Genomic DNA, 56,595 nt, shown 5'->3' on the forward strand with positions numbered 1-56,595 from the left:
CCGGCTCCATAGCAGGCTCAACGCACCCCGATCGGGTGGGTCACGAACCACCACCGCCCTGATGCAGCGTCAGCCCACTAGACTCGAAACAGGCATGCTGGCCAGGACAAATGGAGAAGCACAACTGGAGTACTAGTGTGGACCGGACGTGACAGGTCGTGGGGTGCGAGCGGGGGGTCGGGTGCGGCAGCGCGTACGTCTCCTCTTCTCGGCCGCCCTGCCGTCGCTGCTGTTCGGCGTGTGGGCCACCTTCCTCGTGCTGACCGGGGCCGCTCCGGTTCCGGCGGGCGGGTCCGTCGCCGCACCACCGGCCGTGCGGTTCGACGGACCTCAGCGGACCGATTCGTCCCGGCCCGAACTCCGGCGTGCGACGTCTGCTCCCGTGGCGGTACAGGTCGACTTCGCCACCGACACCGGCGCACGGCCTCCCGGGGCTCCTCCGGTGCTGACCGGCCCGGTGCCACCCGCGTACCGCCCCCCTGTTCTCAACGGCCGGTCGGTGCGGCCTCGCCAGGAGCGCGCCCCGCCCCACGATCCGTACAGCCCTCGCCATTCCCGCGCACCACCCTCCACCCGGAGCAGCTGACGATCCCAAACGTCCGCCGCCCCGGTCTGCGGTCTGCCCGCAGACGGCGGCCGGTCGGGCGTCCATGCCCGTGTCCGCAGGCGCTCGCGTCTGCGTGCTGCCCGTGGAGTTCTCATGTCATCTCGTGCCACGTTCTGGCGTGCGCTGATCGCGCTCGCCGTCCTCGCAGTGTCCCTGTTCTTCGCCCTGACCACTCCTCCCCGTCTCGGACTTGATCTGCGCGGAGGGACCCGTATCGTCCTGGAGACCCAGCACTCCCCCACCGTCCGCGCCGACGCTGCCGCCACCGACCGTGCGCTGGAGGTGCTGCGGGGCCGTATCGACGCGCTCGGGGTCGCCGAGCCCTCGCTCGCCCGCTCGGGGGAACGGCGCATCGTCGTCGAACTGCCCGGTGTGCAGGACCCGCGCAAGGCTGCCGAGGTCATCGGCCGTACCGCGCAGCTCACCTTCCATCCGGTACGCGGCGTGTCCGCGGGTCCCAGCAGCCGCCCCGCGGCGGACGGTTCGCGGGTACTGCCGGATCCCTACGCACCCGGCCGTTTCCTGCGGCTGGGGCCGACCGCGCTGACCGGCGACGGCGTCAAGGACGCCGCCGCCGTCCTCGATACGCAGACGGCGCACGGCTGGACCGTCGACCTCACCTTCCGCGGTACCGCCGGGAAGCAGTGGGCCCGGATCACGGGCGAGGCCGCCTGTGCCGCGCCCGCGGATCCTGCCCGCCGGGTGGCGATCGTCCTCGACGACCGGATCGTCTCCGCGCCCGGCATGCAGCAGTCCGTGCCTTGCGGTGCGGGCATCAGCGGCGGCTCGGCGCAGATCACCGGTGGTTTCAGCGCCGGTGCGGCGCGGGATCTCAGCGCGCTGGTCAAGGGCGGTGCGCTGCCCGTACCGGTGACGGCCGTCGAGCAGAGCACCGTCGGGCCGAGCCTCGGAGCGGACGCGATCCGGGCGAGCGCGCAGGCTGCGGTGATCGGCCTCGTCTGCACGGCGGTCTTCATCATCGTCGTCTACCGGCTGCTGGGCGCGCTCGCCACCGTCGCGCTGGCGCTGTACGGACTGATCTCCTACGCCGCCGTCGTGGCACTCGGGGCCACGCTCACCCTCCCCGGACTGGCCGGGTTCGTCCTGGCCATCGGCATCGCAGTGGACGCGAATGTGCTGGTCTTCGAGCGGGCCCGGGAGGAGTACGCACGCTCGGCTGTGCGCACCCCCGACATGCGCCGACCGCTGCGCGTCGGTTTCAGCAAGGCCTGGAGCGCGGTCGCCGATTCGAATGTGACCACGCTCCTCGCCGCCGGTCTGCTGTTCCTCTTCGCCACCGGGCCGGTCAAGGGTTTCGGCGTCACCCTCGCCGTCGGCGTGCTCGCCTCGATGGTCTCGGCGATGGTCATCACCCGGCTCCTCGCGGAATTCGCCGTGCGACGGGCGTCCGTGCGGCGGCGTCCCGCGCTGACCGGGCTCGCGACGACCGGTCGACTGCGGGCGCGGCTGGCACGCCGCAGGCCTCAGCTGATGCGGCACCGGCGCCGGTGGCTCGGGGCCTGCGCCGGGCTGCTGCTGCTCGCGCTCGCCGGGATCGGCCTGCGCGGACTGGAGTTCGGCGTCGAGTTCACGGGCGGGCGCGTTGTGCAGTACGCCGCCGAGCGGACGGTCGACGCGGACACGGCCCGCGAGGCCGTCACGGAGGCGGGCTTCCCGCATGCCGTCGTCCAGACCACGGGCGATCGCGGCATCACGGTACGGAGCGGAGAACTGACCAACCATCAACAGGAGGAGATCCGCGACTCGTTGAGCGATGTCGCGGGGAGGGTGACGGTGGAGCGTGATGAGCTCATCGGGCCCAGTCTGGGCAGAGAGCTGCGTACCCACGCGCTGATCGCGCTGTGCGTGGCCGTGGCCGCTCAACTGGTCTATCTCACCGTGCGGTTCCGCTGGACGTTCGCGACCGCGACGGTCGCCGCCATGGCTCAGGACGTTCTGCTGGTAGTGGGCCTGTTCGCCTGGCTGGGCAGGCCCGTCGACAGTGTCTTCCTCGCGGCGCTGCTGACCGTGGTCGGGTATTCGGTCAACGACACGGTCGTCGTCCTCGACCGGCTGCGCGAGCTGAGGCGTACGGGTCCGAACAGGTCGTGGCAGGACCTCGCCGACGATGCTGTCGCGCAGACCCTGCCCCGGACCGTCAACACAGGAATGGGTGCGCTGTTCGTCCTGACCGCCCTTGCCCTTCTTGGCGGTGACTCGCTGACCGACTTCTCCGTCGCCCTGCTGGCGGGAGTTGTCGTGGGGATGGCCTCGACGGTCTTCACTGCGATGCCGCTGGCGGTGATCCTCCAGTCCCGCCACCCCGAGTCGCACCGCCCCAAGCCGAGCCGGCCCAGCGCTCACGACCGTTCGGGAGCCGTGATCTGATCACCCGCGGCCACGGTCGGCCCCGGCTGCGGCGGTCGCAGCCCCGGCCGGCCGTGGTGGGCCCGCGCTACGGGATCGGGATGATCAGCTCGCGACCGGGGCGGAGGTCGGGAACATGCCGCCGGTCACGGCGGAGCGCGCGAGTCCTAGGCCGCTCAGCCGGAGGCCACGGGGATGACCGACCAAGGCTGCCGGTGGGCCTGGGCAGCAGGGCCCCTGCCACGGCTGGGCAGCACATAGCCGCCATTGCGGCCCGACCACCCCGTAGGCCCTTCCGGCGTATTCAAAATTGCACTCACATTTCCGCTCCGCGGAGGACCTGTTACCAGAGCGACGAGCGAGCCATTCTTCCCGCGTCTGCACTTCACGCCACGTTTGCGTCCTCGTTACGTTGAGCCGGGCGGGGGTCGTTGCACGGGATTGGCAAACCAGCCCTGACGGGACAGTTCAAGATTCAATCGCATTGCAGCCTCGTTGGTGAACAACGAACACAGCTCGAGGCGAATTGCGCAAAACGCTCCCGCGGGCATTCGCGCATCGGCCACAATGTCGCTTTCGCCTGATCGAAAGGGCCTTGGTGACGCATGCCCGTTGACAACGATGCCCCTCTGTCCGATGCCGAACTCACTGCGGTGTTGAGGGAGTTGGCCTCCGATGCCCCGATGGAGGAGCTGTACCGGCGGCACCGTTCGGCGGTTCTTTCCTATGCACGTACGTGCTGCCGTGATCCGCACACTGCCGAGGACCTGGTCTCGGAAGCCTTCGCCCGCACCCTGCAGGCTGTGCGGTCCGGTGGCGGTCCGGAAGCCGCCTGGCGCCCGTACCTGCTCACCGTCGTGCGCCGCATCGCCGCGGAATGGATGGGCACGGCCCGGCGCACCGAGCTGTCAGCCGACTTCGAGCGGTGGCTCAGCAACCTGCCCGACACTTCCCAGTCGGAGAGCGGCGAGGAGCGGATACTCCGTCTGGAGGACAACAGCCTTGTCCTGCGCGCATTCCGCTCGCTGCCCGAGCGCTGGCAGGCCGTCCTGTGGCACACCGCCGTTGAGGACGAACCCGCCTCGAAGGTCGCCGCTCTGCTCGGCGTGGGCGCGAGCGGAGTCGGCTCACTGGCGTCCCGGGCCCGGGAAGGTCTGCGCGAGGCCTACCTGGCCGCGCATCTCGAAAGAACCTCCATCAGCGAGGAGTGCCGCCGCTACAGCTCCCTGCTCGGGGCCGCCGTACGCCGCACCGGCCGCCGCCCGAACCAGGACCTCGAGCGGCACCTCGCACAGTGCGCGAGGTGCCGTCACGCCCTGGTCGAACTCACCGACCTCAACGAGCGGTTGGGCTCGACACTGCCGGCCGGCGTGCTGCTGTGGGGCGGCTCGGCCTATGCGGCGGCCCGGATGACCGAAGCCGGAGCCAGCGCCGCTGGTGCAGCGACCGCACCGAGCACGCCGGACGGCGGTGCCTTCCTGGACGGCGGTACGGGATGGTGGGTCAGGGCCACGGGCTCCCCACTCCGCTCGGGCGCGGTCGCCGGTGGCGCCCTCACCGCCATCGGGATCGCCGTCCTCATTCTTCCGGTGCCGTTCGATGACGACAAAGGGTCCTCGCCCTCACAGGCGGAGTCCAAGCCGACCCTTACCCTCGTCGAGCACCCGCCGCCCGTCACGCTCACGCCCACACCCTCCCAGCCGACGCCCTCGGACCAGGCCAAGCCGTCCGCCCAAGCATCGGGTACGCCATCCACCGAAACGACCGACACCCAACAGCCTCGGCTCGGGACCGTCACATGGTCGGGCACCCTGCGCAACACGGGAATCACCACACAGTGCGTCGAGCCCGCCGGCACAACAGTCGTCCAGAATCTATGCAACGGCAGCAAGGACCAGGTCTGGCAGTCCGTGTCGTTCAAGGACAACAAGGACTACAGCCGGCTACGCAACGCCGCCACCGGCGAATGCATCGACTACCGCGTAGGCACCCAGAAGGTATACGACAACGCCGCCCACATACAGATCACGATGGGACCCTGCCGCACCGACGGCGACGGCCAACTGTTCCGTTTCGACCCGTGGTGGGGCGAGAGCGACGGCAGCTACCTGGTGCGCGCCGAACTCGAAGACGGCAAGCCCTGGGACGAGATGCAACTCGGCATGCTGGACTGGTGGGAAGGGAACGACCCGCCGCCGGAGACGGACGCTCCCGTCGTGCTCACGTACAACTACTACAACGCCCCCCGGCTCCGCTACCGCCGTGAGGGCGTGTGACCGGCAGCCCCGGGCCGGCCCGCATAGGCACCCATCAACTCAACAGCGCTTGGACGGACTTGGTAAAGCATTGACAAAGCGGCGGGACGGTCGCCACCGAACACCCTCCTCCCATCGACCTGTCAAACACACCTCGAGGGGGACTCGATGGACCTACGTGTCCTCGCGCACCACGCCCACCAGCGCTACAGCGATGCGCCCTACGGCCGGCGGGCGCGGAGATCACCTTCCGCCTCGCCCGGCCCGACGCCATGGCGGTCACCACGGTCCCCGTTCCCGGCACGGGTTCAGCACGTGGGTACATGCGGCGCCGAGGCCCGCAGTCGGCGTCCACACGGAGTACGTCACGGCCGGTACCGCCGGCGATTCCCGCGTCAGCGCCATCGAATTCGCCTTCAGCCGAGTATCACCGCAATTCCTTGCCGACTGGGGAGCAGCGCCTCAGCCGGCAGAGACGGTAGCGCATGACGGAATTCACCCGCGGCTGCCACCGGACTTGAGCGGAAGGCTTCTCAATGCACTTACTCTTGGGCTCGCGGCCATCACAACAGCCCCCCTCTGACGCTGCTTTGATGATCGCGTCACGCACAGGACAGATCGAATTCTTTCGGCACCTCTATCGCCGCCACTACGCCTCAGTGCAGGCTTACGCCTCCCAATGCGTGACAGGTCCACTGGATGCGCAGGAGGTGACGTCGGATGTCTTTGCACATCTGCTGCAACAGCTGAGGTCTGGGGAATCCTTCGTCGAGCGCCGTCATCCGGGATGCCTGCGGCCCCAGTTACTGGGAAAAGTCCGCACCACCGCGATCAATCGCTGGCACCGGGAGCGCGACACACTGTCGCCGGACTTCCGGGCCTGGGTCGCGGCAGGATCACGGTGGCCCTGGGGCGAGGACGGCCAGCTGGCTCTCGCCTACGAGCGCCTCCCGGCCACCACCCAGTGCCTGCTGTGGCACTCGGTGGTGGAACGGGACGATCCCGCGTTCACTGCACGCATCACGGGGCTGACTCACCATGCGGTTCCGGCTGCATGCGACCAGGCCATGAGTGCGCTGCGCCAGGCCCGCACGGACCTGTACCTCGAGCGACTGGAGCGTTCGGACTGCAGGGATGTGATCAAGCGGCTGACCCAGCGGCGGCCCGAGGCGCCCCCGGCCGACGGAATCACAGACCATCTCCGCGTCTGTCCGGCCTGCACGAGTGTCTACAAAGACCTGTCCCGTCTCGACGACCAGCTCGAAGCGCAACTGCCAGTACGGCTGTTGGGATGGTGGACCGGACAGCAATACCTGCGTGCGAAGGCCGCCATCTCCGTACCACTGGGCGATCCGCCGTTCCTGGCGAGACTGTTGGAGCAACGCCCCGCCCATGCCCCCGCAGAGCGTTCGGGTGTACACCGGGTCACGGCGGCCACCCTGAGGAGCCGAGGTGGAAGGAGGGCGGCGTCCCCGCTGCTGCCTCGTCGCTCCCGGGCCGCTTTCGCGGTCGCGGGCTTCCTGGCCGGCGTCGGCGTAGGCATGCTTCTGCTGACCGCTTGTGACCAGCGTGGGCCGCAGACTCCATCGCCGTCTACGCCCGGACCTTCGCCTGCCCCGGACAACCCGCCGTCGCGGCAAGCATCACCTCCTCCTGCGCTCTCGGCCCGATTCCCCGTCCGGGCCGATAAGTACACGTCACAGCAGGGGACAGGCGCCGGCTCCGACCCCGGCACCCGTGTCCTTGGAAGCTCGTCCATCCTCCATTACGACCGGGTCGATTTCTCCACCGGCGGGGACACCGTCGCCCAGGCCAGGCTCTCGGGGCAGCCGGGCAGCGGTGCCTCGATAGAGCTCACGCTCGATTCCCCTGCAGGACTTCTGCTGGCGCGCATCACTCCAACCACCGACGGTTCCATGGACGACATCTCGGTTCCCATCACCCCCGTCGTCGGCGTGCACCGTGTCTACGTCACCGCGCACTGCCCGACGACCACCGATCCGTGCGTCGAACTCGATGCGTTCGGTACCGCACCGTCCCCGCCAGGGGGCGCCGGCTGACCGCCACTGACCCCGCCGAGACCCCTCCCTCCTTCGCGCTGGTCCGAGCCGCAGCAGCGACCCATTCCACTTCCACCGACAACGACCAACGACGGGTCCCGCTGCGCTTCCGTGCCGTCGGCAAGAGCCGGCAGAGGGCCCGCTTTCCCTTGCCGTCGCCTTTCGGGCACGGGAGCGAGCCCGAAGGTCGTGCTACGGGGACCCAGCTGAGCCCCACGGACCGGGCGGCGGAACCTGTGGCATCGCGACGATCACCGCGAGACGTTCCTCGCACAGTTACCTACAGCGCTGCCGCGATCCGTTCGGCACGTGGTCCGGACACGCCTGCGAGCCCGGCCGCTCGCCCCGTGGCCACCAGGAGCAGATCACCCACCGCCCCCCGGATCTCGTCCTGCCCCTCACCCGCTGACCACTCCCGGTCGGTGGCCACCAGTCTCGTACCGGCCAGGCGCTTTCGGGCGCCGTAGAACCGGCTGGCAAGGACGTGTTCGAGCGCGGCGACGGTCTGCTCCGCGGGCATCTCCCGTGGGCGCCCGAGCGGTCGCGCAACGTCCTGCCCGTGCACCACCGCGTCGACGAGCGGGTCCAACGGGCTGGACAAAGGCGCACGGTGGGCCGAGCCTGCCGTCTCGCGCAGCTGGGCGATGAGCTCGGCCGGCCCGAATCTGGCCGCCCGTTCCCGTGCCAGGTCGGCCTCCATCCGGTCGAAGTTGCCGCGCGCCCGGATCGCGCCCTTGATCGTCCCGAGGAGTGTGGTGCGTGTGGACAGCGTCATGTGTGCGGCCACGTCGTGCACGGTCCAACCTGGGCAGAGGGAGGCTGTCTGCCACTCGTGGTCGTCGAGGCCGTCGAGGAAGTCGGCGAGGCTGAGTCGTTCGGCCTTCACCCACGCGAGTATTGCGGTCCGGTCCATGTTCAGCTCTTCTCGGTGGCAGGTGGGGTTGGGGTTCCGAACCGTCATGTGCCGGCCCTGTCGGCTGGGTTGGGCGGTTCGACCTCGGTCAGCCTGCTTCGCAGGTGGGCCCGTTCGGGTTCGGTGCCGGCCAGGGCGAGTGCTTCCCGGTATGCCGTCGCGGCCTCGGGCAATCGGCCGAGCCGGTGCAGCAGGTCCCCCCGGGCGGCCGGGTAGGGGTGGTGACCGCGCAGCCGCGGGTCGTCGGCCAGCTCGTCGAGCAGCGTCAGGCCTGCCTCCGGGCCGTCGCGCATGGCCACCGCCACCGCTCGGTTCAGCTCGACGACGGGGGACGGCGTGAGCGCGAGCAGCACGTCATAGAGCGCTACGACTTGCGGCCAGTCGGTGGCCGCGAGGTCGGCGGCCTCGTCGTGCAGGGCGGCGATGGCGGCCTGCACTCCGTAGGGGCCGGGCGGGCCTCCGGTCAGCGCGGAGACCACCAAGCCGCGGCCCTCTTCGATCATCGTGCGGTCCCAGCGGCCGCGGTCCTGGTCGTCGAGCATCACGAGCTCGCCGTCCGGACCGGTCCGGGCGTCGCGTCGCGCGTGGGTCAGCAGCATCAGGGCGAGCAGGCCGGAGACCTCCCGCTCGGCGGGCATCAGTCGGCGCAGGATCTGCGCCAGCCGGATGGCCTCCTCGGCGAGGTCGAGCCGTTGCAACCGAGGGCCCGAGCTGGCCGCGTAGCCCTCGGTGAAGATCGAATAGAGGACCTGGAGTACTCCGGGCAGCCGTTCTGGCAGCTCGTCGGCGCCGGGTACGCGGAAGGGGATGCGAGCCTGGCGGATCTTCTTCTTCGCCCGCACGATCCGCTGGGCCATTGTCGCGGTCGGGACCAGAAAGGCTCGCGCGACCTCGGGCGTCGTGAGACCGGCCAGGCAGCGCAGGGTCAGCGCCGTACGGTCCTCCGCGGCGAGCGCGGGGTGGGCGCAGGTGAAGAACATCTGCAGCCGCTCGTCGGGCAACTCGCCGTCGGCGTCCGCGGGCGGGGCGGGGTCGGCGCGGTCCGCCTCCACCTGCAGGATGGCGAGGCGGGCGGCGTATGCCTGGTCCCGCCGGAGGCGGTCGACGGCCTTGCGCCGCGCCGTGGTCAGCAGCCAGGCGCCGGGCTTGGCCGGGACGCCCTCGACCGGCCAGTGCACCAGAGCCGCCTCGACGGCCTCGGAGGTGACCTCCTCGGCCAGGTCGAGATCGCCGAAGCGACGGACGAGGGAGGCGAGCAGCCGGCCGCGCTCCTCGCGGAACACCGACTCCACTGTCGCCTGACCAGGCGACTGGTTGGGTGGCCCGATGGGCATGTCGGGTCCTGCGGCTCCCCCGCCCCTCACGTCAGGCCCCGAACTCGGCGATCGGACGCACCACGACCGACCCGCTGCCACGCGCGCCGGGACAGCGGGCGGCCCAGTCGAGCGCGACATCCAGGTCCGGTACGTCGACGACATAGAAGCCGCCGAGGACCTCGCGGGTCTCCGCGAACGGCCCGTCCGTGACAGCCCGCCGGCCGTCCTGGCCGACCCGTACCGTCGTGGCGGTAACCAGGTCCGCCAGCGATTCCCCGGAAACCCAGATCCCCGCGTCCTTCATCTCCTTGTCGTAGCTCACCCAGTCCTCGACGCTGCACTCGGCGGCTCCGCCGTTCTCGTCGATCGCACCAGCGTTGATCAGCAGCATGTACTTCATGGTCCGACTCCTGTCAGGTCCCGTGATCTCCTCGCGCGGCGGGTCGCCGTACAACATGACGACGAACGGAGCACGGTCAGATCGACAGGCTCCCCAGAGACTTTCTCCGGGACAAGCTCAGCGCCCACGCGGTTCTCACCCACGATCCATTCCCGGAGCGAGATCGACGCGAGGCGCGAGCGACGGCACGTGACCCCACGGGCCCCTGCGCACCTGGGCCTCCCCTCGGAGAGCGAGGCGTCGACGCCAGCTGGCCGGCCGCCTACAAACTGACCACCAATGCTGTCAAGCATGCCGGACAGCTTCGGAAGGCCCCATCGACCGCCTGAAGCAGCTGGCAGTAACACTCGGGTCAGCGGGCGTCGGCATCCATCAGCCCCGAGACCAGCGCACGGAGGGTGGTCTCGATGTCCGACCGGACCGCCGCCCGGTCCGCTGCGCCGGTCATGATGAGGGCGGCTTCTCCCAGTGCCGCGTTGAGGAGCCGTGCGGCGAGACGGACTGAGGGCACGCGGGTCTCTGCGGTGCCGACTGCGGTCTCCAGCTCGGCCCGGACCCGTCCAAGGCTGTACCTCTCCTCGATCTGCCTGCAGCGCTGCCACCCGAGCGCGGCTGGGCCGTCCTCGATGAGCAGCCGGGCCACCTCGGGGCTGCTCACCTCGTCCAGCCACGCGAGGCATCCGGTCACCAGCCGCTCCGGCGCCGACGCACCTTCCGGCATCCGGTCCACGGCACGGGCGATCGCAGCGGAGGCCTCCTCCTCGTACACGGTCGCGACGATGTCGTTTCGTGAGGCGAAGTGGTGGTACATGGCCCCCCGGCTGACGCCCGCCGCTTCCAGGAGAGCCTCCGTGCTCGTCGCTTCGATGCCCTGACGGAGGAACAAGTCCCGCGCCGCGTCAACGATCCTGCGCCGAGTGACGCGCCGTCGCTCTTCCTGAGTCGCCATACCCACACTTTACAGACTGCCTGTCGGTTAGTAGATTACCGACAGGCAGTCTGTATCTTGAGGAGAACTCATGCGTGACGCACCTGAAAGCTTCGTCCACTACCTCGCCGCCTGGAACGAGCGCGATCCTCACCGCATCCGCCGCCATCTCGACCTCTCCGTGACCGACGACGTCCTCTTCGTGGACCCGGCAAACACGACGATCGGCCCCGACCAGCTCGAGAGCATGATCCGCGAGGCGCGTGCCGCCATGCCCGGCGCCACGTACCACCGGGTGACCGGGATCGACGGACACAACCGCCGCTACCGCTACTGCTGGGAGGTCCGCATGGACGCCCGGGTCATCGCGGCCGGTATGGACGTCACCACTGTCAATATCTCCGACCGGATCGAACGCATCGACGGCTTCTTCGGTGACTTGCCTACCGCTGATGCCGTTTGACGCTCCGACGTTTTCCGAACGATCGCAGTGCCGGCCATAGGTCAGCAGGACGCGGACCGGGCCGCGTGGCGGGTTCGGTAGCGGTTCGCCGTGGGGATCGTGGAGTGCAAGGTGCCGGATCAGTTGTCGGAGCTGTCCTGGCCGGCCGGCCGCCGCGCCTTCACCGACGCTACGGGTACACAGCCGACTTCTTCCGTGCCCTCGTCGACGTCGCTTGCACCCTGATCCGCTACCCGCAGACTTGCCAAGTGGGATGGCCGCCTCGAGGACCGGAGCGCGTGAGCGCCGTCTGACGAGCGTGGGTCGTTGACGGGATTGGTGAGGGCGAGCTGTATAGGGTCTTGGCAACCGACCTTCCCGGCGAAGCCCGCCCGCCCCGAATCAGACGGACGTTCCCGACAGGCCGTAAGCGCAGACTTGACCGATCATCAGGAGTGCTGCCGTGCGCCCCACAGAGACATCATCTGGGCCCGGCAGCCTCGGTTGGAACCGTGAAACAGCGACGCTGGCGCTCCTGTCCTTCGCCATGCTGATCGTTTCGCTCGACCAGTACATCGTGGTCGTGGCACTCCCCGACATCGCACGCGACCTCGGCTACTCCGCGCAGACGCTCCAGTCGGTCATCAGCGTCTATGCAGTAGCCTCGGCCGGCTTCCTGCTGTTCGGCGGGCGTGCCGCCGACCTGCTCGGACGACGCCGCATCCTGGCCACCGGCCTCGCACTCTACGCCGGGGCATCGCTCGCGGGAGGACTCGCGACCGGCCCCGGAATGCTCCTCGCCGCCCGCGCATTCCAAGGTCTCGGCGGAGCCCTCGTCTTCCCCACCACCCTGGCACTCATCAACACCACCTTCGCCGAAGGCCGCTCCCGCAACCGCGCATTGGGAATCTGGGGAGGGTCAGGCGCGGCAGGACTCGTCATCGGTGTGCTGCTCGGCGGTCTTCTGACGCAGGCGTACGGCTGGGAAGCGGTCTTCCTCGTCAACGTCGCCCTGGCCGGCCCTGCGCTGCTGCTTGCCTTCGCATTGATCCCCCGGGACGGTGAACGCGAAAAAGGCCGCAAGTTCGACCTACCCGGTGCGCTCAGCGTCACTCTCGGTGTCACACTCATCGTGTTCGCCCTCATGCAGGGCCCCGGGCTGGGCTGGCTTTCGCCGGGCATCCTGGTGAGCGCAGCGGCGGGCCTACTGCTGACCGGAGCTTTCGTCATCATCGAGCGGCGCAGCTCCGACCCGCTCATGCCACCCCAACTGCTCTCCAATCCCAACCTGATCACGGGCGTCGTCATCGCGTTCATGTTCATGGCGACCTTCGGCTCCGTGCTCTACTTCCTGTCCATTTACTTCCAGGAGATTCTGGGCTACGACGCTTTGCAGACCGGCGCCGGCTTCCTCATCCCCACGGCAGTGGTGGTGGCCGGTTCGACAATCGCAGGCCAGCTCGTGACGCGGTTCGGTCTCAGGCGCACATTGGCCGCAGCCCTCGCCGTCGGTGCGCTCGGTGCGGTCGCACTCGGCCTCGTGATCTCGCCGAACGGCACGTACATCGAACTCATCCCCGGCCTCGTGGCGCTCGGCATCGGCGACGGGGTGGTCTTCACCACCATGTTCATCGCCGCCGCCACCGGAATCTCCGACCGACAGCAAGGCATCGCCTCCGGCATTGCCGCCACCGGCTCAGGCGCGGGCGCAGCTGTCGGCCTCGCCATCCTCGTCCTGGTGGCGACTGCCGGCCTCGACGGCCTCTCCGGTGAACAGCTTCGAATCGCCACCGCCGACGGGATCAGGACCACGCTCTTCGTCGTGGCAGGCGGAATCGTGCTGACCTTCCTCATCGCCCTGAGCCGGTGCCCGACACCGCCCGAACCGGCACCCGCCCCCGTGCCCTACCAGACCCGTCGCTGCTGAACCTGTTTCTAAAGCTTCATGCGTCCGGGCTTTGTCGCCTGCGAGGAAGCGTGGGGCAGCATCTGTGGCTGAAGTGCTGCTGGACCGCGCCCCCCTGCCACGTTCGAAGCGGCAGGGGAACCGGCTACGGGGGCTGAGAATGCTGGTGACGGAGTTCAGCACGGAGGTCGTGGCAGCGCCGGAGCGGTTCTTCGGGCGGGTCCAGGGTGCGCCGACTCGGATACGCGGTGCGACGTTCGTAGCATGGCAGTATGGCTGTCTTGTCACAGATGGTGCCCCTAGGAACGCCCGCGCCGGACTTCGCGCTTCCCGATCTAGTCGGCCGGACTGTCCGCCGCGACGACTTTGCCACCGCTCCTGGGCTGTTGGTCGCATTTTTGTGCAACCACTGTCCCTACGTGCGCCATGTCGAGGCCGGGCTCGGCAGGCTGCTCGCCCGGTACCCGAAGCTGGCGGTGGTGGGCGTCTGCGCCAATGACGCCGACGCCTATCCGGACGACCGGCCCGAACGCCTGGCTGAGCAGGCCGGGCGGGCGGGCTGGACCTTCCCATACCTGGTAGATGCCGACCAGACCGTCGCCCGGGATTACCAGGCCGCCTGTACGCCGGACTTCTTCCTGTACGACACCAAGCGCCGGTTGGCCTACCGGGGAGCGATGGACGAGTCCACACCGGGAAGTGGCAAGCCAGTCGCCGGTGAACTGCTGGACGCCGCGATCACTCACGTCCTAGCCGGTGAGCCGGTCCCTGAACCCCACCGGCCGAGCATGGGCTGCTCCATCAAGTGGCGAGTGTGATCACCACTCTCCTCGAGGAGACACCCAGGGGACATCGTCACCATGTGAACGCCCGACTCCCCCCGCCGAGCGAGGGCAAGCTCATGTTCGTCTCGTGGGCACCTGACACCGCCAAGATCGAGCAGCATCCCTGCACTCGATCAGATCGCAGGCCGAACCAGTTGAGCAGAGAGGCTCTGGACCGACCCATCCCCTGCAATCGTCATCCGATTCCCAACCGGCTTGACATATTCCGATATAGGAATATGATGGCTCCCATGGCACGAGCAGCGACAACGTCGGACGTCTTCAACGCGATCGCCGAGCCACAGCGCCGCGACATCCTGGCGCTGCTGCGGGCGGGTGAGCGGCCGGTGACCGACCTGGCCCAGGAGCTGGGGATGAGCCAGCCGGGGGCGTCCAAACACCTGCGGGTGCTCCGGGAGGTCGGGCTGGTGCGGGACCGCAAGGCAGGCAAGCAGCGCCTGTACGGCCTTGACGCCCGCGGGCTGCGACCGGTCCACGAGTGGACCGGCGGGTTCGAGCGGTTCTGGAACGAGAGCTTCGACCGGCTGGACGAGTACGTGCAGGACCTCAAGCAGGCAAGGCAGGAGGAATGACCGATGGCAGGGGCAAGGCAAGAAACGCGGGCGGAGCCGGCGACGGCCGACCGGGAGATCGTGATCTCCCGGGTCATCGACGCCCCGCGGGAGCTGGTGTTCGAGGCGTTCACCGAGGTCCGGCACCTGTCGCGGTGGTGGGGCCCGGAGGGGTTCACCACCACCACGCGGTCCTTCGAGTTCCGCGAGGGCGGGGAGTGGGACTTCGTGCTGCACGGGCCGGACGGGACCGACTACCCCGAGTGGATCCGCTGGCTGCGGATCGCCCCGCCGGAGCGGATCGCACTGCTGCACGGTGAGACCCGCGACGACCCGAACGCCTTCGAGTCGGTCCTGACCTTCGCGCCGGACGGAGCGGCGACCCGGATCGTGATGCGCACGGTGTTCCCCACCAAGGAACTGCGCGACGAGGCGGTCGAGAAGTACCACGCGATCGAGGGCGGCCGGCAGACCCTGAGTAGCCTGGCGGCCTACGTCACCGACCTCGCGCGGAAGGGGGCGGAGGGCTGATGGCCGGGAAGGTGTTCTTCAGCGTGACGATGTCGCTGGACGGCTTCATCGCGCCCGAGTCCGTGCCCGTTGACGACTTCTTCGCGCCCGATAATCAGGACGACCCGGACGTTCAGCGCTGGATGGCGCAGTGGACGGAGCTGCAGCAGTGGCTGTTCCCGCTGCGGTTCTTCCGGGAGAACCTGAAGCTGGGCGAGGGCGGCGAGGAGGGCCGCGACAACGACGTCGCGCGGGAGACGTTCGAGCGCACCGGCGCGAGCGTCATGGGCAAGCGCATGTTCGACCTCGGCGAGCAGGCATGGCCGGAGGAGGCGCCCTTCCACACCCCGGTCTTCGTCGTGACGCACACCAAGCGTGACCCGTGGGAGCGGCCCGGCAGCACCACGTTCCACTTCGTCAACGACGGCATCGAGCACGCCCTCGACCAGGCCCGCGAGGCCGCCGGCGACCGCGACGTCCGCATCGCCGGCGGCGGCGCGACGATCCTGGAGCACCTGAACGCCGGCCTGGTCGACGAGTTCTCGATCACGCTGTCACCGGTGCTTTTCGGCGCCGGTACCCGCCTGTTCGACGGCGTGGACGCGTCCAGGGTCGCGCTGGAGCCGGTCCGTTCGGAGCCGTCGTCGCGGGTGACGCACCTGACCTACGCCGTGCACCCACGGTAGCCGCGCCACCACTCCACCCCCCTAGCGACCCGAGCACCCACGGCGCAGACGCTTGAATCAGCAGGCCATCACGGCCAACTGCGAATAGCCCCTTAAGTTCGGAGCATGAGCGCGGATGTCTCCCGTCCGGTCGGGGCCCGCGGATGTCAGTGCTGCGGGTCATACTCGTGCCGCGGCGCCGCCCCGGGCACCGCAGCACGAGGGGAGCAATATGGCTGAGGTGCTGGTTTTCCACCACGGGCACGGGCTGACCGCTGGCGTTCGCGAGTTCGCCGAGCAGCTGCGCCGGGCCGGACACACCGTCCACGTCCCAGACTTGTATGAGGGGCACGTATTCGACAGCTTCGAGGAAGGCATCGGCTACGCCGAGAACGCCGGGTTCGACACGATCACCGCGCGCGGAACCGCCGCCGCCGAGGGGCTGCCTGCAGAGCTCGTCTACGTCGGGTTCTCGCTTGGCGTCCTGCCGGCGCAGAAGCTGGCCCAGACCCGCCCCGGTGCAAAGGGCGCGCTGCTGCTCGAGGCATGCGCCCCGGTCTCGGAGTTCGGCGATACCTGGCCCCAGGAGGTCCCGGTCCAGATCCACGGCATGGACGCAGATCCGTTCTTCGCCATGGAGGGTGATGTGGACGCTGCCCGCGCGATCGTCGGGGCGGCTGTCCACGGCGAGCTGTTCCTCTACCCCGGCGACAGACACCTGTTCACCGACAGCAGCCTCCCGACCTACGACGAACAGGCCGCAACGCAGGTCAACCATCGGGTGCTCGGCTTCCTCGACCGCATCAAGTAGGAGATCAACAATGGTCGGGCAAGGCTTGTCCCCTGCCCGCGGGTGGTCCGAGTGGCCCCTGGCCTTGCCCGGCGCGGGCCCCGGGCCGAACAGGCGAGTAGAGCCGCAGAGGTCGTCCGCCCCGGCCACAGCCGGCGGGGTTGCCGGCCTTGGGAAGGTCCGGCCACGGGCGAACACTAGGCATGCGAGCCGCCGTTACCGTCGCACGCGCGCGGCGAGCTCGGCAGGAGAGGTGCGATCCGCTCACCTACGATGCCGGAGGGCGGTAGCGAGATCGTCGAGGTGCTCCGAGACTGGGCCCAGGGTGAGCAGGCCGCTGCCCGCCCCGGCCAGCTCCGCCGCTGCGGGGGTGAGTTCGGTGTAGGCGCGCTCCATCGTCTCCCGGTCACCGACGGCGATCGCAGCTCGCGCGGCGAGGCACCACATGGCCTCGAACAGCAGGTCGCGCGGCGGGTCCGGGAGCTGGCGCAGCGCCGCCGTAACCTCATCGGTGCGGTGGTGGGCCAGCAGCACGAAGGGGCGGGCCCATGGCTCGTAGGGTCCGAAGTCGGTCTGTTCGTCGGCCTGGGCGGGCTTCGCGTGCCGCAGGCGCAGGCACAGCAGGGCGAGCGGCAGCAGCCCGCGTTCCAGTCCGGGCATGCCGGCGCCGTTCAGTCGCGCGGCGGCGTCCTGGTAGGCCGCCTCCACCTCCGCCGCCGGTGCATGCCCGGTAGCTGCGAGCCGCAGCGCTCGGTACCACTGGGTGAACACGCCTACCAGCGGCAGCTCGTGGCGCTCTGCCAGGTGGTCTGCGGCGGCCGCGTGCCCGTCGGCTCCGGCGAAGTCCGCGAGCGCGCTGCGGGCCTGGAGCCGGATGAGGTGTCCGAGCACCTCGGAGGTGGCCAGGCCGTTCCGGGTGGCCAGGGCGACCAGTTCGGTGCCGATCGCGTCCCGGCGCGGTGCCAGACCCGCGCGGTGGAAGGTCTGCATGAATACGCCGTTGAGGGCGAACGCCAGTAGCGCGGGGTCGTCCAGGCGGCGGGCGATCTGCTCGGCCTGCCGGGCGGCCTGGGGCCCACGCGCGTTGGGGGTGCTCCCTGCTCGAGGAGCTTGGGGCTGGGTGCCCCGTGACTCCAGGGCGATCGTTGCCAATAGGCGGGCCCGCGCCGCCTCGTGCGCACCGGGCGGGAGGCCGGCCAGGGTGCGCTCGGCCGCCGCCACGACAGTCGCGGCCTGCTGCGGGTCGTCGACACGGGTCCAGATCGCCGGGACGTCGTAGGCGCCGATGACGCGGGCGGTCAGTTCCGCGTCGCCCAGCTCCTCCGCCGCCGCGATGGCCGCCACGCGGTGCTGGCGGGCGGCCTCAAGGCCGCCACCGCCGGTCACCGCGAGATTGCGGAGCAGGCCCACCGTCGACTCCAGTCGGGCCCGGGCACCGGAGGCCACGGTGCGGTCGTACGCGGCGGCCGCCTGCGCCCACACGAGCCCTCCGCTTTGTCCGAATGCCGGGTCGAGGTGGCGGGCGTGGTCGAGGATGTCCGCCTCCAGGCGGCGCAGTCCCGGGCCCGGATCCACCCCCAATTGTTCGATGAGTAGCGTGCGTGCCCGGCGCAGCACCGCGAGCGCGTCGCCCTGGCGGCCGGTGCGGTACAGCGCGAGGGCCAGCAGTCGCCAGGCGTCCTCGCGCCAGGGGTGCTCGGCCACGTGCGCGTCCAGATCCGGCACCGCCTCGGCGGCAAGTCCCAGGGACAGCCGGGCCTCGGCCTGACGCTCGACGGCGTGCAGCCGCAGCTCGCCCAGGCGGGAGCGCTCCGCACGGGCCCAGGTCTCGTCGGTGAACTCGGCGTAGGCGGGGCCGCGCCACCATCCCAGCGCTTCCTCCAGCCTGGCGAGCGCGTCCTTGGGCGGCAGCGTCGCGGCGGCGGCAACCGCCTGCTCGAAGCGCCAGGCGTCCACCGTTCCTGGCTCGGCGTGCAGCGCGTACCCCGGGCCCTCTGTGACCAGCAGCCGGGCCGGAGTACGGGGCGGGCGCTGCGGTTCCAGTGCGCGGCGCAGCGCGGCCACGAAGGTGCGCACCGCGCCCACCGCGCCCGCGGGTGGATCGGCCCACAGGTCCTCGACCAGGCGGGTAACCGGGACGACGCGGCGGCGGGCGACGATCAGCCGGGCCAGCACCGCACGGTGCCGCGGCCCCTTCAACGCGATCGCGCCCCCGGCATCGTCCCAGGCCACCACCGGCCCCAGCACCCCGAACGCGACCTGCACCCCTGACCACCCTTTCCGAGGGAATCCTCCCTGGTCACGGTAGCGCGCTCACTCGATGCTCATCCGCGCCCGGCAGGCTTGGGCACCTGGTCATCCACAGAGAAGGGCGAAACCATGACACCTGCCATCGCCGGCTTCACCTACCAACGCGTCCCCGTCGCCGACGGCGTGTCCTTGAATGCGGCCGTCGCAGGCTCGGGCCGTCCGATCGTGCTGCTGCACGGCTTCCCGCAGACCCACCTGATGTGGCGCCATGTCGCCGCCGACCTCGCGGCCGACCACACCGTGATCTGCCCCGACCTGCGCGGCTACGGCGCCAGCGACAAACCGGCTGAGACCGGCGCCGCCTACGCCAAGCGCACCATGGCCGCCGACATAGTCGCCCTGGCTCGCACGCTGGGGCACGAGCGCTTCGCGCTGGCCGGGCACGACCGCGGCGCACTGGTCGCCTTCCGCGCCGGGCTCGACCACCCCGAGACGATCACTCACCTGGCCTGCCTCGACGTGCTGCCGACCCTGGACATGTGGGAGGTGATGCGTGGGACCACCGCCGCCGTCGGCTTCCACCTCTACCTGATGGCCCAGCCCCCGGGCCTGCCCGAGCAGATGATCGCCGCCTACCCGGACGGCTTCTTCAGCCACTTCCTCGACATCTGGACCAACGACCCTCAGGCGATCCCCGCCGACGTCCGCGCCGCCTACCTGGACGCCTGCCGCGACGCGGTGCCCTCGATCGTGGCCGACTACCGCGCCTCCGCCGGCGTCGACGTCGATCACGACCAGACCGACCGGGACGCAGGCAACCGGCTGCGGATGCCGGTCACCGTGCTCCAGCAGGACTGGGGCGCCGCCCTCGGCTTCGACGCGGCAGCCCTGTGGAGCGCCTGGGCACCGGACCTGCGGCACTCCACCGTCACCTGCGGCCACTTCATGGCGGAAGAAGCCCCCGCCGACATAGCCAAGGCACTTCGAGACCTCCTCGCCCGCTGAACGACCGAGGCCGGCAAGAAGGCCCTCCCAGCGCGTGATTCTTCACCGCCCAGGAGGGGGAGCGCGTCGGTCGGGGACGGCCGAACTCCTGGCCATCGCCGGGGACCTGCGCCACCACGACATCCACCTCAATCTCCTTGCCGGTCCCGCCAGGGCCCTACGACCCAGCAGACACGGCGCCCCGGCCGGTGCGCAGATCGTCCAGACCCGACACCAAGACCGCGTCGCCGGCTCGGCTCGCGTCGTCGCGGTACCACGGGACAGTCGACAACAGGGAGGCCAGGCCGAGCAGGGTCCTCGCACTTGAACAGGGGCTCTCAGTCGAGGACATGCCGCAGATAGGACTGCGGGTCGGCGAGATAGCGGCGCCAGTGGTCGACCAGGGCGAGTTCGCGCCAGGCCACCCGGCGCATGCCGTGTTCGCCGACCTCGACGATGTCCGCACCCGGCAGCGCGGTCAGCAGCGGCGAGTGGGTGGCGCAGATGACCTGGCCACCGCTCTTCACCAACTGGTCAAGATGGCCGAGCAGTTCGAGGCAGGAGGCGAACGAGAGGGCCGCCTCCGGCTCGTCCATCACATACAGGCCGGCCTGGAGGAACTTCCCACGAAACGCCGCGAGAAAGCCCTCGCCATGACTGACCGAATCGGGTGCGAATCCTTCCCGTTCCAGCGCGTCCAGCGCCGTCTCGGCCCGCAGGAAGAACCCTTTGCGGGCGGACCAGCTGCCGACCATGCGCCGCCCGCGAGGCGCCGCGTCGAAACGGATCCGCTCACCCAACACCGACTTGGAGCGGTGGCTGGCATAGCGCCAGTCGTGCGAGCCGCCCCAGGAGTCCAGGCCGAAGCCCTCCGCGAGGGCCTCGACCAGAGTCGATTTGCCCGAGCCGTTCTCACCGACGAGAAAGGTCACCGGCGCGGTGAAGCGCAGCCCGTCCGCCAGGAGCTCGCGCACAGAGGGCACGGACCAGGGCCACTCCTCATTTTCGTACGAGGCCACGTGCACGTACGCGCGTTCGACGATCACGCGTCGAGTCTTTCACAGGGCGTGTGTCTCAGAGGGACGGACTTCGGCAGGCTCCTGGACCCCAGTTGTACGGTCTGGACGTCAAGCGCGGTTCGACGGTTTGATCCACCCCAGCGATCGCTCGACGGCCCGCTGCCAGTTGTCGTATTCCGATTCGCGCCGCGCGGAGTCCATGTCGGGCAGCCATTGGGCCGCCCGGTGCCAGTTGCGGCGCAGGACTTCCAGGTCCGACCAGTAGCCGACGGCCAGCCCGGCGGCGTAGGCGGCGCCCAGCGAGACGGTCTCGGCGACCATGGGCCGCACCACGGGCACGTCAAGGACGTCGGCCAGGATCTGCATGAGCAGGTTGTCGGATGTCATGCCACCGTCGACCTTGAGCTCGTTCAGGGTCAGCGAGGAGTCGGCGTTCATGGCGTCGACGACCTCACGCGTCTGCCACCCGGTGGCTTCCAGCACGGCTCGGGCCAGGTGCCCCTTGGTGATGTATGAGGTGAGGCCGACGATGACACCGCGTGCGTCACTGCGCCAGTGGGGCGCGAAGAGACCGGAGAACGCCGGGACGATGTAGCAGCCGCCGTTGTCCTCGACGGTGCGCGCGAGGGTCTCGATCTCCGGCGCGCTGCTGATCAGTCCCAGACGGTCACGGAACCACTGGACCAGCGAGCCTGTGACGGCGATCGGCCCTTCCAGCGCGTAGACCGCGGGCTGATCGGCGATCTTGTACGCAACGGTGGTGAGAAGTCCGTTCCGGGACCGTACGACGTCGGTGCCGGTGTTGAGCAGCAGGAAGCTGCCGGTCCCGTAGGTGCACTTCGCCTCGCCCGGGGAGAAACAGGTCTGCCCGAAGAGTGCAGCCTGCTGATCGCCGAGCGCGGCCGTGATGGGCATGCCCGGGAGGACCGACCTGTCCTCACCGTAGCTTTCCGCCGACGACCGGATCTCGGGCAGCATGGCGCGGGGGACCCCGAAGAACCCCAGCAGTTCCTCGTCCCAGGTGAGCGTGCGCATGTTCATGAGCATCGTGCGACTGGCGTTGGTGGCGTCGGTGATGTGCTGACCGCCGGCCGTGCCGCCGGTGAGGTTCCAGATCAGCCAGGTCTCCATCGTGCCGAACAGCACCTCGCCGTCCTGGGCTCGCTGTTCCAGCCCTGCGACGTGGTCGAACAGCCAGCGGATCCGTGGCGCGGAGAAATAGGTCGAGGGCGGCAGGTAGCAGCGTTCCTGGAAGAAGTCGTCGCCGGGGTGGTTTCTCAAGTCCTCGACGAGCGGAGCGGTGCGGGTGTCCTGCCAGACGATCGCTCTCCCCAGCGGGATGCCTGTCCGCCGGTCCCAGAGCACCGTGGTCTCGCGCTGGTTCGCGATGCCCAGGGCGGAGACCTCTCCGACGGCGGCGCCGACGCCGGACAGGGCCTCGGGCACGACGCGTCGCACACTGCGCCAGATCTCGAGGGCGTCGTGCTCGACCCAACCGGGCCTCGGGAAATACTGCTGGTGCTCGCGCTGGGCCACCGACACCAACCGCCCACGGTGGTCGAACAGGATGCAACGGGTGGAGGTGGTGCCCTGGTCGATGGACATCACATACCGTTCAACCATGATCCTGGCCGCCTTCCGATGCGTCGAGGATGCGGTGGTGGGACCTACCAGCGGGCCGCCCCCAGGTTTCTGGAAATCGCCCGTGCGGCCTCACGGAGCAGGGTGATCAGGGCCGGCTGAGGCCGTCCCTTGGCATCACAGATCCGCTCGACCGGGCCGGACGCTCCGATGGCGCCCACCACGAGGCCCCCGTGCCCCCTGATGGGCGCGGCGACGCCGGCCTCACCCATGCTCATCTCCTGAACCTCGGCGGCCCATCCGACCTCCCGGATCTCGGCGAGTGCTCGGGTGAGCTCCTCCGGGACGACCAGAGTGTGCCGTGTGTACGCCTCCAGCCCGGCCTCGAGCGCCGACTCCGCGGTCGCGGTGCCGAAGGCCAGTAGGACCTTGCCGAGCGAGGAGGCGTGCAGCGGCAGCAGCGCGCCCACGTCCAGGGTCTGGAGCGTGTCGTCCGGCCGGAAGACGTGGTGGATGATCAGCACCCTGCCCTCCAGGGGGGTGCCCAGGCGGACCGCCTCCCCGCTGCGGGCGGCCAGAGCGTCGGCCCAGTTGATGGAGCGCGACCGCAGCTCGTTGACGTCGAGGTAACTGGTGCCGAGGTGGAGCAGCGCCGCCCCGAGCTGGTACTTTCCCGTCGCCGCGTCCTGCTCCACGAAATCCACGTGCTGCAAGGTGCGCAGAATGCCGTGGGCGGTCCCCTTCGCCAGGCCCAGCGACGCGGCCACCTCGCCCAGTCCGAGCCGACGAGGGCCGCCGGCGAGCAGACGCAAGATCGCCGCCGCCCGTTCGATGGACTGGACTGGGCCGGCCATAAGACGATTCTAGGCCCGTCTATGCCGGTCTACGTGGCGCATGATGTGGTGATATTTCCGATTCCAGGTACTGCGTTCGGTAATGCCGACCACCGTTTGTTGACCGGCCTCGAATCGCTCCATAGCGTCGTTGAGGTCGGCGTCCCGCCGGCAGCGCTCGCTAGGAGGGCACATGGCGGCTCAGCTCAGCACGGTGGCCCGCGAGGCAGTCGATCATGTCTGCCCCGTGCCGCATTCCCCGGAGGCCATCGCGGTCGTACGCCGACGTGTCCGCGCCGTGCTGGCGGAGTGGGACCTCTCACCGGACGTCACCATGGATGCACTCTTGGTGGTCTCGGAGCTGCTGACCAATGCGCTCGTCCACGCCCTGCCACCGGCGACGCTGCGGTTGTCGTGGGCCCGCGTCGACGAACGCAGAGCCCTGCGCATCGAAGTCACCGACGCGGGACGCGCGCTCCCAGCCAAGCAGTGGGCCGTCCCGGACGAGCACGGCCGGGGAATCGCCATAGTCACCGCCCTGTCGGACCGCTATGGCATACGCGTCCACACCGGCGGCGGGATCACCCGCTGGGCGGATCTTTTCGCAGCGTAGGAAGACAGCCCGTACAGCCCCGGACGCCCCGTAAACCGGACGCCGGGCTTTCAGGCCAGGAACGTCGCCGCTGTCGCAACGAACCGGTCAGCATCATCGAGCCACGGATAGTGGCCTGCCTCAGGCTGAACGACAAGCTCGGCGTTCGGGAACAGATCGGCGAATTCGGCCACGAGGCTCGCAATCGAGTTCAGGTCGACCTCTCCGGCAATCAGCAGCACCGGCGCGTTGAAAGCGGCGAGTGCCGCGCGGGTGGCGTCGGGGTCGAAGGCGCCCTCAGCGCCGAAGGCGGCTGCGGCTTCCTTGTTCTGACGGCCGTCCTGGGCCGCCTGATGGGCTTGTGCGGCCGCATCCCATCGACCGTAGTAGAAGGGGTCGATGGCCTTCCAGCTGTCGTCGGTGGCGTTGTCGGCCATGACTGTTTCGAGGGCCGCGAAGGCCGCTGCGAACCAGGGCTCGCCCTTGCGGAGTTGCGCGGTCTCACGCCGGGTCTCCCCGGTGGCATCAATGCCGACGGCCCTGGTGCTCGGAGTGATCAGAGCGAGCTTGCTGACGCGTTCTGGGTGCCGGGCCACATACAGTGCCGCGATGTTCGCCCCGGCGCAGTGCGCGAGCAGGTCCAGCCGGTCAAGACCAAGGTGCTCGCGCAGAGCCTCGACCTCATCGACAAGGCGGTCACAACGGTAGGAGGCGGCATCCTCCGGGACCGCGGACTGGCCGGTGCCCCGAGGGTCCATCATGATCAACTGCCGGTACGCCGACAGGCCGCCGAGTTCACCGAGGTAATCGGAGTCCTGCATGCCGCCCGGCAGGCAGATCAGTGGGGTGCCTTCCCCAAACACGTGGTAGGCGAGGCCGGTTCCGTCATGTGCGGAGAAGGTAGGCATGGCGAGGATCCTGTCAGCGGTGTTTCCTCCAGGGCAACCGACTATCCCCACGGGTTGCGTAGGAACCCAGGGTGAGCACTCAGGTGACGCTGATCCCGTCGAGGTCGGATTGAGCGGCAAGTAGGCGCGCGGGCCGCCCCGAGTTCGCCCATGCCCTCGGCGCCGAGCGCGCTGGCCTCATGCCCACCTTGGATGCAGGCGACTGCCGACATCAGCTGTCCAGGCGCGTGAGTAGCCGCGCTGGAAGCCGTCCTTGTCGATGAACGCCTGCTGCACGGGATGCAGTTCGCCGTCTGTCGCCAGGCCTTCGACGGTCGTGGTGTCCCGGCCTTCGGCCGCCAAGGCGAGTGTCATGCAAGCCAGAGCGGTGCGGCCGTTCATGTGCACCGTGCAGGCGCCGCACTCCGCCGCCGTGAATAGGCCTCACCAGCCCCCGCCATATCACCCGATCGGCGGCCATTCCGAGAAGGGCTCACGAGCGAATCGGCGTATAGCATCCGAATGTTCGAGTTATTCCCACTGGCGACTCGGCTTATTCCTTGTCCCAGCAACCCAGATGGTGCAGTGAGCTTCGGCTTCCGATTCGAGCGGCTCGGCGACTATGCCGCGCTGTCCGGCGTCGACGAGAGTCCAGCCGGCTTGAAGGGCGGCGTTTCTGCTCAAGAGTATCCCAAGGATTTGGGATTCCCCGTCCCGGGGGAGCTTATGGAAGGCCGGAGATGATGCCTGAGGCACACCTTCAAGAACCAGGAGGAGTCTTGTCCAGGACGCATGGCAGGATCAGATGGAGGCTGTTTGCCGTTGTCATGGTGCCCAGCCTCGCCGCCAGCGCGGCGCTGTTCGTTGCCTTGGCCCAGGGCGCGCTTGCCGCGTCGTTCCTCATCTCCAACCAGCAATTCAAAGTAACTGCCGAGCGCACCGAAGGCATCGGGCTGATCCAGTACAGCGCCGTGGACCGCCGATACGACGGCAAGCTCGTCCCCGTTACGGTCACGGGCATGGAGCAGTCGAAGACCACGGGCCTTTGTCAGTCCGTGGTCGCTCGGAACATCCCGCTGATCGGCACGTTCACGGTAAAGGCGACCGCTGAGCAGGTCACATCGCGTGACACGTACACCGATTCAGTCCGAAGCGACAGCGGCACTGTCACGCTCAAGAACACCAACAATGGCATTGCCGCCGGGGCCAGCACGAAGGGGCCGGGCATCAAGAAAGGGGATAAAACGGACCCCGCCCGTGCCGCGCAGGAGGCCGAGACGATTGTGGTGACCGATTCCAAGCAAATCGTGCTGGCAACAAGCGCCAGAATTACCAGGATCAGCGGAAGCAGCGTGAGACTCTACAAAGGCGTTCACGAGTGCTTCTAGACACGCCGCGACCGATGAGAAGAGCTCATTCCCCGCGCCCGCCCCTTCTCTTCACATGTCGGTAAGAAGCCTGACCCCGGGGAGCTGTTTTATGAGCGTCGATTCTCCAAGGCGCAACGACCATTACCTCAAGGGCCTCTGGCTGCACTTCGGCGACTGGCGCGGGAGTCGGCCGTTCTGGGCCGGGCTGCTGACCATGCTGGGCGGGGTGCCGATCGTGTATCTGCCGTACGCAGACCTCGCGATCGGCCAACTCACCATCCAGATGGCCACCACTGCCGGCTCCGGCTCACTGGTCATCGGCGTGCTCCTCGTGACGCTCGGCCTGACCATGTGGTTCCAGCCCATCGTGCGGGTGTTTGCCGGTGTCGCGGCGATCGTGCTTGCCCTGCTGTCGATTCCGATGTCCAACCTCGGCGGCTTCCTCGTCGGCCTCCTGCTGGCCCTCCTCGGCGCAGCTCTGTCCATCGCCTGGGCGCCCGGTGAGCCTGGGCATGAGCATCCGTCAACCTGACTGGGAACCGCAAAACTTCAGTTCCTTCCTGGCACCGGCGATGACTTGGAGCCGATGGCGACCACCACCAGGTCACTCGGCGGGCGGAACGGCCGCGGCCCAGGCGCTGGTCGGCACGATCGACCCGGCGAAATCGGTGCCCCTGGTGCGCAGCCACGTGTCTCGTTCTTCTCCCAGCACGTGCCTTCACGCTGAGGTCACCGATCCGTCGGACAGGCTTAGGACCTCCTAGGCATCCGTCGTAAGATTTACACAGAGGTGCCAAGACGAGGCGCGCGGCTATGAGTGCAGTGGGAAGGCACACCGCAAAGGAAGGCCGCTTCTGGCATCGCCGGGCTGAGCTGTTCTACGACGACGCCGGTGAGGGCCCTCTCGCGGTGTACGCGCACGGCGGGTTCGTCAGTCAGGCCGTCGAGGACCGGATGGGCCTGTTCGACTGGGCGCCGGTCCTGGACGCGGGGCAGCGACTGGTCCGCTATGACGCGCGAGCGCACGGACGGTCCACCGGCGACCCCGTGGACACCGACTATACCTACCCCTCGCTTGCCGACGATCTGCTTGCCCTGCTCGATCACCTGGGCGCAGCCGAGCCCCTCGACGCCATGGGCGCGTCGATGGGAAGCGCCACCGTGCTGCACGCCGCTGTCCAGGCGCCCGACCGGTTCTCCCGGCTGGTCCTGCTCATCCCGCCCACCGCCTGGACGACGCGGGAGGCGCACGCGCGGGACAACCGGGAAGCCGCTGACACCATCGAACGAGAGGGAGTGGACGCCTGGCTCGCCGCCAAGGGGAAACTGCCTCGCCCCGCAGTCGTAGCCGACGTTCCCGAGTTCCCCCCGACGCCCGCCGAGCGGGTACTGCCGTCCGTCCTGCGCGGCTTGGCGCTGTCCGACCTGCCCTCCCCCACGGCAATTGCCGCGCTGCGCCGGCCGATCTTGATCCTGGCCTGGGTGGACGACCCGGGCCACCCCCTGTCGACCGCGGAAACGCTGGCCCATTTGCTGCCGCACGCCGACCTGTATGTGTCGCGGACTCGCGCCGACATCCGTACTTGGGGGGAACGCATCGCGGAGTACCTGACCCGGTCCGGGCCATGATCGGCAGATCGGCACCCCAACGCTACGAGGCGGCGATCGCCCGGCGCCGAGTACGAGGCTAGACGGTGATCACGAGCTTGCCGCGGGCTTGGCCTTCCAGCATGTAGCGGATGGCCGCGGCGACCTCGCTGAGCGGGTACGTCCGGTCGATGGCGGGTGCGACCTTGCCAGACTCGATGAACTCGCAGAGGGTCCTCAGGTCTTCGGCGTTCTCCGACGAGACGAAGGTACCCAGCTTCTGGCCGACGAACGGAGACAACAGGTGGGCCCGCAGCTGACGGTCAATGCCGCCGAGCCACCGTCCGTCGGTCTCGCCTCCGACGATGACGAGCCGTCCCTGAGGGGTCAGGGCGCGGCGGAGATGCGACAGCCGAGTGTTGCCTCCGATGTCGAGGATGACCTCGTAGCGGCGCCGGCCGTCAGCGAAGTCCTCCTGGGTGTAGTCGATGACGTGATCTGCGCCGACAGCTCGGACCGCATCGACCTTCGCCGTACTGCACACGCCCGTGACGTCAGCTCCGTATGCCTTGGCGATCTGCACTGCGAAGGTGCCCACGCCTCCCGACGCGCCGACGATCAGCACCTTCTGTCCGGCCTGGACTCGTCCCTGGTCGCGGACGGCTTGGAGGGCGGTGAGCCCGGAGATGGGGACGGCAGCCGCCTCGCCGAAGGAGAGGTTCGCCGGCTTCGGTACGAGCTTGTCGGGTCGGACGCTCACGTACTCGGCGAACGAGCCGCCGCAGATGCCGAACACCTCATCACCCGGCTTGAATCCGGTCACGTCGGCGCCGACGGCTTCGACCGTTCCAGCGAGACTCCGGCCCGGGTTGCTCTTCGGTCGACGGAGACCGAATCCCGCCATTCGGATGGGATAGGGCAGGCCGGCCATCACGTGCCAGGTGCCCCGGTCCACGCTGGCCGCGTGTACTCGCACCAGGACTTCGTCGCTCTGAACCGCGGGCTTGTCGATCTCCGCGAGCCGGAGAACGTCCTCGGGGGCAGGGCCGTACCGGTCCTGGACGATCGACTTCATGGTTCTCCCGTCGGCGGTCACGGCGGCCGGCTCTCTCGGGTTGTCGAGCTGCTTGCTCTGCATCGTGACACTCCAGGTTCGGTGAGGGCTTACGCCGTAAGGTATATGCTTACGGCGTAAGGTTGTCAAGGCTGACGAAAGGAGCACACAGATGACCAGGCGGACCGCCGACTCTCGGTCGCCCCGCACCCCGCTCAGTCGGGAACGAGTACTGCACGCCGCTGTCTCCCTTGCCGACGAGAGCGGGCTCGAGGCGCTCAGCATGCGCAAGCTCGGCGAGGCGGTCGGGGTCGAGGCGATGTCGCTGTACTCCCACGTGGCCAACAAGGACGATCTCCTTGACGGCATGATCGACGTGGTTTTCGGCGAGATCGATCTGCCGTCAGGCGAGGACGACTGGAAGACGGCGATGCGTCAGCGGGCGATCTCGGTTCGCCGAGCCCTGTCGCGCCACCGCTGGGCGATCGGTCTGATGGAGTCGCGGACCTCGCCGGGTCCGGCGACGCTGCGGCATCACGACACCGTCATCGGATGCCTTCGGAATGCCGGCTTCTCCGTCGAGTTGACCGCGCACGCGTTCTCGGCCCTCGACAGCTACATCTACGGGTTCGCCTTGCAGGAGCGGAGCCTGCCGTTCGACACCCCAGATGAGACCGCCGAGTTGGCGCAGGCAATCCTCACGCAGTTCGGCCCTGACGACTACCCGCACTTGGCCGAGCTGACGACCGAGCGCGTACTCCGGCCCGGCTACGACTACGGCGACGAGTTCGAGTTCGGACTCGACCTGATCCTCGATGGGCTCGAGAGGACCAGCGCCGGGACCGGAGATTGACGTTGTCTGGGCAGTGGATCTCTCCGATGGCGGCGCGCGCCGCGCCGCCGACGCCTATCGCGGCGCCCCGACGTCGCCTTCGTCCTCGACCCAGCTGGTCCCTGCTGTCGGCATGTGACGTCCCAAGACCTTGGTCATAGTGACGGCGCTATGCGAGTTACGGGGCGGGGGGCACCGACTGTGCCACGGCCGTTCCGGCGGGCCGCTGACGCCCGCACCTTGGTGGGCGTCTTCTCTCCGCCCTGAGGCCTCCGGCGGATTCGAGTACCTCTGCTGCCTGGCGTGCGAACTGGTCGCCGACGCCCCACGGCGTCCCCATCTCCCGCAGTCGGAGGAGCCGTTCACAGCCAACAGCCAGGCACCGCGGTCAGGTTGGAATCAGCCGACGCACAGGACAAGCAAGCAGACCTGCCCCGGTGATGTCGCTGTCGGCGCAGGGCTCGCAGGCGACGTGTCCCCCGCGGAATCGTTATCGGGGGCGGAAGCGGGCGGGGTCGTCTGCGGGGCCGGTGAGTCAGCCTCGGGGCCGGACACTCCGTCGGCCGCCACGGGTGGGGTGTGGGGCCGCGGGCTCGTCGTCGCGGTGGGGTGGGCGGTGACGACGGTGGTGTTCTGCGGCAGGCGCCTCGTCGGAGTAGTGGCCGCGGTGCCCGTGGCTCTCCGCGGTGGGCTGGTGGCCTTGGTCGGCTTGGTGGTTGTGCCGTGATCCCGCGAAACGCCGGCGTCAGTCTCCGCTGCCGCAGAGCCGCTGATGTGCGTCCGGGGCGTGGCCGAGGTTTCCGGCTCCGGCACCGAGGCGGCGTGTGCGGGGTCGGCCGAAGGTCCGTCCGGCAGCAGCGCGACGGTCAGCCCACCGCCGACGAGCGCGACCGCCGACACGACTGCGACCCGACGCTGCTTCTTCTTCCACATCGCCATTTGACGACGCCGGGCCGCACGGCCCTGCACCGCGGGGGCCGCGTGCTGGGAGCCACTGGAGAGCCCGGCGTCCGGTGCGTCCGCCACCGCATCCTCGGACGCCTCGGTACCGAACGGTGCGGCATCGGAGAAACGAGGGTCGTCGTAGGACTCCGAGGCGGGGAACTCCTCCGTGCGCCATGCCTCCCGCGTCGTTGCGGTCCTCGCAGCCGCGTCACCGAGGTGAGGGACAGGCGGGGCGATGTCCGGGGCGTACGCACCGCACCCGGGACACACCAGGGCCCCATTGAGGGTCCGACGGCATGAGGAGCAGTAGTCCATGCGTGATCTTTCTGTGCTGACTGCGCCGCCAGGGACGCCGGCGACTGTTTCGAGTTCGCACGCGGGATCGAGCGGACAGTAACGCTAACGGCACCTGTCGAAGGCTGCGCGTAGCTCTTGTGGTGCTTCTGCGAAGGTTGCCTACTGGTGAGTTTGGCGTGCGCGTTCGCTGGGCCGGTCGCGCGGGGCCCGCTTCAGTGGGCCGGAATCAGCCTGTGAGACAGGCCGGTGCACAAGGGCGTCGCCGAGTACATCGTGTCGTATGGGAGCACAGCGCTGTAGCCGCTGGAGGTTGGGGCGGCCGCATGCGCCCAGCGCAAAGGGCGTTGGCGATGCAGCCGGTGCCGAGTCTGCCCCGCCATGGCGAACTGCGCATCGAAACCGCTCTCGTTGACGCCCCCTTCACCGCGGCCCAGGCATCAACGGCAGCGTCGAGAGTCTGACGGTCACGGTCACGGTCACGGTCACGTCGAGCCTGCGTCGCGGCGCCACGCTCCGGTACCTGCCCGCAAAGGCATCCGCCCTGCCTCCCGTGGCACCTGCCGGCCAGTACGAGAGGGGCCCCGGCTGAGGACTGAGGAGGCCTGCCGGGGCCGTAAGTGGTGACTGGCGGAGGGCGGTCGCCTCTCGGCGAATGGCTCCATGGGGCTTCAGCCGAACGATCTTCCCCATGGACAATAGTTGGGCCCGGGGACACTGTCCCCTCCGCAGCCACGTACGGAAGAACCGCAAGCGGCTCCCGATTGTTCCCTCAGCACCGGCCCGCAGGCGGTACGCCGGGGCCACACCCCTCGGCTACCGCGGCACGGGCACGCCCTCTGGTGGAGCGGCCGTGGCGCAGAGCTGCACGCGGGGCAGGACGAGGGGAGCTCGCCCCGCGCCCCTTACTTGGCCCCACGGGGCGACCGGCGCCGCAGCCTGGCGGAAACTGGAAGTACCGGGCCGTGAGGAGGAGACATGAGCGAGAGCTCAATGGGCGACGAGGTCTACCAGCCGGACGGGTCAGAGGTGCAGGACGATGCCGGGCTGCTGGACGCCGAGGACACGCTCGATGATCCCGCGCTGCAGATCCTCTCGGACGGGTACTCCCCGCCGGAGAGGCCGTGGGCCGTGGAGCGGGTGGGCACCACCGCGGCGGAGCAGCGCCGGGGCGAGAGCCTTGATGAGCGGCTGGCCGAGGAGACACCGGACGTCACTGTTCCCGCGGGCGACGGGCTGGGCGACGCCTGGGACACCGACGGCGAGCTCATCGACGAAGAGGTAGGGGAAGAGCGGGCCGGCCGGCTCGTGGCCCCTGACGAGGGGGCACACTCCGACCAGGAGAAGGATCTGGTCGCTAACGATGTCGGTATTGACGGCGCCGCCTCGGCGGAGGAGGCGGCGATGCATCTGATCCCGGAATCCGAGCAGCCCTGATCTGGACCAGACTGCGCTGAGGGCTCGACCGAGCGCCCACCGTGGCACGTCCGGCTTGTCCGCCTCCGGATGCCGGGGACGCGTAGCGGCGCTCGAACCGCTCGGCCTGACCGGGTCGCCCGCGCACACTCCGCCATCGCGACCCCGTCCGGCATCGCGACCCCGTCCGGCTGGCCACCGGCGATCCGGATCACACCGTGCGGAGGTGCTCGCCCTTCCGCGGGCAGTGTCCGCTATCCAATGTTATGACTGAATCATGGACGACTATCCTCTCCTCAATCTCTTCTGGACCATGCTGTGGTTCTTCCTCTGGATCATGTGGTTGTTCCTGCTCTTCAAGATCATCACGGACATCTTTCGCAGCCACGACCTCAGCGGATGGCTCAAGGCGGGCTGGCTGATCCTGGTGCTCTTGGTGCCGTTCCTGGGCGTGCTGGTCTATGTGATCGTCCGCGGCAAGTCCATGGGAGAGCGTGACATCCAGCAGGCCAAGGCGGCCGACGAGTCACTCAAGGCGTACATCCGCGACGCAGCCGGCCCCGGCCGTACGGGCCGGGGCAGCGTCGACGAACTGGCCAGGCTGGCCGAGCTGAAGGACAGGGGCACCCTCACCGACGAGGAATTCCAGAAGGCGAAGGACAAGCTGCTCGCCTGAGGACGAGGCGGCAGGCTCGGACGGTGCCGGAGAACAAGCCGGCGACTGCGGCGCCGGCCGGCGCAACTCCTTGCCGTGGGGGCACAATTACCGCCCCCTGGTTGTGATGCGCGATGCCGGTCAGGCGAGATCGCGCGAACGCTCCGGACGGGGCTGGCGGACTGGGGTGAGCAGCGCCAGTGCCGCTATGAGCAGGCAGCATGCACCGGCTGCCAGGCCCACCGGCGCCGTGCCGTGGCGCTGCGCGGCCCAGGTGAGAACAACCGCGCCCACCGGGGCTGCCGAGTAGTGGATGGTCCAGAACGCCGAGGTGACCCGTCCCAGCAAGTGGTCCGGAGTCACCTCCTGTCGCAGGGACATGGAGCAGGTGCCTGCGATGCTGACAGAGCCCAGGAAGGCGGCGGTCAAGGCGGCGATGCCCGGCACGCTTTTGGCCGAACCGATGCCCGCCAGGGTGATTCCGCAGACCGCCACGGCGCCGATCCACGTTGCGCCGAAGCCCAGCTTGCGGCGGACCGGGGCCACGAGCAGGGCTCCGGTGATTGTGCCCATCGCCCCGGCCGCGAAGACAGTGCCGACCGTGCTGTCGCTCTGGGCGAGGTCATGCTTGAGGTGGTAGATGAGCAGGTCGTTCAGGCCGAGTGTCAGGAAGCTGAAGAAGGACAGACAGACGGTCAGGGCCCGCAGCACCGGGTGCCGCCACAGGAAGGACAGCCCGGCGAGCAGGTCCTTCCACATCGTCTGCCGAACCTCCCCGCCTTCCCCGGGTCGGCCCGCCTGCGCCGCCCGCGTGCGGCCCCGGAACCGTACGAAGCTCAGGCAGGCGGCTGACACGCCGAAGCTCGCCGCGTCCACGCCGACGGCCGCCGCCGGGCCGAACCGGGCCGCCACTACACCGGCGAACAGCGGGCCAACAACCCCGGCCGCTGCGGCTGTAGCATTCAGCCTGCCGTTGGCCTCCGTGATGCGGTCCCCGGGTACGAGGGCCCGTACGACAGTGACGTACGTGACGGAGAACAGCATCCCGACGGCCTCGCCCAGGGGCAGTACTACGTAGAGCAGCCAGATCTGCGGGCCGAATGCCCAGGCCAGTGGAATGAGTGCGTACAGCACCATGCGGGCGAGGTCGCAGGCGATCAGGAGCGTCCTGCGGTCCAACCGGTCCACCACGATCCCCGCGAAGACCCCGGCGAAAACCGAGGCCGCGCCGGCCACGGCGGTCAGCAGGCCCATTTGCGCGATGGACCCCGTCTCGCGCAACACCAGCAGCGGCAGAGCGATCAGGGCGAAGGAGTCCCCGATGACCGAGAGGGTCTGCGCGGCCCAGAAGAAGCCGAAGTCCCGGTCCCGCCGCAGCGTGGGTGACCGGCCCGATAAGGGCTCGTCATCGGCGAGTTCGACCATGCGAGGAGCGTAGGGCGGCGTGGGCACGAAGGCCCGCCATTTTCCATGTACGCGCCACTCTGATGCGCGCCTCATGGCGGCCTGGGCAAGTCGGCCCGGTACGGTTTCCGGCGCCGCGGCCCGGCGGCATTCGCCGGCGCTCTACGCGACGCGCCGCCCGTGCAGGCGGTCGTGCACGACACCCTTCGCCGGAGGACGCAGGCGCGCGGGATCGGGGTCGGCCTCGGTCTTCATCCTGGTCAGGCGTGGGGCCACAGCGCCTCACATGCGGCTGCCACTTGATCGTCATACGATGACGTCTTGGGGGAATCGGGCAAGCGACGGCCGGTCCTGAGCCGGCAGGAAGCGGGCTCCCATGGCGGAACGGCTAAAAAGGTCAGGGCTGGTCGGCGAGCTTTCGGACGTGTCCCGACCCCCCAGGACTGACCGGCCCCCTGCGTGAGGCCTCAACCCAGCCCATCCCACAGGAGAGGCGGCAGCCATGCCGGACTTCGTCGGCGCGGTGGACCAGGGAACCACCAGCACCCGTTTCATGATCTTCGACCACGACGGCAACGAGGTGGCGAAGCACCAGCTGGAGCACGCCCAGATACTCCCGCGCTCGGGGTGGGTCGAGCACGACCCGGTGGAGATCTGGGAGCGCACCAACTCGGTGATCCAGAACGCCCTCCGGCACGGGAATCTGTCCCCGTCCGACCTGGCGGCGATCGGCATCACCAACCAGCGGGAGACGACCGTCGTCTGGGACCCCCGCAACGGCCGTCCCTACTACAACGCCATCGTCTGGCAGGACACTCGCACCGACTCCATTGCGGCTGCCCTGGAACGCTCGGGCCAGGGTGACGTGATCCGCCGCAAGGCGGGCCTGCCGCCGGCCACGTACTTCTCCGGCGGCAAGATCAAGTGGATTCTGGAGAACGTCGACGGGGTCCGCGAGGCGGCGGAGCAGGGCCATGCCCTCTTCGGCAATACGGACTGCTGGGTGCTGTGGAACCTCACCGGCGGCCCCGAGGGCGGAATCCACGCCACTGACGTGACCAATGCCAGCCGCACCATGCTGATGAACCTGGAAACTCTCGACTGGGACGAGGAGTTGCTGGGCTTCTTCGACATCCCCCGGGCGATGCTGCCCACCATCAGCCCGTCCTCCCACCGGGAGGCGTTCGGCGAGACCCGCACCACCCGGCCGCTGCGGGCCGCCATCCCCATCACCGGGATGCTCGGCGACCAGCAGGCGGCCACCGTCGGGCAGGTCTGCTACGCGCCCGGCGAAGCCAAGAACACGTACGGCACCGGCAACTTCCTGGTGCTCAACACCGGCACCGAACTGGTCCGCTCGCAGAACGGCCTGCTCACCACCGTGGCGTACCAGTTCGGCGACAGCCCGGCGATCTACGCCCTGGAGGGCTCCATCGCGGTCACCGGGTCCGCGGTGCAGTGGCTGCGTGACCAGCTGAAGATCATCAAGACCGCAGCCGACAGCGAGTCCCTGGCACGCACGGTCGAGGACAACGGAGGCATCTACTTCGTTCCCGCCTTCTCGGGCCTGTTCGCCCCGTACTGGCGCTCCGACGCCCGCGGCGCGATCGTCGGCCTCGCCCGGTACAACGACAACGGCCACCTGGCACGGGCCGCGCTGGAAGCCATCTGCTACCAGAGCCGCGACGTGGTGGAGGCCATGGAACAGGACTCCGGCGTCCATCTGGACGTGCTCAAGGTCGACGGCGGCGTGACGGCCAACGACCTGTGCATGCAGATCCAGGCCGATGTCCTCGGCGTACCGGTCAGCCGGCCGGTCGTCGCCGAGACCACCGCGCTCGGTGCCGCCTACGCCGCCGGTCTGGCCACTGGATTCTGGCAGGACACCGACGAACTGCGCACCCACTGGCAGGAGTCCAAGCGCTGGGAGCCGGACTGGTCCGAGGAACAGCGCGCGGAAGGATACGCGGGCTGGAAGAAGGCGGTGGAGCGCACGCTCGACTGGGCCAAGGTCGAATAGGCCCAGTCGGCGCGCGGTCAGGCCCTCGCCAGCAGATCACCCTGCTCCGCGAGGGCCTGGACATCGGGGAAGGCACCCCGCACAGAGGTCTGGAACGGTCATCGGCTCGTGGCGCTTGTACGGCGTTGACCTGCGCAGTGCACAGGGCATGAGTGGGCATCACGCAGTGGCCGAACCCGTTTGGCCCACATACGCGAGGAGTTCGTGCCCAACGGCCGTGTCCGAGACGCACGGTCGCTGCCGCGTGCACGCAGCTCAGGTCCATCGTCCAGAGCCGCCACTCCCCCGCGGCAGGCGGTCGGCCCGGTGACAGCGACGGTGACAGTGCCGTGGAGTGAGCGGCCCCAGCCACGCCATGCGCGCGGCGCGGTGCCCACGGGCGGGGTCCGGGCCGCTCTGCGCGACGTACACTCCACCCATGGGTTGCACACATGCGATGAGGGAGTGCCTGCGAGGTGCCCCAAGATCGCTGTGCCCCACGGCGCCCAGGGCTCGCTGCCGCGCGCTGCACGGCCACGGCTAGCCGCTTCTTGTCGGACCAGGGGGTCCGATCCTCATTCTCCGCCCGCGGAGCCTTCCGGCACTCGCGCCCACTTTCTTCCTGATTTCTGCGGTTCTTCCGGTTTCCGGGGACACCCCGCCACTGCCTGGCCCTCACCACCCCGCATCCCCGCACCATTCCCGCGGCTGCTCGACGTGCCTTCGCCACTGCCGGCGACGGCCGACCCTGCCCGCACCCCCGAGAGGACCTCCTGTGAAGTTGAGCGAACTGCTGGCCGGGCACGACCACGAGGTCCTCCTGGGCGATCCGGAGACGCACATCACCGCGGGAACGTGCTTCGACGCCCATCGCGTCTCGCCGGGGTCCCTGTTCATCGCGGTGCCCGGTCACCGCGAAGGCGGCCCCGAAGCCGTCGGCCCCGCCCTGGCGCGCGGCGCCGTGGCGGTGCTCGTCGACGCCTCGATGGCCGACCTGCCGGCGGCGGTACAGGTCACCGGGGCCGGAGTGTGCGTCGTACAGGTCCCCGACGCGCGTACTGCGGCCGCGGTCGTCACCTCCCGCTACTACGGCGAGCCCGGGCGCGAGATGGACATGGTGGCCGTCACCGGCACCAACGGGAAGACCTCGGTGTCGTACATGGTGGAGTCCGTGCTGCGGATCGCCGAACGCGCGCGGGTGGGCGTGATCGGGACGGCCGGCAGCCGCATCGGCGATGAGCTGATCCCCATGCCGAGATCAGTGCTGACCACCCCGGAGTCGCCTGACTTCCAGTACCTGCTGGGACATATGCGCGACCGCAAGGTGGGCACCGTGGTCCTGGAGGCCACGTCGATGGGCCTGCTGACCCACCGGGTGGATCACGCCTTCCTCGACGTCGGCATCTTCACCAACCTCACCCAGGACCACCTGGACGACCACGGCACCATGGAGAACTACCGGGATGCCAAGCTGCGCCTGTTCCAGGGGCTGTGCCGACGCGCAGTAGTCAATGCGGACGACCCGGTGGGAGCGGGAATCGGCGCGATCATGCCCGGCGCGGTCACGACCTACGCCCTCGACGCCGAGGCCGACTACCGGGCGACCGACCTGAGCATGGACGCCTTCGGAACGCGCTTCACCCTCCAGCACGCCGGAAGCAAGTACCCGGCGGCGATCCCCGTACCGGGGCGGTTCTCGGTGGCCAACGCGCTGGCCACCGTGGCGGCCTGCCACCTTCTGGGACACGACCTGGCCGGGCTGGTCGCCGCACTCGACCGGATGCCGCCGGTCCCCGGACGGTTCGAACGATTCCAGACCGCCGGCGGTACATCCGTGATCGTGGACTACGCCCACTCCCCCGACTCGCTGGAGAAGGTGCTCACCGCCATCCGGGAATTCGCTACGGGAGACGTCATCACCGTCTTCGGCTGCGGCGGCGACAGGGACACCACCAAGCGCGCGCAGATGGGTGAGATCGCCGGGACCCTCTCCGACATGGTTGTACTCACCTCCGACAACCCGCGCTACGAAGACCCCGAGGCGATCCTGGACCAGATCACGCCCGGCCTGGTGGCGACCGGGACGCGCTTCGAGCGGTGCGCGGACCGCCGCCAGGCCATCGACTTCGCCCTGTCCATCGCCGGATGTGACGACATCGTCCTCGTCGCCGGGAAGGGCAGTGAGCCGTACCAGATCGTCGGCGAGCAGCTGCTGGCGTTCAGCGACATGGCCACGGTGCGTGAACTCGCCGCTCGGCAGTAGCAGTTACGTACTGCATGCCGGCCGCCGCACGACGGCTGTGCGAAACCGGCGCAGTGCACCGGCCGGCAGATCACTGCCCGGCTGCGTGCGGCAGCTTGACGAGGCTGCACCACACCGCCTCAGTCGGCCTCACCCGAAGGGTGGCCCCCGCGAGGCCGACGGCCATGCCGATGGACGCCTTCGACGCGGCCTACGACGCCGGCGTCCTCAGGCTGCGTACCCCGGCCGCCGATCAGGCCGAGTCCCGCAAGATCGCTGTCCGCGGCGGGGGCGCCGCAAGGAAATCCGCAGCTGAGACCCCATGGGGCGGGAACCCGGTGGTAGCCCGCGGGGGCGGGCACGCCGCCCGGAGCTCACCGCGAAGCCGTGGCCCCGGCTCCCCGGAACGGCGGCAGTGCGAAGATAATTTCTCTCCTGGCCCCGGAAAATCTGTCGCGTCAAAGGTAGAAATTGAGACTCGGCATGGCTAGAGTTTCTTCCGTAGCTGACGAAGTCAGCGATACGCGCCAGAGACGAACCGGCGCGAGCAGTACACGGCACGGCCATGGAGTCCTGGGGTCACGAAGTGCAAGAAGATCTCAGGTCTGATGACCGGGCCGGGCGGCCCCCGGGGTCGCCCTGCAGCACCGAATGTTCAGAGCAGTACGACCCGACGAATCAGAGAGGAGCAGACGCCATCAGGATCGCCCGGGCGAGGATCCGGTTCGCCCGGGTACCGCAGACCCCGATTGGAAGGTGGTCCCCGGTCACACACTCGCGATCCCCGCACATCCGGTCTCAAGGACGGACACGCGGAATACGAAAGCCAGCGCACAGCGCCGGCAGATGGTGTTGATACCCCTCGGGGCCCCGGTGTGTACGCACTGGGGCCCCTCGACGCGTTCCAGAAAGAGGTGCAAATGCCCCCAGAAACCCCGCCGAACACCACCGATCGATTCGATGACGACGACTACCCCGCCTACACCATGGGACGCGCCGCCGAGATGATCGGCGCCACACCCGGTTTCCTCCGGGCGGTCGGCGAAGCCCGGCTGATCACCCCGCTGCGGTCCGAAGGCGGCCATCGCCGCTACTCCCGCTACCAACTGCGCATCGCCGCTCGCGTGCGCGAACTCGTCGACGGCGGCACGCCGATCGACGCGGCCTGCCGCATCGTCATTCTGGAAGACCAGCTCGAGGAAGCCCTGCGAATCAACGATGAACTGCGCCGGCCCACAGCAGACTCCGGCGGAGTCGCCGGCTCCTGACTGACTCCCCCACTGACTCCCCCACTGACTCCTGAGCATCGGCGAGGCCTCGCCCCGGGGCGCGGGACGCCCGGACAGGCCTCGCGTTCGCATGCCCGACGCGGCGGCGGCCGCGCAGCCCGTTCCGCCCAGACGGGTTACGCGCACCCGAATATCTATTGCCGCAGGCACAGATATTCGGGCAATGTGCGATGAGGGTTTATGGCGCGGCGGGCAGAGTGATATTACTCGCCGCGCCCGGTCGCTCGCGCCGTGCTACCGTTGTTCTCAGTTGCAGTTGTGGTTCCCAGAGACTTCAAGTGCCCGTGCCGGTTTCATCGCCGGAGCGTGCACTTTTGTATTTCCGGAGTTCTTTCCGGACGGGGCAATCATCGCGGCGACGCGGAGCTCGCACAGTGCGGGCCCCGAGCACTGCCCCGAAGGAGATATGACATGGCTACTGGCACCGTCAAGTGGTTCAACGCGGAAAAGGGTTTCGGCTTCATCGAGCAGGACGGCGGCGGCGCTGACGTCTTCGCCCACTACTCGAACATCGCCGCCCAGGGCTTCCGTGAGCTGCAGGAGGGCCAGAAGGTGAACTTCGACGTCACGCAGGGCCAGAAGGGCCCGCAGGCGGAGAACATCGTCCCCGCCTGACGCTGACGCGCAGACGTAGCTGGGGCCCGCACCTTGGGGTGCGGACCCCGGCTCGTTGCATTCCCCGGGCCGGCCATACCGCAGCGACCTCACATACGGCGAGACGCAATACTTTTCCTCACCGTACGGCGGACGATCCGCCCACATAGCTCCTGCCGGACCCAGGTCCGCCCGATCCCCATGATTTTGCATCCCAGTCACTGCGGTGCATGTCAGTCATTTTGACGCATCCGTCCCCGTCTTTTTCGACGGCGGCCGGACTTCGCTTTTGCTTCGGCTCGTTCTCGCAATTCTCCATGCCGCTCATTGCTGCCGAGAATTCCTGGATGCGTGCCGCATCGAGGAAGGTTTGCATTGAACCGCACAGCTCGCACGAACGACCGCTACTCCCGCACCCGCAAGGGCGGTACCGCCGGTTCCGGCAAGGGCGGCGGCTTCCGTTCGCAGTCGCAGGGACGCCAGGGCGCCCCGGGCCGCTCGGGTGCCCCCAGCCGCTCCGGCGGCTACGGACGCCGTCCCGCCGCACTGCAGGGGGAGTTCGCGCTCCCCGTCACCATCACCCCGGCGCTGCCCGCCGTCGCGGCATTCGCCGACCTGGACATGCCCGCGCCCCTGCTGGCGGCGCTCCGCACCGAGGGCATGACCGTGCCGTTCCCGATCCAGGCCGCAACTCTTCCGAACACTCTGGCCGGCCGGGACGTTCTGGGCCGCGGCCGCACCGGCTCGGGCAAGACCCTCGCCTTCGGCCTGGCCCTGCTGGCCCGAACCGAGGGCAAGCGCGCAGAGCCCCGGCAGCCGCTGGCTCTGGTCCTGGTTCCCACACGGGAGTTGGCCCAGCAGGTCACCGACGCGCTCACCCCGTACGCCCGTTCGCTGAGGCTGCGGCTGGCCACCGTCGTAGGCGGCATGTCGATCGGCCGGCAGGCCGGAGCCCTGCGCGGCGGGGCCGAGGTCGTCGTCGCGACGCCGGGACGGCTCAAGGACCTCATCGAGCGCGGCGACTGCCGTCTGGACCGTGTCGGCATCACCGTCCTGGACGAAGCCGACCAGATGGCCGACATGGGCTTCATGCCCCAAGTCACCGAACTGCTCGACCAGGTACGCCCCGAGGGTCAGCGGATGCTCTTCTCCGCCACCCTGGACCGCAACGTCGACCTCCTGGTCCGCCGGTACCTGCACGACCCGGTGGTCCACTCCGTCGACCCCTCGGCAGCCACGGTCACCACGATGGAGCACCACGTACTGCACGTCCACGGTTCCGACAAGTACGCCACCGCCACCGAGATCGCAGCCCGCGACGGCTCGGTGATCATGTTCCTGGACACCAAGCATGCCGTGGACCAGCTCACCAAACACCTGCTGCACAGTGGCGTACGGGCCGCTGCGCTGCACGGCGGCAAGTCCCAGCCCCAGCGCACGCGCACTCTCGCCCAGTTCAAGACCGGCCACGTCACTGTGCTGGTAGCCACCAACGTCGCGGCCCGCGGGATCCACGTCGACAACCTCGACATGGTCGTCAACGTCGACCCGCCCAGCGACCACAAGGACTACCTCCACCGCGGCGGCCGCACTGCCCGAGCCGGCGAGTCGGGAAGCGTCGTCACCCTGGTGCTGCCCAACCAGCGCCGTGACATGACCCGCCTGATGGCCGCCGCCGGCATCACGCCGCAGAGCGCCCAGGTCCGCTCCGGTGAGGCCGAACTGAGCCGGATCACCGGCGCCCAGGCGCCCTCGGGTGTTCCCGTCACCATTGCGGCACCGGTGGTGGAGCGCCCCAAGCGCAACGCCTCCTCCAACGGTGGCCGGCGCAGCCGCAGCGCCCAGGCCCGCCGCTCCCCCGCTTCGTCCCAGGGGCGGGCCGGCACCGCGAAGCGCCCGTCCTCGTTCACAAGCGCCGCATGAAATCGCAGCCGTGGCCGTCGCCGCGACCCATTGATCCACCGAACACGGAAGGTGTCCATTGACGCTGATTCTCACGCAGCCGCGCCGGACGGACCGCATCGGGCTGACCGCCGCCGACGCCATGTCCTCACCGGGACCGCAGGTCGGCGATGACATGATCGTCGATGACGCTCTGTCCGTCCTCATCGGCGCCGGCGAGGGGCACCTGATCGTCCGCGGTGAGGACGACCGCTGTGCCGGTCTGGTCTCCCGGGCCCAGCTCACCGCGTACCGCAGCGGCTCCTGGTACTCCGAGGACACGCGGTTGCGGGACATCGTGCACGACCGGGGACCGTTCACCCTGTCAGAAACGTCGCTGCTCGAAGCGGAATACGCCATGCGGGCCCGAAAGCTCGGTGCCTCACCTGTGGTCGACGAGGACGGATACATCCTCGGCGTCCTCACCCTCACACGCTGATCTCCCCCGGCCGGCATTCCGTGCCCGCCCTTCCCTCCAACCCTGTTGAGGCACTATGCGCTGCGTAATCGCCCGCTTCCCCTTCGACCTGGTCAAGAGTGATGTTCAGGCATCGATGACCGGCATCAAGCCCGAACCCGTCACCGGTGAGTCCGTGACCATCGGCCGCCGCACCTTCCCCGTCAAGCAGGTGGGCGAAGTGATCACCAGGCAGGATCGCCGCGACTTCACCACCGGTGAAATGACCAGGGCCCTGACGCGTCTCGGCTTCACCTGCCACACCGCCCCCGCGGTCGTCCCAGCACCCGTCCTGAGCCCGCTCGAGACGGCGTCAGCACAGCTCGGAACAACCGCGCACATGTGACCGGGACCGGCGGGGACTGAGACCGGACACGACTGAGGGCCCGACCGGCAAACCGGTCGGGCCCGCATCAGTTGTGGGGGCTGTTTCGGGAACTGGGTCCCGGAAGTGCCCCGGCTCCGGGCGTCAGCCGCACCTACGTCCGTTGTTGATACAGCTCACTGCGTTCCTCATCAGCGACGAGGACATCACGTTGATGAAGTCACCATGGTCCGTGACCGGCTTGTGCAACTGCTCGGGGAAGCTGTCCACGGCGAACACCGAGCCGGGCGAAATCTTGTACGTGATCCGCTGGACCAACTGCGGGATGGCCCGGAATCCCTTGGGGCACGAGCCGTTGGCCCGGGCGAAGGCCACATGCGTGCGATGGTTCGCACTGTCGGTGTTCTGGCCGTCCCAGCAGCTCTGGAACTTGAACGTACGCACCACATCGCTGCCCCGCGGGCACAGCGGATACTTGTCCTTCAGCTGTCGGTTCTCGAAGCCGGTGCAGCTCCATGAGGCGTTGGCGTTGGCCGTTCCGTTGGTGAACGCCTTGGCATCGCCGGTGATGATGCGCAGGAACGTGGGCATCGCCGTGACTTTGCTGACGGGGCTGCCGCGGAAGGTGAGTTGGACTGAAGCGGGCTGCAGAATGCGTCCGACGTTCCCGTCCTGTCCTCCGCCGGGGAGGTTCACGTCACCTTCGTTCTTTCCGTTGCGCAGTCGCAGGACCGGCCAGTAGTGGGTGGAGCGGTCTCCGTTGGTGCATGTCGTCCCGGCGGTGGCGAGGTCGTCATTGCTGGAGAAGGCGTCGGTCTCGAGATTGCCGACGTAGTCGTGCATGTGGTGCGCGCCGTTGCTGACGCCCGGGGCGACGATCACGTTGTCGGGGTTGAAGTGCTTGTTCTCGTTGCGTCCGCAGCGCGACTTGAAGGTGCCACGGGAGGCACTGCCCTGTACGCGGGGGTTGGCGACATTGGGCCGTACTTTACGGATGTCCACGAAGTCCGACCTTCGGGGACCGGTCTGCGCCTGACCGCCTGCAGCCGGAGCGGACGCACCCGGGGCAGGGGCGCTCGGAGCAGCGGCGCCAGGAGCAGCCGCGCCCGGAGCGGGGGCGCCGGAAGCCGCGGCGTCGGACCCGGACGCGGAAGCGGGGGCCACGTCGTCCCGCTTGACCGTGCAGGACGCCAGCGATTCCAGTCCTTGCGGGCTGGTCGAGACCCGGTCGATTTCGGCCGCGATGCGGTCCAGCGTGCTGCGGCGCTGGGACGACAGCGGATCCAGCACCTGCGTGCGCACCCAGTTCTGGTCGGCTTTCGCGCCGCCTGCGGCGAGTTGCCCGTAGGCATCTGCGACCTGGGTGTCCATCTGCGCCAGTTCATTGTCCACAGCGGGCCGAGCCTCCTGCGGCACACTCGACAAACGGACTGCGACGTCAGGACAGTTGATGGTCATCGGCGCCTGCGCCGCCGCCTGCTGACGCGCGGCTTTCGCGGACTCCCGGCTGGCCGAGGCGCTGTTGTCGGTCATCAGGAGAGCCCCGCCCCCCACGGCCATGGCTGCCACGGCGGCGACTGTCATGCCGATCCATCTGGACCGCTTGTGTCTCTGTCTGTACCTCACAAGTCCGCCCCTTTTTGATTGCCTTCGCACACCGGGGACTTGATGCCCTCGGCCGAGTCAGCCGTGCCCTCGCCCCCTCGGGAGGAGGCACAGCACAGCACCGAGAGATACGGAAACGACCACGGTTCTGCTCAGCAGGTACTGAAGATGGTTGAAAGTCCGTGGCGCGCCAGGCGGGTATCGAGAGGCCCTGCTGCCCGCAGGGGTCGTGCCTCTGAGCGGTTCGGGCGCGGCCACGACCTGCACGGCATCATCACGCGACGGGGGCCCCGAACGGCCCGCTCAAGTCCCGTACGTAGGTGATCCCCGGGCGACCGCCCAGCAGAATCTCGCCGGTGGGTAGGAATCCCGTACGGTCCAGCACGGCTCGCGAGCCCGCGTTGTCCAGCGTCGTCACGGCCCGCAGCGAGGTCAGACCGTACTCGGCAGCAGCAAGGGCGCATGTCTGGTGGACGGCGGTCGTGGCCAGGCCTCGGCGGGCGGCCTTCTCGGCGATCCGGTACCCGAGCTCGGCAGAACCGTCTGCCACATCGATCAGGTTGACCCGCCCCAGCACCTCCCCGCCGCTGCCCACAAGCACGTGGAAGAAGTGCAGCCCGGCGGCCTGCTCGGCGAGCAGGTCACTGTGCCGGGCGTCGAAATGGGTGAAGTAGTCGTCGCCACGGTCCGGAATCGACGCCGCGAAGTAGGCCCGATTCTCCTGCTCGAACGCGAGTAGGGCGGGGGCGTGGTCGAGGCGAAGGCGCTGCAGTGCGGGCATGGGAGAACGTTACGCATTCTCCGCCTCGGGCGAGTGCGGAGGTGTGGCGGTGGGTCGGCGCGCTCCGTTGGACCGAGATAGGTGCGCCTGGCACGCAGCCCAGGTCCAGGCCGGAGATGCCTGGCCGTAGCCGGACTGTGATGCTCAAGTTCTCCTCAGATGTAATGACGGCGTGACGGTCGAGTCCTTACTGTCCTCCCTACGCAGCTCGCGCGCGACGCGACAACGACGATCGTCGTCACGCACGAGATGGGCTTCGCACGGTCCGCCGTGAACCGGGTCGTGCTCGTGGCCGACGGCAAGATCGTCGAAGAGGCTTTGCCGGATGAGTTCTGCAGCAACCCGCGCAGCGGCCGGGCCAGGGACTTCCTGTCCAGGATCCTGCACGCCTGACGCGCGAGGCCCTGCGGCGACGCCCTTGCCCCCAACCGTCGAGTCTGCCGAAGCTGTTGATACGAAGGATGTTTCACGATGAAGCCCTGCAAGTCCGCCGCACTCGCGGCGATCGCCGTGCTTGCGGTCGCCCTCACGGCAACCGCCTGTGACAGCGAGTCCGGCAGTGCCGGTGACGTGCCCACCGGTAGCTCGGACAGCGGGGACCAGCCGACGCTGCCCACTTACCAGGTCGCCAAGAACGTCAAGATCGACTCTCCGACCCTGAAGAAGGCCCGGAAGGCCGGCAAGCTCATCATCGGCGCCAAGAACGACCAGCCGTTCCTCGGATTCGAGGACGCAGACGGCAAGCGGTCCGGCTTCGACATCGAGATCGCCAAGATGATCGCCGCCGACCTCGGGTTCTCACCGGAAATGATCGAGTTCAAAACGGTCGACACCCGCAACCGCGAGGCCTCCATCTCCGCGGGCGAGGTCGACCTGTACGTCGGCACGTACACGATCAACGACGAGCGCAAGAAGAAAGTGGGATTCGCCGGCCCGTACTACACGGCGGGCGCCGACCTGCTGGTCCGCCGGAACGACGGGACGATCAGCGGTCCGTACTCCCTTCAGGGCAAGACGGTCTGCTCGGTCAAGGGCTCAACCGCGATCAAGGAGATCAAGAAGCCCGATTACAACACCACGACCGTCGAAACGTCCAAGTACAACGAGTGCGTTCAGAAACTGCTCGACGACAAGGTCGATGCCGTCACCACGGACGATGCCATCCTCATGGGCTACGCAGCCCAGCGCCCGGAGAAGCTGAAGGTCGTGGGGAGCCCGTTCACCGAGGAGCCCTACGGCATCGGCATGAACAAGGATGACAAGGCGCTGCGTGACGCGATTTCGGACGCCATCGAGGCGCACGACAAGAACGGCGATCACAAGAGGGCGTACGACGCGACGCTTGGTCTGTCCGGCTCCCGATACGGCGGGGCGTCGATGGTCGAGCGCTACTGACGGTGCGGACGGCCCATCGGGCACCTACCTCGACGGCGCGGCCACCCTCGTAGGCGCTTCGAGAACGCGAAGACCGTAGCCCCGGTGCGGCTTTGGCGTGCGGCAAGTGCGGCGCCGATGCCGTGCTCAGCCAGGGGCAGGGCGTGGCGCGCCCGAGTTCGACGGCGGTGCGCTCGCCGGAGGCGCGGACATGCCGGAACCTCCTCGATGATCGATTGGCACCTGGTCGACGACGAGCTGCACAGCCACTTCAACGAGCAGCTCAGGACGATGGGCGCCTTCCTGATGGGGCGCGTCACCTATGAACTCATGGCCGGGTTCTGGCCAACCGCCGACACCGCGGCGCCTCGCGCATACTCAGGGTCGGTCCCTGAACGCCGTTCGCGCGACCCCCAGTGCGTCGAGCCGCGACATGAGCCGAGCCTCTTGCTGTGATGTGACGGCAATCCACAGGGCTGTTCCCGTATCGCTGGCGCTGAAGATCAGCCGACCCTGCCGCCATGCCTCGGTATGGATCGTGTAGGGGGCCAACGTCAGCAGCACGTCGAACTGCACGTCGTCGCGGACATCGATATCAATCCCCATTCCGAGATCGTCCTTCGCGGACCCGACGCCATCGGCCACAGCGTTCTTGGCCATCAACAGTGCGCGCTCGTAAGTGGGCACCACCTCCTGTGGCCAGGCGTCATCACTGTAGGCATCGAGGTGAGCGGTCTCGATGCTCTCTCGCAGAACGCGAATCGCCTCACGATGAGCACTCACCACGTCTGCGGCGTCCAGACCACCTCGGAGAAAGAGTTCGTGACGCGGGCCATCGTTGCGATTGATCATGCGGCTGAGCTTCTCACGCGCGGTGACCGTCAGAATTCCACGGCTACTACTGACCGTTCGCGTGGCTGTCCCCCGTCGCAGGCGGCAGAAAGGCGTGCAGCCATCTCTCCGTGTGAGCGACGTGGGTCGCCGCCGCACTGGCAGCGGCGACAGGGTCCCGATTGGCGATCGCGATAGCAATCGCCCGGTGCTCCGCGTCGCTTGCCCGCTTGATCTCCGCGCTCTCGGGAAGCGTGAACACCTGGTAGGCGCGAGAGCGCGCGCGGAACACGCCGAGCAGGGATTCCAGAGTCGGGTTGCCTCCGATCCGGGCGATCGCCGAGTGGAAGCGGTGGTCGATCTCGGAGATCTTGGATGCGTCCTCCTTCGCCTCCAGGGCCTCCATCGCCTCGATGTGTCCGAAGATCGCCTTCAGCGTTTCTGGGGTCACACGAGCAGCCGCCTGGGCAGCGACGTGGGATTCAAGAACGCGCCGGAGTTCGTACACCTCGAGCAGCCCGCTCAGCGGCAGGAGATCGACGGTCAACGACAGGCTGCCGATGATGTCTTCAGGCCGCAGCTGGGAGACGTAGGTGCCCGAGCCGTGACGCGGCTCGACGATACGCAGCGCCACGAGCATCCGCACCGCCTCGCGGAGGGGTCCCCGGGACACACCGAGCTCCTCGCACAACTCGTTCTCGGGCGGAATACGCTCCCCCGCGCCGAGACGACCGGTGGCGATCATGTGCCTGAGGCCGTGAAATGCCTTGTCGACTGCGGACATCGCTTCCTCCCGGGATGGCCCGGCAGCTTCGCCCGACCCCGAACAGTCTACCGAGTCATCAGACAGTGCATGCGGATCAACAGGAAGTCATTAGATGACTTGGCGAACGGACGGCACGCGTAGCACTCGCGTTCCGATCAGGACCAGAAACCAGGGGCAGTAGGTGCGCAGCCGCAAGCGCTGCAACGGCGGGTAGTTCGATAGTTTCTGCGCCACTACCTCTTGCTTTACGAGGTCATATTCAGTGATCAGTACAGGATGGCCGGTCAACCGTGGGCTGTCAGTCTGACGCGTCCTTACGAAGTGGGCGCGAGGCTATTGCTCCTCGCTGGAGCAGCGTGCCAGGATGCCGCCCAAGTCGTCATACCTCTTCTTAGAAACATCTGATGTCACACGCTGATCTGGAAGATCACGGGAGATCGGGAGTCACGTGAGCGAGACCGACCTCACCCCAGCACCAAGTCCGCTGCTCCTCCCGGACGGCCGGGCCGCCGCGGAAGCCTGGTCGCTGGACCCCGAGCACAGACATCTCAACCACGGATCGTTCGGGGCGGTTCCGGTCGTCGCGCAGGACGAACAGAACCGGTTGCGCAGGGAGATGGAACGATCCCCGCTGGTCTGGTTCCCGGCGCTGCCCAGGCGGGTCGCGACTGCCAGGGCTGACATCGCCGCGTTCCTGCGCGTCGCCATGGAAGACCTCGCTCTCGTACCGAATGCGAGTGGCGGCGCAAGCGTCGTCTACGCGAACCTGCCGGTCAGACCGGGCGGCGAGATCATCGTGACGGACCATGGCTACGGAGCCGTCACCATGGGCGCCCAGCGCCTCGCGAGACGCTGGGGCGGCACCGTCCGCACGGTGCGGGTTCCCCTCGACGCCGACGAGAAGCAGGCCTACGAGGCCATGGCCGCCGAACTCAGCGACGCGACGGAACTGATCGTCGTGGACCACATCACTTCGGCAACCGCGCGCCGGATGCCCGTGGAACGGATCGGCGCGGAGGCGCGAAGGCGTGGCATCCCGCTCCTCGTGGACGGGGCGCACGTTCCCGGCCTGATCGACGATCCTCTCTCAGGTCTGGACTGCGACTTCTGGATCGGCAATCTGCACAAGTTCGGCTGCGCCCCCCGTGGAACGTCGGCTCTGGTCGCCCGCGGACCGCTGCGCGACGACCTCTATCCGCTCATCGACTCCTGGGGCGCCGCCGATCCGTTCCCCGAGCGCTTCGACACCCAGGGAACCGTGGACGTCACCAGCTATCTGGCGGCGCCGGCCTCCCTCGAATTCATCGAGCGCACGTGGGGCTGGAAAACGGCGCGTGCCTACATGCGGGACCTGGCCGACTACGCGGAGCGGATCGTCGGCGACGCGTTCGCCGAACTCACCGGTACAAGCAGTGCGGTCGACGTCGGTATGCCGGTCAACGCCTTGCGGCTGGTGCGTCTGCCCGCGGGCCTGGCCACCAGCCATGCCGCCGCCGACGCGCTGCGCGACCGGGTGTCGCAGGAGCTGGGCGTCGCGGCGGCGTTCACCAGTTTCGACGGCGTCGGCTACATCCGCCTGTCCACGCACGTGTACAACACGGCCGCCGACTTCGAGTACTTCGCCGAGCGCTGCGTCCCAGTGCTCGGCGAATGGGCCCGCACCGCGGACGCCGCACCGTAGCGAACCGCCGAGAACCGTAGAGCCGCGCGAGGCACGTTCCCACCCGACGCTGCTTTGCGGAATCACACCTATGGAGGAGGACAGTTGAGAAGAAGGAAGGCAATAGCCGCCCTAGGCGTCGCTGCCGCGATGGTACTTACGGGCTGCTCGACGAGTGTGAGTGATGGGACCGTCACCCTCCAGATGGTGGAGAGCCTGACGAACCCCGCCCGCACAGAGCTCCTGAAGAAACTCATCGCGGAATTCCAGCAGGAGAACCCGAAGATCAAGGTCAATCTGATCTCACCGCCGACCGACCAGGCAGATCAGAAGATCCAGCAGATGCTCCAGTCCGGCAGCGGCGTCGACACCCTGGAAGTCCGGGACATCACCGCCGGCCCATGGTCCACCAACGGCTGGCTCTACGACATGGGCAAGGACCTGGAGGGGTGGGCCGGTTGGAAGGACATGACCGAGAACGCCACGAAGGCCTCCAAGAACGCCAAGGGAAACACGTACTTCGTCCCGTACGGCTTCTACGGACTGAGCCTCTTCTACCGCACCGACCTGATCAAGGAAGCAGGATCCAGTGGTCCGCCCACGAACTGGGACGAGCTGCTGGAGCAGGCCACCGCGATCCAGGACAAGGGCAAGCGCCAGTACGGCTATGCGTTCCGCGGCGGAACCAATGCCAACGGCAATGTGACCGCGGCCATCGAGGCATACGTCGCAGACAAGGTCGACCGCGAGAACGGATACAAGCTCACCGACGGCAGCACGATCTTCTCCGCGCCGGAGGCCCTCGACGCGCTGAACACCTACTTCAAGCTGTTCAAGCAGGCGTCGCCGCCGTCGTCGGTCGCGTGGGGATACCCGGAGATGGTCGAGGGCTTCTCGAACGGCTCCACTGCGTTCCTGCTGCAGGACCCCGAAGTGATCGCGACAGTGGGCCAGTCGAAGGCGATCAAGAAGGACCAGTGGACCACCGCTCCCCTGCTCGCCGGTCCCGGCGGGAAGGCCGTCCAGCCGCTGGCGACCGCCGGCTGGGGAATCGCCAAGGGCAGCAAGCACAAGGCGGAGTCCATCAAGCTGATCAAGTTCCTCTCGCAGGGCGAGGCTTCGACCACCTTCAGCAAGGAGAACAGCCTGGTCCCCATCCTCAAAGCGGCGAGCGAGGACGAGTTCTACAAGACCGGTCCGTGGGCCAGCTACGTGACGATGACCGAGAACCCGGACAAGTACATCACCGTCACGCAGCCCCGTGACGCGCCCTGGTGGACCGAGTGGTCCCAGAAGGCCGACGCGGAGATCCAGCGGGTGCTGCTCGGCAAGATGACCCCGCAGCAGCTGCTCGACAGCTGGGACAAGTACTGGACCGAGAAGTGGAAGAGCAAGGGCTGAGGGGAAGACGGGACGTGACCCGATCGACCTATGAGCAGGTGGAGCGCCCCTCCCTCAAGGGGGGCGCTCGGCCCGCACCGACAACGTCCAGTCAGCGTCCGCGCAAGCCGGCCTTCACTGCCCGCCGCGGCCTGGTCATCGCCGCGTACATGGCCCCGGCCGTGCTCTTCGTGGCTGTCTTCATCTAATACCCCATGCTCCGGGGCAGTCAGATGGCCTTCCGCCACTGGAATCTCACGGACCTCACGGACACCTCCTGGGTGGGCTTCGAGAACTTCCAGGCGATCTTCATGGATCCGGCGTGGAGCACTGTCCTCAGCAATACCGCGCTGTGGGTGTTCGCCTCCATCATCCCCCAGTTCGTGATCGGTTTCGCCATCGCGCTGTGGCTGCGACGCCGTTTCCGCTTCCGCGGGCTGTATCAGGCACTGGTCTTCTTCCCCTGGGCCATATCCGGGTTCCTCATCGGCATCCTGTTCCGCTGGATGTTCAACAGCGAGTTCGGGGTCGTGAACGACCTCCTGGAGAAGGCGGGGCTGATCGACCAGCCGATCGCCTGGCTGGCGGATCCGAAGATGGCGATGATCGCCGTCATAGTCGCCAATATCTGGTACGGCGTCACATTCTTCTCCATCATGATCCTCGCCGCCCTGCAGTCGATCCCCAACGACCTGTACGAGGCAGCCGAACTCGACGGCGCCGGCAAGGTCCGCACACTGTTCCAGATCACCATTCCCTACATCCGGATGACGCTGGCGCTGACGGTGCTGCTGCGGGTGATCTGGATCTTCAACTTCCCCGACATCATCTTCGGAATGACCGGCGGCGGCCCGAACAACGAGACGCACATCGTGACCACATGGATGATCACGATCACCCAGCAGGGTGACTACGGGAAGGCGTCCGCGCTCGGGCTCATCGTTGTCGCCGTGCTGCTGGTCTTCTCCGTCTTCTACCTCATGGCCACGCGCGAGAAGAAGGGAGCAAACTCGTGATCAACAAGGAGTCCGTTCCGGGACGTGTCACCAGAGTCACCTTCCTCGCGCTCTGGCTGGTCGTCACGGTCTTCCCGCTGTACTGGATCACCATCACATCGCTGAAGAGTCCGGGCGACATCTTCACGTTCCCGATCGCCTACTGGCCCGAGCACTTCTCACTGGAGAACTACGCCGGACTGTTCAGCAATGGGCAGTTCGGTGTGTATCTCACCAACAGCCTGATCGTCGCGACGGTCGCGGGGGCGGTGGCAACCGCGATCTCGATGCTGTCCGCCTATGTGCTGGCTCGTTTCGAGTTCCGGAGTAAGAGCGCGCTGCTGATGGCGGCCCTGATCACGCAGATGATCCCCACGTTCATCGCGCTGGGACCGCTGTACCTGATGATGACCGAACTGAAATTGGTCGACAACCGGCTCGGGCTCGTCCTGGTATACGTCGGGGTCTGCATCCCCTTCTGCACGGTGATGCTCCGCGGATTCTTCGCGAACATCCCGGACGCGCTGGAGGAAGCCGCCATGATCGACGGCCTCTCACGGTTCGGAGCCCTCTTCCGGGTGCTCCTGCCGGTGATGAAGCCGGGCATCATCGCCGCGTTCATCTTCAACTTCGTGAACTGCTGGAACGAGCTCTTCCTGTCGGTCACGCTCATGAACAGCGACGACAACAAGACGATCCCCACGGCGTTGAACGGCTTCATCTCGAGCTTCAACATCGACTGGGGTTCGATGTCGGCGGCGGCGGTGCTCACGATTCTGCCGACCATGGTGCTCTTCGCCTTCGCCAGCCGCCATATCGTCCAGGGGCTCACCTCGGGTGCGGTCAAGGGGTAGCGGCCGCGGATCCACGGCCGGCCGTCCTTCGCCTGGTGGTGATCCATTCGCGGTGCCACCCTGGATGTACTGCCAACCGGCAAGGGGTACGAAGATCGGCGGGTGATGTCATGCCCGAGCTGCCCGATGTCGAGGGGTTCCGCGAAGTCCTCGCCTCCTGCGCGCAGGGCAAGCGGATCAAGCGGGTCGAGGTGAACGACGCGGGCGTCCTGCACGGGGTCAGCGCGGGGCGGCTGAGCCGCGACCTGGAAGGCCGCCGGTTCCGCGAACCGGAGCGGCACGGCAAGTGGCTGCTCGCCCGCACCGACGGTCCCACTGTGCTGCTGCATTTCGGGATGACCGGACAGCTGGTCTGCTGTCGCGAGACGGACTCGCCTCATCCGCACGACCGCGTCGTGTTCACCGTGGGCCGGGACCACCTGAGCTACCGCGACCAGCGCAAGCTGCAGGGCCTCTGGCTCGCCGACGACGCCGATGTCGCGCGGATCCTGGACGACCAGGGGCCTGACGCGATGTCGGTGGACCTGGCCGAGCTCGAGGAGCTGCTGTCCCGGCGGCGCGGCCGTATCAAGTCCGCCCTCACCGACCAGTCCGTGCTCGCCGGGCTCGGCAATCTGCTCGCCGACGAGATTCTGTGGCGCGCCCGCCTGCACCCGGAACGCCGGGCCGACGAGCTGACCGACGACGATCGCCGTCGGCTGCATACAGAAATGCGCCGCACTCTGCGCTCGTCGGTGCGCGCCGGGCGCGTTCCCACACGGAAGTCCTGGCTCACCGGCCGCCGCGACGACTCCAACCCGACGTGCCCGCGCTGCGACGGGCCGCTGAGCCGCAAGCGTGTCGGCGGGCGCGGCACAGTGTGGTGCCCCAAGTGCCAGCCGGCCGGCTCATGAGCCGGCGCCTGCGAGCCCTGCCGAAGACGGCCCGCCGGACGGCGTGACCATTTTCTATGGGCTGTGGTGTGGGTGGTTACTTGGCGCCGACGCCGAGCCGACCGAGGAGCGCGATGGTGTTCGGAGTGGAGCCAGTACTCGACGACCTTGCCGTGTTGGTGCGCAGGATGTCGGTGCCGACAAAGATGATCTTGGTGTCGACGGGCAGGGGCCGGGGACGCCGCCGCCATTGATCCCGGTCGCGGCCCATCGGCCGACGATGTGCTTGCCGTCGACGAACGGGCCGACCTGCGTGGTGATCTTGAAGTGCTTGAAGATTGTGTGGGACTGATTGATCCACGCGGTGAGGCCGTCGACACCACGGATGGCTGGGTCGGAGCCGCCGTCCAGGAGACTGACGTGCACCGGAACTTCGGGGAGATGATGCCGGGGGCCCGGTCGTAGTCGCCGTTCCAGCCTTCACCCAGCTCCCCCCACAGCGCACGCTGCGCGGACGCCGTGGGGTATGGGGGTGCGCACCGGCCTGCGCTGTCGCGGTGGCGCCGAGGGGCTGCGCGGCAGGCGGGCTTTAGTGGCCACGCTGATGCCGCTGCCGACGAATAGGTCAGGGCGGGCGCTCGCGAGGGACAGAACAGCGACGCGACGGGAGATGGTGAATCGGGTCATGGCTCGTCCTTGTCTGAACGGGAGAAGGAACGAGCCAACGGCGTTGTAGGCCACGAGTTCTGGTCTCTCTTCCCCTGTGCAGCACTGATTCACTTCCTCTCAGTGATCTCTGGCGGGCTGTCTGCTCGCTCCCCCGACGCGGTCAAGTGCGGAAAGCGGTACTCGGTGCGGCTGTACCGGACCTCGTCAGGACGCAGCACAGCGGTGGGGTAGTCGGCGTGGTTGGGCGAGTCGGGGAGGTGCTGGGTCTCGAGACAGACCGCGCTGTGGCGTAGGTAGGGATGGCCGCCGCTGTCGGCCAGCGATCCGTCGAGCTGATTGCCCGTGTAGACCTGCAGACCGGGTTCGGTGGTCCATACCTCCATCACACGTGCGGCGGCAGGCGCTGTCAGTCGGGCGGCACGCCGCAGTCCGGGTCCCGCGGAACCGGTGCGGATGACCCAGCAGTGGTCGTAGCCGCCGGCGTCATCCAGTTGTGGATCGTGGAGCCCGAACATGTCCCCGATGCGGCGCGGGGACGACAGATCGAAGGCGGTGCCGTCGACCAGGACGGCCGGTCCGAGGGGAATGCCGTCGTCGCTGACGGGCACATAGGATCCCGCGTCCACCTGCAGGGTGTGGCCCAGGACGTCGCCCGGTCGTCCCGCCAGATTGAAGTAGGCGTGATGGCTGAGGCTGACGACAGTGGGGCGGTCGGTGGTCACCATGTAGTCGATGGCCAGGGTGCCCGCCCGGTCGAGTGAGTAGGTGGCCGTGACATCGAGGGCGCCCGGGAAGCCCATGTCACCGTCCGGGCTGAGGAGTGACAGCCGCACCGAGGCCATGTCGTCGCTCGGGAGCGGTTCGGCCTGCCAGATCCTCTTGTCGAAGCCTTCCGGGCCACCGTGCAACGCGTGACCCCGGTCGTTGGTGGGGACCTGGTACTCCATGCCGTCCAAGGTGAAGCGGCCATGCGCGATGCGGTTGGCGTAACGGCCGATGAACGCGCCGAAATACGGGCTCTTCTCGGCGTACTCGTCGACGGAGGCGAGCGACAGCACGACGGAGGAGGAGTTGCCTGCCGCGTCGGGCACGGACAGCGAGTGCAGGATGCCGCCGTACGTGAGGACTTCGGCCCGCACACCGATACCGGAGTCCAGACGCAACAGATCGACGTCCTCGCCCCCGGGAGCGGTTCCGTAAGGGCTGCGGTGCAGGGTGGGCCGGGGCATGAGGATTCCTCGTCGTGAGCGGTGTTCGTGCGGAGAGCCGGGTTCGCACCTCGGCCGGGGGAGGCCAGGTCCTAGCGGTGCGGGGTTCGGGCCGCATTCGCGGCGGGCCCGCCGGTACTGGTGGACTCGCGGACGAGGAGGCGGTATCCGGGCCGGGCCCGGAGGGGTTCGGCCCGATGGCCGACGAGCCGTTCGACGAGGCTCTCCACGGCAAGACGGGCAATGGCCTGCTTGTCGGGGGAGATCGTGGTGAGGGTGACGGCGCCGAACCGGCTCTCCTCGATGTCGTCGAAGCCGACCACGGCGACGTCGTCGGGCACGGTGAGGCCCCGCTCGGTGAGCGTACGCATCGCCCCGATGGCGATCAGGTCGTTGTAGGCGAAGACGGCGTCGGGCCGCCCACCGCGGTCCAGCAAAGCGGCCATGGCGGTGGCGCCGTCGGCGCGTCCGTAGCCGTCGGTTGCGGCGACCAGG

General features: G+C 68.3%; 52 protein-coding genes and 3 pseudogenes (1 of these 55 only partly in view). 35 read left to right on the forward strand and 20 right to left on the reverse strand.

Features of this window, described 5'->3' with window-relative positions; genetic code table 11:
* Positions 1–181: 181 nt before the first annotated feature.
* From ACFYWY_RS26180 to ACFYWY_RS26195, 4 genes are all read left to right on the forward strand, one after another.
* A complete protein-coding gene (locus ACFYWY_RS26180) occupies positions 182–586 on the forward strand; it encodes a hypothetical protein (protein ID WP_389190461.1) in 405 nt (134 codons plus the stop codon).
* 114 nt (positions 587–700) lie between these two features.
* On the forward strand, positions 701–2,995 hold the full coding sequence (secD, locus tag ACFYWY_RS26185) for a protein translocase subunit SecD (protein WP_389190462.1): 2,295 nt from the start codon (positions 701–703) through the stop codon (positions 2,993–2,995).
* A 584-nt stretch (positions 2,996–3,579) separates the two neighbouring features.
* Positions 3,580–5,250 (forward strand): sigma-70 family RNA polymerase sigma factor, encoded by a 1,671-nt coding sequence (locus tag ACFYWY_RS26190; protein ID WP_389190463.1) that lies wholly within the window; start codon positions 3,580–3,582, stop codon positions 5,248–5,250.
* A gap of 662 nt (positions 5,251–5,912) precedes the next feature.
* Complete coding sequence (locus ACFYWY_RS26195; RefSeq protein WP_389190464.1) at positions 5,913–7,289, forward strand: carbohydrate-binding protein; 1,377 nt, start codon at positions 5,913–5,915, stop codon at positions 7,287–7,289.
* 280 nt (positions 7,290–7,569) lie between these two features.
* Here ACFYWY_RS26195 and ACFYWY_RS26200 read toward each other — a convergent pair whose 3' ends face one another.
* The 4 genes from ACFYWY_RS26200 to ACFYWY_RS26215 form a co-directional block, all read right to left on the reverse strand.
* Complete coding sequence (locus ACFYWY_RS26200) at positions 7,570–8,202, reverse strand: maleylpyruvate isomerase family mycothiol-dependent enzyme (RefSeq protein ID WP_389190465.1); 633 nt, start codon at positions 8,200–8,202, stop codon at positions 7,570–7,572.
* Between the two features lie 44 nt (positions 8,203–8,246).
* Positions 8,247–9,536 carry an RNA polymerase sigma factor gene (locus ACFYWY_RS26205; protein ID WP_389190466.1) on the reverse strand — a complete coding sequence of 430 codons (1,290 nt, stop codon included), beginning with the start codon at positions 9,534–9,536 and terminating at the stop codon, positions 8,247–8,249.
* A 31-nt stretch (positions 9,537–9,567) separates the two neighbouring features.
* Positions 9,568–9,918 (reverse strand): YciI family protein, encoded by a 351-nt coding sequence (locus ACFYWY_RS26210; RefSeq protein ID WP_389190467.1) that lies wholly within the window; start codon positions 9,916–9,918, stop codon positions 9,568–9,570.
* 352 nt (positions 9,919–10,270) lie between these two features.
* A complete protein-coding gene (locus ACFYWY_RS26215; protein ID WP_389190468.1) occupies positions 10,271–10,867 on the reverse strand; it encodes a TetR/AcrR family transcriptional regulator in 597 nt (198 codons plus the stop codon).
* A 70-nt stretch (positions 10,868–10,937) separates the two neighbouring features.
* Between ACFYWY_RS26215 and ACFYWY_RS26220 the strand changes: the two genes are divergently transcribed.
* The 7 genes from ACFYWY_RS26220 to ACFYWY_RS26250 all read left to right on the forward strand — a co-directional run bounded on the left by ACFYWY_RS26220 (position 10,938) and on the right by ACFYWY_RS26250 (position 16,576).
* A complete protein-coding gene (locus tag ACFYWY_RS26220; RefSeq protein ID WP_389190469.1) occupies positions 10,938–11,309 on the forward strand; it encodes a nuclear transport factor 2 family protein in 372 nt (123 codons plus the stop codon).
* 442 nt (positions 11,310–11,751) lie between these two features.
* Entirely contained in the window at positions 11,752–13,215 is a 1,464-nt protein-coding gene (locus ACFYWY_RS26225; protein WP_389190470.1) for an MFS transporter, read from the forward strand.
* A 269-nt stretch (positions 13,216–13,484) separates the two neighbouring features.
* Positions 13,485–14,012 (forward strand): thioredoxin family protein, encoded by a 528-nt coding sequence (locus ACFYWY_RS26230; protein WP_389190557.1) that lies wholly within the window; start codon positions 13,485–13,487, stop codon positions 14,010–14,012.
* A 257-nt stretch (positions 14,013–14,269) separates the two neighbouring features.
* Positions 14,270–14,611, forward strand: a complete 342-nt coding sequence (locus ACFYWY_RS26235; protein WP_389190471.1) for an ArsR/SmtB family transcription factor — start codon at positions 14,270–14,272, stop codon at positions 14,609–14,611.
* Positions 14,612–14,614: 3 nt separating this feature from the next.
* Complete coding sequence (locus ACFYWY_RS26240; RefSeq protein ID WP_389190472.1) at positions 14,615–15,121, forward strand: SRPBCC family protein; 507 nt, start codon at positions 14,615–14,617, stop codon at positions 15,119–15,121.
* Positions 15,121–15,786 carry a dihydrofolate reductase family protein gene (locus ACFYWY_RS26245; RefSeq protein WP_389190473.1) on the forward strand — a complete coding sequence of 222 codons (666 nt, stop codon included), beginning with the start codon at positions 15,121–15,123 and terminating at the stop codon, positions 15,784–15,786. Before ACFYWY_RS26240 ends, ACFYWY_RS26245 begins: the two co-directional genes overlap by 1 nt.
* A 211-nt stretch (positions 15,787–15,997) precedes the next feature.
* Positions 15,998–16,576: a dienelactone hydrolase family protein gene (locus ACFYWY_RS26250; protein ID WP_389190474.1), complete on the forward strand. Its 579-nt coding sequence runs from the start codon at positions 15,998–16,000 to the stop codon at positions 16,574–16,576.
* Between the two features lie 243 nt (positions 16,577–16,819).
* On the opposite strand, the gene ACFYWY_RS26255 is transcribed toward ACFYWY_RS26250, so the two are convergent.
* On the reverse strand, positions 16,820–18,820 hold the full coding sequence (locus tag ACFYWY_RS26255) for a BTAD domain-containing putative transcriptional regulator (RefSeq protein ID WP_389190475.1): 2,001 nt from the start codon (positions 18,818–18,820) through the stop codon (positions 16,820–16,822).
* A 114-nt stretch (positions 18,821–18,934) separates the two neighbouring features.
* Here ACFYWY_RS26255 and ACFYWY_RS26260 point away from each other — a divergent pair, with 114 nt between their 5' ends.
* Complete coding sequence (locus ACFYWY_RS26260) at positions 18,935–19,810, forward strand: alpha/beta fold hydrolase (RefSeq protein ID WP_389190476.1); 876 nt, start codon at positions 18,935–18,937, stop codon at positions 19,808–19,810.
* A gap of 317 nt (positions 19,811–20,127) precedes the next feature.
* Here the strand turns inward: ACFYWY_RS26260 and ACFYWY_RS26265 are convergent, their stop codons facing one another.
* The 3 genes from ACFYWY_RS26265 to ACFYWY_RS26275 all read right to left on the reverse strand — a co-directional run bounded on the left by ACFYWY_RS26265 (position 20,128) and on the right by ACFYWY_RS26275 (position 23,243).
* The gene (locus ACFYWY_RS26265; protein WP_389190477.1) at positions 20,128–20,835 is read right to left on the reverse strand and encodes an AAA family ATPase; all 708 of its coding nucleotides are present in this window, start codon (positions 20,833–20,835) and stop codon (positions 20,128–20,130) included.
* 81 nt (positions 20,836–20,916) lie between these two features.
* Positions 20,917–22,431, reverse strand: a complete 1,515-nt coding sequence (gene glpK, locus ACFYWY_RS26270; protein WP_389190478.1) for a glycerol kinase GlpK — start codon at positions 22,429–22,431, stop codon at positions 20,917–20,919.
* A 44-nt stretch (positions 22,432–22,475) separates the two neighbouring features.
* The gene (locus ACFYWY_RS26275) at positions 22,476–23,243 is read right to left on the reverse strand and encodes an IclR family transcriptional regulator (RefSeq protein ID WP_389190479.1); all 768 of its coding nucleotides are present in this window, start codon (positions 23,241–23,243) and stop codon (positions 22,476–22,478) included.
* 172 nt (positions 23,244–23,415) lie between these two features.
* Between ACFYWY_RS26275 and ACFYWY_RS26280 the strand changes: the two genes are divergently transcribed.
* A complete protein-coding gene (locus ACFYWY_RS26280; RefSeq protein WP_389190480.1) occupies positions 23,416–23,835 on the forward strand; it encodes an ATP-binding protein in 420 nt (139 codons plus the stop codon).
* Between the two features lie 50 nt (positions 23,836–23,885).
* Here ACFYWY_RS26280 and ACFYWY_RS26285 read toward each other — a convergent pair whose 3' ends face one another.
* Both ACFYWY_RS26285 and ACFYWY_RS26290 read right to left on the reverse strand, forming a co-directional pair.
* Entirely contained in the window at positions 23,886–24,722 is an 837-nt protein-coding gene (locus ACFYWY_RS26285) for an alpha/beta fold hydrolase (RefSeq protein WP_389190481.1), read from the reverse strand.
* 177 nt (positions 24,723–24,899) lie between these two features.
* Positions 24,900–25,076, reverse strand: coding sequence for a 2Fe-2S iron-sulfur cluster-binding protein (locus ACFYWY_RS26290; protein WP_389190482.1), 177 nt, complete (start codon positions 25,074–25,076; stop codon positions 24,900–24,902).
* A 452-nt stretch (positions 25,077–25,528) separates the two neighbouring features.
* Between ACFYWY_RS26290 and ACFYWY_RS26295 the strand changes: the two genes are divergently transcribed.
* The 3 genes and pseudogenes from ACFYWY_RS26295 (at position 25,529) to ACFYWY_RS26305 (ending at position 27,700) form a co-directional block, all read left to right on the forward strand.
* The gene (locus ACFYWY_RS26295) at positions 25,529–26,089 is read left to right on the forward strand and encodes a DUF6230 family protein (protein ID WP_389190483.1); all 561 of its coding nucleotides are present in this window, start codon (positions 25,529–25,531) and stop codon (positions 26,087–26,089) included.
* A 91-nt stretch (positions 26,090–26,180) separates the two neighbouring features.
* Positions 26,181–26,579: pseudogene (locus tag ACFYWY_RS26300) on the forward strand (DUF6114 domain-containing protein); the annotation flags it as partial.
* 305 nt (positions 26,580–26,884) lie between these two features.
* Entirely contained in the window at positions 26,885–27,700 is an 816-nt protein-coding gene (locus ACFYWY_RS26305; RefSeq protein WP_389190484.1) for an alpha/beta fold hydrolase, read from the forward strand.
* Between the two features lie 58 nt (positions 27,701–27,758).
* Here ACFYWY_RS26305 and ACFYWY_RS26310 read toward each other — a convergent pair whose 3' ends face one another.
* The gene (locus tag ACFYWY_RS26310) at positions 27,759–28,733 is read right to left on the reverse strand and encodes an NAD(P)-dependent alcohol dehydrogenase (protein WP_389190558.1); all 975 of its coding nucleotides are present in this window, start codon (positions 28,731–28,733) and stop codon (positions 27,759–27,761) included.
* Positions 28,734–28,884: 151 nt separating this feature from the next.
* On the opposite strand from ACFYWY_RS26310, the gene ACFYWY_RS26315 reads away from it, so the two are divergent.
* Positions 28,885–29,565: a TetR/AcrR family transcriptional regulator gene (locus ACFYWY_RS26315; RefSeq protein ID WP_389190485.1), complete on the forward strand. Its 681-nt coding sequence runs from the start codon at positions 28,885–28,887 to the stop codon at positions 29,563–29,565.
* Between the two features lie 378 nt (positions 29,566–29,943).
* Here ACFYWY_RS26315 and ACFYWY_RS26320 read toward each other — a convergent pair whose 3' ends face one another.
* Complete coding sequence (locus tag ACFYWY_RS26320) at positions 29,944–30,759, reverse strand: hypothetical protein (RefSeq protein ID WP_389190486.1); 816 nt, start codon at positions 30,757–30,759, stop codon at positions 29,944–29,946.
* 1,002 nt (positions 30,760–31,761) lie between these two features.
* Here ACFYWY_RS26320 and ACFYWY_RS26325 point away from each other — a divergent pair.
* Both ACFYWY_RS26325 and ACFYWY_RS26330 read left to right on the forward strand, forming a co-directional pair.
* Positions 31,762–32,220: a DUF5709 domain-containing protein gene (locus ACFYWY_RS26325; protein ID WP_389190487.1), complete on the forward strand. Its 459-nt coding sequence runs from the start codon at positions 31,762–31,764 to the stop codon at positions 32,218–32,220.
* Positions 32,221–32,476: 256 nt separating this feature from the next.
* Positions 32,477–32,875, forward strand: coding sequence for an SHOCT domain-containing protein (locus tag ACFYWY_RS26330; RefSeq protein WP_389190488.1), 399 nt, complete (start codon positions 32,477–32,479; stop codon positions 32,873–32,875).
* 120 nt (positions 32,876–32,995) lie between these two features.
* On the opposite strand, the gene ACFYWY_RS26335 is transcribed toward ACFYWY_RS26330, so the two are convergent.
* On the reverse strand, positions 32,996–34,279 hold the full coding sequence (locus ACFYWY_RS26335) for an MFS transporter (RefSeq protein ID WP_389190489.1): 1,284 nt from the start codon (positions 34,277–34,279) through the stop codon (positions 32,996–32,998).
* 481 nt (positions 34,280–34,760) lie between these two features.
* Between ACFYWY_RS26335 and glpK (ACFYWY_RS26340) the strand changes: the two genes are divergently transcribed.
* From glpK (ACFYWY_RS26340) to ACFYWY_RS26370, 7 genes are all read left to right on the forward strand, one after another.
* Entirely contained in the window at positions 34,761–36,278 is a 1,518-nt protein-coding gene (glpK, locus tag ACFYWY_RS26340) for a glycerol kinase GlpK (protein WP_389190490.1), read from the forward strand.
* A gap of 754 nt (positions 36,279–37,032) precedes the next feature.
* Positions 37,033–38,520 (forward strand): UDP-N-acetylmuramoyl-L-alanyl-D-glutamate--2,6-diaminopimelate ligase, encoded by a 1,488-nt coding sequence (locus tag ACFYWY_RS26345; RefSeq protein ID WP_389190491.1) that lies wholly within the window; start codon positions 37,033–37,035, stop codon positions 38,518–38,520.
* 899 nt (positions 38,521–39,419) lie between these two features.
* Positions 39,420–39,767, forward strand: coding sequence for a MerR family transcriptional regulator (locus tag ACFYWY_RS26350; protein WP_389190492.1), 348 nt, complete (start codon positions 39,420–39,422; stop codon positions 39,765–39,767).
* A gap of 432 nt (positions 39,768–40,199) precedes the next feature.
* Positions 40,200–40,403: a cold-shock protein gene (locus ACFYWY_RS26355; protein WP_069775160.1), complete on the forward strand. Its 204-nt coding sequence runs from the start codon at positions 40,200–40,202 to the stop codon at positions 40,401–40,403.
* A 354-nt stretch (positions 40,404–40,757) separates the two neighbouring features.
* Positions 40,758–42,305 (forward strand): DEAD/DEAH box helicase, encoded by a 1,548-nt coding sequence (locus ACFYWY_RS26360; RefSeq protein WP_389190493.1) that lies wholly within the window; start codon positions 40,758–40,760, stop codon positions 42,303–42,305.
* A 58-nt stretch (positions 42,306–42,363) separates the two neighbouring features.
* Complete coding sequence (locus ACFYWY_RS26365; RefSeq protein ID WP_389190494.1) at positions 42,364–42,762, forward strand: CBS domain-containing protein; 399 nt, start codon at positions 42,364–42,366, stop codon at positions 42,760–42,762.
* A 55-nt stretch (positions 42,763–42,817) separates the two neighbouring features.
* Positions 42,818–43,126 carry an SCO5918 family protein gene (locus tag ACFYWY_RS26370; protein ID WP_389190495.1) on the forward strand — a complete coding sequence of 103 codons (309 nt, stop codon included), beginning with the start codon at positions 42,818–42,820 and terminating at the stop codon, positions 43,124–43,126.
* A 123-nt stretch (positions 43,127–43,249) separates the two neighbouring features.
* On the opposite strand, the gene ACFYWY_RS26375 is transcribed toward ACFYWY_RS26370, so the two are convergent.
* A complete protein-coding gene (locus ACFYWY_RS26375) occupies positions 43,250–44,689 on the reverse strand; it encodes a DUF1996 domain-containing protein (RefSeq protein WP_389190496.1) in 1,440 nt (479 codons plus the stop codon).
* A 295-nt stretch (positions 44,690–44,984) separates the two neighbouring features.
* On the reverse strand, positions 44,985–45,491 hold the full coding sequence (locus ACFYWY_RS26380; protein WP_389190497.1) for a GNAT family N-acetyltransferase: 507 nt from the start codon (positions 45,489–45,491) through the stop codon (positions 44,985–44,987).
* A gap of 204 nt (positions 45,492–45,695) precedes the next feature.
* Between ACFYWY_RS26380 and ACFYWY_RS26385 the strand changes: the two are divergent.
* The 3 genes and pseudogenes from ACFYWY_RS26385 to ACFYWY_RS26395 all read left to right on the forward strand — a co-directional run.
* Positions 45,696–45,884 (forward strand): annotated as a pseudogene (locus tag ACFYWY_RS26385) (amino acid ABC transporter ATP-binding protein); the annotation flags it as partial.
* Between the two features lie 78 nt (positions 45,885–45,962).
* Positions 45,963–46,886, forward strand: coding sequence for a glutamate ABC transporter substrate-binding protein (locus ACFYWY_RS26390; protein WP_389190498.1), 924 nt, complete (start codon positions 45,963–45,965; stop codon positions 46,884–46,886).
* A gap of 195 nt (positions 46,887–47,081) precedes the next feature.
* Positions 47,082–47,222 (forward strand): annotated as a pseudogene (locus tag ACFYWY_RS26395) (dihydrofolate reductase); the annotation flags it as partial.
* A 21-nt stretch (positions 47,223–47,243) separates the two neighbouring features.
* On the opposite strand, the gene ACFYWY_RS26400 reads toward ACFYWY_RS26395, so the two are convergent.
* Both ACFYWY_RS26400 and ACFYWY_RS26405 read right to left on the reverse strand, forming a co-directional pair.
* Positions 47,244–47,717, reverse strand: a complete 474-nt coding sequence (locus tag ACFYWY_RS26400; RefSeq protein ID WP_389190499.1) for a hypothetical protein — start codon at positions 47,715–47,717, stop codon at positions 47,244–47,246.
* A gap of 46 nt (positions 47,718–47,763) precedes the next feature.
* Entirely contained in the window at positions 47,764–48,480 is a 717-nt protein-coding gene (locus ACFYWY_RS26405; RefSeq protein WP_389190500.1) for a FadR/GntR family transcriptional regulator, read from the reverse strand.
* Positions 48,481–48,910: 430 nt separating this feature from the next.
* On the opposite strand from ACFYWY_RS26405, the gene ACFYWY_RS26410 reads away from it, so the two are divergent.
* The 6 genes from ACFYWY_RS26410 (at position 48,911) to ACFYWY_RS26435 (ending at position 54,244) form a co-directional block, all read left to right on the forward strand.
* Positions 48,911–50,143 carry an aminotransferase class V-fold PLP-dependent enzyme gene (locus ACFYWY_RS26410; protein WP_389190501.1) on the forward strand — a complete coding sequence of 411 codons (1,233 nt, stop codon included), beginning with the start codon at positions 48,911–48,913 and terminating at the stop codon, positions 50,141–50,143.
* A 156-nt stretch (positions 50,144–50,299) separates the two neighbouring features.
* Entirely contained in the window at positions 50,300–51,523 is a 1,224-nt protein-coding gene (locus tag ACFYWY_RS26415; RefSeq protein ID WP_389190502.1) for an ABC transporter substrate-binding protein, read from the forward strand.
* Between the two features lie 14 nt (positions 51,524–51,537).
* Entirely contained in the window at positions 51,538–51,711 is a 174-nt protein-coding gene (locus ACFYWY_RS26420; protein ID WP_389190503.1) for a hypothetical protein, read from the forward strand.
* 6 nt (positions 51,712–51,717) lie between these two features.
* Positions 51,718–52,518 carry a carbohydrate ABC transporter permease gene (locus tag ACFYWY_RS26425; RefSeq protein WP_389190504.1) on the forward strand — a complete coding sequence of 267 codons (801 nt, stop codon included), beginning with the start codon at positions 51,718–51,720 and terminating at the stop codon, positions 52,516–52,518.
* Entirely contained in the window at positions 52,515–53,351 is an 837-nt protein-coding gene (locus tag ACFYWY_RS26430) for a carbohydrate ABC transporter permease (RefSeq protein WP_389190505.1), read from the forward strand. Before ACFYWY_RS26425 ends, ACFYWY_RS26430 begins: the two co-directional genes overlap by 4 nt.
* Positions 53,352–53,461: 110 nt before the next feature.
* Complete coding sequence (locus ACFYWY_RS26435) at positions 53,462–54,244, forward strand: Fpg/Nei family DNA glycosylase (RefSeq protein WP_389190506.1); 783 nt, start codon at positions 53,462–53,464, stop codon at positions 54,242–54,244.
* 76 nt (positions 54,245–54,320) lie between these two features.
* Here ACFYWY_RS26435 and ACFYWY_RS26440 read toward each other — a convergent pair whose 3' ends face one another.
* The 3 genes from ACFYWY_RS26440 to ACFYWY_RS26450 all read right to left on the reverse strand — a co-directional run.
* Complete coding sequence (locus ACFYWY_RS26440) at positions 54,321–54,494, reverse strand: hypothetical protein (protein ID WP_389190507.1); 174 nt, start codon at positions 54,492–54,494, stop codon at positions 54,321–54,323.
* A gap of 505 nt (positions 54,495–54,999) precedes the next feature.
* Positions 55,000–56,121, reverse strand: coding sequence for an aldose epimerase family protein (locus tag ACFYWY_RS26445; RefSeq protein WP_389190508.1), 1,122 nt, complete (start codon positions 56,119–56,121; stop codon positions 55,000–55,002).
* A gap of 71 nt (positions 56,122–56,192) precedes the next feature.
* On the reverse strand, positions 56,193–56,595 hold the 3' end of the coding sequence (locus ACFYWY_RS26450) for a LacI family DNA-binding transcriptional regulator (RefSeq protein ID WP_389190509.1). It continues 641 nt past the right edge of the window; only the last 403 of its 1,044 coding nucleotides appear in the window; the start codon falls outside the window, past its right edge — the gene reads right to left on this strand; the stop codon is at positions 56,193–56,195.

The sequence above is a fragment of the Streptomyces sp. NPDC002870 genome (assembly GCF_042888505.1).
Classification (GTDB): Bacteria; Actinomycetota; Actinomycetes; order Streptomycetales; family Streptomycetaceae; genus Streptomyces.

Coding starts and splice junctions, on each gene's coding strand:
- secD (WP_389190462.1), top strand. CDS start 701: ATGTCATCTCGTGCCACGTTCTGGCGTGCGCTGATCGCGCTCGCCGTC.
- ACFYWY_RS26190 (WP_389190463.1), top strand. CDS start 3,580: ATGCCCGTTGACAACGATGCCCCTCTGTCCGATGCCGAACTCACTGCG.
- ACFYWY_RS26200 (WP_389190465.1), bottom strand. CDS start 8,202: ATGGACCGGACCGCAATACTCGCGTGGGTGAAGGCCGAACGACTCAGC.
- ACFYWY_RS26205 (WP_389190466.1), bottom strand. CDS start 9,536: ATGCCCATCGGGCCACCCAACCAGTCGCCTGGTCAGGCGACAGTGGAG.
- ACFYWY_RS26210 (WP_389190467.1), bottom strand. CDS start 9,918: ATGAAGTACATGCTGCTGATCAACGCTGGTGCGATCGACGAGAACGGC.
- ACFYWY_RS26215 (WP_389190468.1), bottom strand. CDS start 10,867: ATGGCGACTCAGGAAGAGCGACGGCGCGTCACTCGGCGCAGGATCGTT.
- ACFYWY_RS26220 (WP_389190469.1), top strand. CDS start 10,938: ATGCGTGACGCACCTGAAAGCTTCGTCCACTACCTCGCCGCCTGGAAC.
- ACFYWY_RS26230 (WP_389190557.1), top strand. CDS start 13,485: ATGGTGCCCCTAGGAACGCCCGCGCCGGACTTCGCGCTTCCCGATCTA.
- ACFYWY_RS26235 (WP_389190471.1), top strand. CDS start 14,270: ATGGCACGAGCAGCGACAACGTCGGACGTCTTCAACGCGATCGCCGAG.
- ACFYWY_RS26240 (WP_389190472.1), top strand. CDS start 14,615: ATGGCAGGGGCAAGGCAAGAAACGCGGGCGGAGCCGGCGACGGCCGAC.
- ACFYWY_RS26245 (WP_389190473.1), top strand. CDS start 15,121: ATGGCCGGGAAGGTGTTCTTCAGCGTGACGATGTCGCTGGACGGCTTC.
- ACFYWY_RS26250 (WP_389190474.1), top strand. CDS start 15,998: ATGGCTGAGGTGCTGGTTTTCCACCACGGGCACGGGCTGACCGCTGGC.
- ACFYWY_RS26260 (WP_389190476.1), top strand. CDS start 18,935: ATGACACCTGCCATCGCCGGCTTCACCTACCAACGCGTCCCCGTCGCC.
- glpK (WP_389190478.1), bottom strand. CDS start 22,431: ATGGTTGAACGGTATGTGATGTCCATCGACCAGGGCACCACCTCCACC.
- ACFYWY_RS26275 (WP_389190479.1), bottom strand. CDS start 23,243: ATGGCCGGCCCAGTCCAGTCCATCGAACGGGCGGCGGCGATCTTGCGT.
- ACFYWY_RS26280 (WP_389190480.1), top strand. CDS start 23,416: ATGGCGGCTCAGCTCAGCACGGTGGCCCGCGAGGCAGTCGATCATGTC.
- ACFYWY_RS26285 (WP_389190481.1), bottom strand. CDS start 24,722: ATGCCTACCTTCTCCGCACATGACGGAACCGGCCTCGCCTACCACGTG.
- ACFYWY_RS26290 (WP_389190482.1), bottom strand. CDS start 25,076: ATGACACTCGCCTTGGCGGCCGAAGGCCGGGACACCACGACCGTCGAA.
- ACFYWY_RS26295 (WP_389190483.1), top strand. CDS start 25,529: ATGGTGCCCAGCCTCGCCGCCAGCGCGGCGCTGTTCGTTGCCTTGGCC.
- ACFYWY_RS26305 (WP_389190484.1), top strand. CDS start 26,885: ATGAGTGCAGTGGGAAGGCACACCGCAAAGGAAGGCCGCTTCTGGCAT.
- ACFYWY_RS26310 (WP_389190558.1), bottom strand. CDS start 28,733: ATGAAGTCGATCGTCCAGGACCGGTACGGCCCTGCCCCCGAGGACGTT.
- ACFYWY_RS26315 (WP_389190485.1), top strand. CDS start 28,885: ATGACCAGGCGGACCGCCGACTCTCGGTCGCCCCGCACCCCGCTCAGT.
- ACFYWY_RS26325 (WP_389190487.1), top strand. CDS start 31,762: ATGAGCGAGAGCTCAATGGGCGACGAGGTCTACCAGCCGGACGGGTCA.
- ACFYWY_RS26330 (WP_389190488.1), top strand. CDS start 32,477: ATGGACGACTATCCTCTCCTCAATCTCTTCTGGACCATGCTGTGGTTC.
- ACFYWY_RS26335 (WP_389190489.1), bottom strand. CDS start 34,279: ATGGTCGAACTCGCCGATGACGAGCCCTTATCGGGCCGGTCACCCACG.
- glpK (WP_389190490.1), top strand. CDS start 34,761: ATGCCGGACTTCGTCGGCGCGGTGGACCAGGGAACCACCAGCACCCGT.
- ACFYWY_RS26350 (WP_389190492.1), top strand. CDS start 39,420: ATGCCCCCAGAAACCCCGCCGAACACCACCGATCGATTCGATGACGAC.
- ACFYWY_RS26355 (WP_069775160.1), top strand. CDS start 40,200: ATGGCTACTGGCACCGTCAAGTGGTTCAACGCGGAAAAGGGTTTCGGC.
- ACFYWY_RS26370 (WP_389190495.1), top strand. CDS start 42,818: ATGCGCTGCGTAATCGCCCGCTTCCCCTTCGACCTGGTCAAGAGTGAT.
- ACFYWY_RS26375 (WP_389190496.1), bottom strand. CDS start 44,689: ATGACAGTCGCCGCCGTGGCAGCCATGGCCGTGGGGGGCGGGGCTCTC.
- ACFYWY_RS26380 (WP_389190497.1), bottom strand. CDS start 45,491: ATGCCCGCACTGCAGCGCCTTCGCCTCGACCACGCCCCCGCCCTACTC.
- ACFYWY_RS26390 (WP_389190498.1), top strand. CDS start 45,963: ATGAAGCCCTGCAAGTCCGCCGCACTCGCGGCGATCGCCGTGCTTGCG.
- ACFYWY_RS26400 (WP_389190499.1), bottom strand. CDS start 47,717: ATGATCAATCGCAACGATGGCCCGCGTCACGAACTCTTTCTCCGAGGT.
- ACFYWY_RS26405 (WP_389190500.1), bottom strand. CDS start 48,480: ATGTCCGCAGTCGACAAGGCATTTCACGGCCTCAGGCACATGATCGCC.
- ACFYWY_RS26425 (WP_389190504.1), top strand. CDS start 51,718: ATGCTCCGGGGCAGTCAGATGGCCTTCCGCCACTGGAATCTCACGGAC.
- ACFYWY_RS26435 (WP_389190506.1), top strand. CDS start 53,462: ATGCCCGAGCTGCCCGATGTCGAGGGGTTCCGCGAAGTCCTCGCCTCC.
- ACFYWY_RS26440 (WP_389190507.1), bottom strand. CDS start 54,494: ATGGGCCGCGACCGGGATCAATGGCGGCGGCGTCCCCGGCCCCTGCCC.
- ACFYWY_RS26445 (WP_389190508.1), bottom strand. CDS start 56,121: ATGCCCCGGCCCACCCTGCACCGCAGCCCTTACGGAACCGCTCCCGGG.